The following is a 57671-nucleotide window of genomic DNA, read 5'->3' on the forward strand; positions in this document are numbered from 1 at the left end:
TTGAAACAGGAATCGTCGAGTTCAAAACTCGAATCGTCGAGCTTGAAACAGGAATTGTCGAGTTCAAAACTCGAATCGTCGAGCTTGAAACAGGAATCGCCGAGTTCAAAACTCGAATCGTCGAGCTTGAAACAGGAATCGCCGAGTTCAAAACTCGAATCGTCGAGTTTGAAACAGGAATCGCCGAGCTTGAAACTCGAAACTTCTAGATATACACGTAAGATGAGCAATGCCCACCCTACTCAAAACTCCGCGTCAGTCTTAATTATGGGTATTTAACCGGACACGATATAAGTCTTGAGGATATCTACGCATTTGGCATTTTGGCAGCTTTTTTAATTGCTGGGTTGCTATCTTAATACTTGCGAATGTCTTTGTGCGACAATACCGACTTGCAGAATCCCTCGGCTTAATACCGGGGGTCTTTTTTTCTTGGGGCATGGGGCATAGGAATAATTAATTACAAATCCCTAATCCCTAATGCCCAATGCCCAATCCCAATTCACGGCGTTGTTGGTGTAGCAGTTTCGCTAATTGTTGGTGTCGGTGTGGGCGTGGGCGTAGCAGTTTCGGTGACAGTTGGTGTTGATGTGGGTGTGGGTGTGGGAGTTTCGGTAACTGTTGGTGTTGGTGTGGGTGTTGGGGTTGGAGTTTGTGCTGTAATAGCAAGTTGATAATCTAATGATTGTGAGGCTGTGGAGACAACGACAAATTCATAAAATCCATTTTCGGGTAGTGTTGTTGAGAAACTACGTTGAGTGGAATCTTCTAAAAATTTGACTTTGCCAGAAGGTGAATAAATCGATAATAAAATTTTAGAATTTGCTTTAAGCTTCACTTCCATAGATTGCTCTTTGGCAAGTTCAGCGATGAAAACTTTGCCACCACCGGGGCTAAGAGTACCACTAACTGTTTTGCTCGTAGCACCTTGGTCAAAGACGATTTTTCCAAAAGCGCTACCAGCCAAAATTGCGCTGAGTTTGTCACTGACAAACCCATACCAAACTTGTCCAACAGGCTGATCGAGAAAATTTTTATTGCGCTGCTCAGGAAAAGCCGCGAAAAAAGCAGCATCTCCTAAATCATACAAAGAACGGCTACCAACATTAATTTGGTTAACTTCTACTTTCCAGCGATCGCGTTCGGCTGTTGTGTAAGTACCTAGCTGTTGGCGTGCTTTTGCACTTAATAATGCCAGCTTGTCTAGTACTGCTGCTGCTTGTTGATCCCATTTTGCTCGCAAACTTTCATCTTCAGGCCCGTCGCTCAAAGTACGTCCCTTTAAACTCGGATTTTTTTCCCAGAAGAGTTGATTTACCAAGTTAACGTAGAAGTTAAAATCAATGCCTAATTGTTGACGGCGATCGCGTAATCTATCTTTGCGTTGCTGTTCTGCTGCTGAATATCTTGGTGGAGTAGGGCTAGATGTGGGCGAAGGCTTAATTACGTCAATATCGCCCCCACCATTACGTGATTGAATCAAATTACTTACTCCCCACAAACTCACTCCTGCAATACCAGTCGATACCAGCACTACTAAGAAAATTTTTGCTGGCGGCCAAGAGTTGGTGGGTTGAGGCGTGGGAGAGTAGACAGGAGCAGGGGAAGATGGGGCGACGGGGGGAGATACAGCGACGGTGGCTGATGTCGGAACGTAAGCCGGGGCGGGAGGTTGAGTAGGGTTATAGTTAACTGGCTGCTGCGGAGTCAGTGCTTCTAGAACTTGATGAGCTGATTGGTAGCGATCGCTTGGTCTTGGAGCTAACATTTTATTTAATACTTGCCCCAAAGCCGGACTCAGACTAACTTCCTTTTGCCATTGCCAAGTTAGGGTGTAAGTATCAATTAATTCTTGCGGTTGTTTACCTGTCAGTAAAACTAGCATTGTTGCCGCTAAAGCATATAAGTCGCTGTGGGGCGACACCAAACCAGTTTGCATCTGTTCTGGAGGGGCAAATCCGATCTTTCCTAGCAGAGTTGGTGCTGGTGGCGCTCCCATAACACCTGGTTGGTAATATTGGGAGGCTACAGTTGCTACTACTTGTTTGACACCGCCAAAGTCAATTAAAACTGGTAGTTGATCAATATTACGCAGTATTAAATTATCCGGCGAAATATCCCGATGAATTACTCCTATGGAATGGATGTATTCCAGAATTGGCAGAATTTGCTGTAATAGCTGGCGTATTTCTGGCTCTGTGAACCGCCTACCTTGTTGTTGACGGGTATCTAATAAAGAACTGTAAGTTTGTCCTTCGACATAATCTTGTACTAGAAACAGGTATTCCTTACCATCCAAATTGGTGCGGAACAGTTCCCGAAACCGGGGGATTTGGGGATGTTGCAGCTTGTACAAAACACTCGCTTCTCGCTGAAACAATTCCTCAGCTTTTTGTAAAACGTAAGCTGTTTGGACTTGGGGAGAAAATTCTTTTAAAACGCAAAGTTCACGAAAGCGGTTGATATCTTCAGCTATATAAGTGCGTCCAAAACCGCCTTGACCGAGTTGACGCACAATTACATAGCGATCGCCTAAAATCTGTCCTGGTTGGATACTGTAACTGACAGGTGTATCTAGCAACTTCTCGCCGCAATTGAGGCAAAAGCGGCTACCGGAAGGATTTTCGTGTCCTTTGGAGCAATAGACAGGATGCATATTAATTAGTTAATAGTCATTAATCATTAGTTATTTGTATTTCCCCTTGTCCCCTTCCTTGTCCCCCTTCTCCCCTGCTCCTTACTTAGTTGCCAGATTCTACCTTACTTACTTGATCGGCTGCGATCGCATACCAAATTTGACCGTAAGTTTGTTGATTCAGTTTCCCACGCGGCTGACCGGGGAACAATCGATCAAACTTTTCATAAGTATCTTTTGTTAAGTCATTAAGTGTATATTTACCAAACTGTCCTGCTCGCGCTTGTCGCCTCCAAGTGTCGTAATTTCTTTGAGAATAGCTTCCTAGTTTACGACGAGCATCTGTAGTGAGATTAGCCTGTTCCAATTTCTGCAACAAGTTTTCTGCCATACCATACCATTCATCTCGTAATGCAGCATCCTCTGGGTTAGAAGTTAGGCGACGTCCTTGTAATTCTGGCTTTTTTGTGTAAAACAAATTATCTACCATGCGGATAAAAAATCCTTCAGGAATTTCCATCTGTTGGCGGCGACTTAAAATTTGGCTGATGCGACTTGTTCCTTTGTCGCTATCTGGTTTACCTATAGGATTTGATATTGATGGAAGTTTTGGTAATGAAATTGTCGGTATACCACGAATAATCGTATTTACCAAAGCGAAACTACCCGCGCCAATTAAACCTACCAAAGCTGTCCCAGCCATACTGAGAGCAAAAGGACGTATCCAAGCAGGAGCAGGTATTTTATTAGCTAGCAATTGCGTCTTGTTTTGGAGCCTACTAATAATTTGATTAGCCTGTTTTCGTCCAGGAGCAACCACCATCGTCTTAATCTTGGTAAGGTGAGAAGTTGGTGGTTTAGCAGAAATTAACACTGGTAAATCTTTCAGGACTTGCTCGGCACTTTGGTAACGAGCATTGGGTTGATAAGCCAACATTTTTTTTAACACCGCTTCAAGTTTGGCACTGACTTTTATTTCCTTTCCCCAGCGCCAAATTCCCTGATAGCTGTCATAAAGTGATTGTGGTTCCTTAGCTGTGAGCAACACTAATGCTGTCACTGCTAACGAGTACAAATCACTGCTAAAAAAAACTTTTCCCTGCCGTAATTGTTCCTCTGGAGCATATCCTTTCTTACCTAACAGAGTATGATTTACAGCCAACTTTGTGAACCAAAAACCTTGTGAAGCCGGCAATTGCTTCACACCACCAAAGTCAATTAGAACTGGCAAATTATCAGAACGCCGCCAAATCAAATTATCGGGAGAGATATCGCGGTGAACTACATCTCGTGAGTGGAGGTAGGATAACACCGGTAAAATTTTTTGTAATAAAACCAGTACTTCCTCTTCACTAAAGGTCTGTCCTTGACTTTGGCGCTGTTCTAACAATTGGTAATAATTGTCGCCATCTATATAATCTTGTACTAAAAAGAAAAACTCTCTACCCCCTAGCTTCTCTTGTAGCGAGGCGTGAAAACGCGGAATTTGGGGATGTTGTAGTTGTTTGAGAACATTTGCTTCTCGCTCGAACAGTTCTTTAGCTTTTTGTAAATCCTGCTTTTCTTGGGCTTGGGGCGCAAATTCCTTCAGCACGCATTGTTCATGGGATTGATTTTTATCTTCTGCCAAATAAGTACGTCCAAAGCCCCCCTGCCCCAGTTGGCGTAAAATTTTATAGCGCTTATCCACAACCTGCCCTACAGGTAGAGGCAATGGCTCACCGCAGTGAGTACAGAAACGGTTACTGCCATTATTTACGTGTTGTTTAGTGCAATAGACTTGCATAGCGCTGAAGGATAAATTAGGGTTTTTGTAATTGCTACAAGAGGTACAGCCAGATTTACAGAAATTTTCTCAACTCCTATCTCTGACTAGCAATAGATATAGCTTTTCTTTCTTCATACACTAAAAGCGGTTTGAGTGCATTGGACAATAGTTAAAATACTTACACCCCCGATCCTAGTTTAGGTTCTATTTCACGCCTGAGTAATGAAGTGCTGAGTTCTGATCTCTCCCCTTGTCCCCAATCCCCAATCCCCAATCCCCAATCCCCAATCCCCAAAGCATCATGAACTGGAAATCACAAAGCCAGCGAGCAATTACGGCATTTCAAGATTTTGTGTCTACCCCTCTAGACACGCTACTACAACAGCATCTTGATACTCCAACAGAGTCAGCAGTTTTAAATTTATTTCAAGATGTGGCTGCTAATGTACCCGCTTACAAAGCTTTTTTGGTGGAACAAGGAATTGATCCGGCTAGTATTCAAAGTTTAGGGGATTTTCAAAACTTACCAGCGATCGCCAAAGAAAATTATATATCGCGTTATTCTTTAGCTGAGTTATGCCGCCACGGGCAGTTGTCAGAATGCGACATGATAGCGGCTTCTTCTGGTTCCACAGGTAAGCCAACATTCTGGCCTCGGTTCTTCACAGATGAGCTTCAGATTGCCACACGCTTTGAACAGATTTTTTATGATAGTTTTTATGCTGATACCAAACGTACCTTAGCAGTAATTTGTTTTACTCTAGGTACTTGGGTTGGTGGAATGTTCACCACCAATTGCTGTCGCTATCTTGCCAGTAAAGGTTATCCGATTACTGTAATTACTCCTGGCAACAATAAAGAAGAAATCTTACGTGCTGTACAGGAACTTGGTTCAGGATTTGACCAAGTTGTATTGTTGGGATACCCGCCATTCCTCAAAGATGTAATTGATACAGGCATTGCTCGTGGTGTTCAATGGCAGCAATATCAAATTAAGTTGGTGATGGCGGGAGAGGTATTCAGCGAAGAGTGGCGGAGTCTAGTTGCTGAAAGGGTGGGTTCGCAAAATCCTTGCTACGACTTTGCCTCACTTTACGGAACCGCTGATGCGGGTGTATTGGCTAATGAAACACCTTTAAGTATCTGCATTCGCCGATTTTTAGCAGAACATCCCGATGCAGCTAGAGCTTTATTTGGCGAATCTCGTCTACCCACATTAGTACAGTACGATCCTATCAGTCGTTTTTTTGAAGTTCAAAATGGCTCATTGCTGTTTTCTGGCGACAATGGCATTCCCTTGGTGCGTTATAACATCTTGGATACTGGCGGGATAATTAGTTACGATGCCATGCTTCAGTTTTTGGCAAAGTGGGCATTTGACCCACTCAAGGATGACAATCTCTGTGCCGGCACTCACAATTCAACGAGAGGGATTCACTCCTTGCCTTTTGTTTATGTTTTCGGACGCTCTAATTTTACAGTTTCCTACTTTGGCGCAAATATCTACCCAGAAAATGTCACAGTAGGATTGGAGCAGCCAGGAATTCCACAATGGGTAACAGGTAAATTTGTTTTACAAGTCAAGGAAGATGCCGACAAAAACCGATTTTTATCTGTAGTTGTGGAATTAGCACCGCAAGTAGAGGGTAGCGAAGACAAAAAGCAAGCCATAGCATCCTCAATTTTGGCGCAGCTTCTACGTCTTAACAGCGAGTTTGCTAACTACGTTCCCCAAGAATATCAAATGCCACAAGTTACATTAACTTCTTTTGGTGACCCAGAATATTTTCCTATTGGCGTCAAGCATCGCTATACACGCAGATGAAGTTGACGCAGAGACGCGGAGAAGTGGGGACACAGGGAAAAGAAATCGCTCACGAGGGACAAACCTCCGACTCTCGCGTTGCTGTGTCTGGGTGTCTTCCCATCAGTCTAAACGAACGTGAATTCGGCGGCATAAATTGACTGTGGTAGGTTCCATTTGCCATGCGATTGCATTGATATGTTAATACATCGACCTGCAATTGAATTGCATGGCCCTGCAATCGAATTGCATCGGCTTGTTATATTAATGCATCGCCCTGCAATACGATTGCTCCTGCGAAATATAAGTTACAAAAATACATATATTCCAAACAGAAAATCCCTGAGAATGCTTCTGATTGAGTAATTCCAGAAGCATACTCAGGGATAAATCTAGATTATCAGCTAACTGTCTAGAGTGAATTTATGAACTGCTGTACTTTTTCCAAGAGTGGATGATATTCGATTTGCTCGGCTAATTCTTGAGCATCGCGGTAGCATGAGAGCGCCAATTTTTTGCGTCTTCTTTTAGCGTAAAGACTTCCCATATTGAGTAAAGTTGAACTTTTACCCAGGCGATCGCCTAGTTCTTGATAAATAACAATAGCTTTTTTGTAGAATCTTAGTGCCTGCCAGTGATTTGCAAGGCTACTGTAGGTAAAACCAATGTTATTGAGGGTTGTTGCTTCGCCAGAGCGGTCTTTGAGTGCCTGACGTGTCAACAGCACTTGATAATAGAGTAATAGCGCTTGTTTAGGTTGTCCTAAATCACTATAAATAGAAGCAATATTATTTAGAGTTGTTGCTTCGCCAGCTAAATTCTTAACAGCTCGTTGAATTGGCAATGCTGCTTGAAAGAATTCTAAAGCTTGGTCAAACTTGCCCAAGGTGCTGTAGGCAAAGCCAATACCATTTAACGTCGTTGCTTCGCCAGAAAAGTCTCCTAGCACTCGACGCATCGTTAAAATTTGGTTTTGGAGCAATAAGGCTCGTTTGGGTTCTCCCAATCGAGTGTAAATTAGCGCCACATCATTGAGAGTAGAAACTTCGCCTTGAGCGTCTTCTAATATCCTGAAGATTGGCAGTGCTTTGTTAAAGTGCTCCAAGGCTTGCGAAAACTGTCCGAATCGGCTGTAGGTAGCACCTAGATTACTGAGTGCAGTCGCTTCTGCTCGCATGTTGCCAAATTCTTGAGCCACAGCCAGCGCCTGAGCAAAACACTCTAATGCTTTTTGGGGTTGCCAGCAACCGAGGTGAGCTAAACCAAGGTCGTTTAATGTATAACCTTCTCTTGCTTTATCTGGCATTACTCTAGCTAAGTTTAAATTTTCGATAGCAAGAGCGAGATATTCTTGAAAGTTCCCCCGCTTGTAGAAGCGGTTAGCCTCATTACGACGTTGTTCCCACTCTGTGACTTGATTTAATGGTTGCGTCATCTGACCTCGGTTGCACTAAAGATAGACAGGTTTTCTTGGGCGGATAGTCTTGGGAATAAACCCCTCTAAAGTTAGGTTTCCCAAATTTAAGTTAAACATTATTCTCTATCTTTAGATATAAGACGTAAATAGAGGTGATATGGTAGCTTTAAATACTTAAAAAGTTACAATTGTCAATCTTGTAGTTAAAAAGCTGAGTGCTGTAGCTAAGGTTGTGACACGTTAGAGCGTAGTATTATGGAAGCTAGCAGCAAAAGAAAGGTCAGCCCAAAGCATTATTGTGTAAGGTTTTTAAGGTATATGTAAGTTCTAGATAGCGATCGCTAACACCAATTAAGCAGTACGTTTTGTGATGAGTGTCGCACCAATCTTTTTCTAGTTCAACGTAGCTTACATAGAAATTACAGGATATTGAGTATTTAATTTAACTTAAAAAGGAAATTTTGGGTCTGGCAAACAGAAGCAGGAACCTAGAATAGGCGTCTCTATTCTCATAATTTAGAGAATTCAATAAATGTATATGCGCTTACCTATAGTTATTAGTGCAGGGTTATTGCTGTCTTTGAGTTTAAATCCACCAGCCATATCCCAATCTTCCATCCAAACAGCACAGTCGCCAGCGATCGCTAACTCTAATTTTGGGCAATTAAAAACTAATCGCCGCTTGTGGAAGCAGCAACGTCTGTTTAACTATCGCTATACACTCAGCAGGAGTTGCTTCTGTACAGCCGAAGCTAGAGGGCCAGTAGTTGTAGAGGTACGTAACGGCAGAACGACTTCGATCACTTCTGTAGCTACAGGTAAACCTGTTGACCCAGAATTATTTAAACAGTACTCTACTCTTGCCAAGCTTTTTAATGTAATTGAGGATGCGATCGCCAAGAAAGCTTCCAGTCTGACTGTGCAGTACAATCCTCAACTCGGCTACCCAACCCAAATTAATATTGATTACAGCGCTCAGATGGCCGATGAGGAACTATATCTCACAATTGAGAAACTAGAAAAAATTAAATAATAAAATTTCCTTCCAGAGTCAGGAGTTAAATCCATCAATAAAAAACTCCACCCACGGATCGGAGTTTTTGGGCATGGGGGGCTGGGGGCTGGGGGACTGGGGACTGGGGGCTGGGGACTGGGGACTGGGGACAAGGGGAAAGAACTATGAATAACTCTTGCTTTTTGTCTCCCCGTCCCCCATGCTCCTTGTCCTCTTCACCCAATGCCCAATCCCCAAGCGACGGGGAGAGCAACCTCGTCCACCCAGGGATCGGAGTTTCCCGTCGCTTTCAATGAAAAATATGAAGCAGCGAGAATTATAACTGCCTTCTCATGCTAAATTACTAAGACTTGGAGTCGGGAAACTCCGGTGAGATTCCGGGACTGTGCCGCAGCTGTGATGGGAGCGCCTAAGTCAGAATGCCAACTCTAGGGTGTTCTTATGACAGAGTTACTATCTACTCCCTGCGTCGCACGGGGAAGGAGTTGCGGTTTTGCTGTCCGAATTTACTAATTGCCCTGGCTTATTTTACGTCACGCCTGCTCAAGATGGTATATTGTCGCGCCTGAGAATACCAGGCGGGATTCTTAATAGTCAACAGTGTCGTGCGATCGCAGATATAGCAGAACAGTATGGTGGTGGCTATGTTGATGTGACTAATCGGGCTAATCTGCAAGTTCGGGAAATCAGTCAAAAAATCAACGCTGAGGTTCTCAAGCGTCTACAAGATTTGGGGATAGGCTCCAGTAATACAAATGTAGACCACATCCGCAATATTATGACCAGCCCAACTGCTGGTATTGATCCGCAAGAATTGCTGGATACCCGCCCCTTTGTTCAAGCTTGGGATAATTACATTGCGACAAATCCCGCCTTGTCAGGACTATCTGCAAAGTTTAGTGTTTGTTTTGATGGTGGTGGGAAAGTTTCGGTACGCGATCGCCTGAATGATATCACCTTCGCGGCTGTGTTAGTTAACCGTAGTGTTTACTTCCGTCTGTATTTGAGTGCAGGCGCAAAGGGAGAACCACCCAAGGATACGGGAATCTTGTTGTCACCAGACAAATGTTTATCAGTCTTGGCAGCTTTAGCTGATGTCTACTTAACTCATATTGATACTAATAGTAAACGCAAGCCGCGTCTGAGAGAGGTAGTGAATACTTTAGGTTGTGAAAACTATCTCCAAGAAGTACAGCGTCTATCTTTTTCCTCTGTTCCAGAAACAGAAGTATTGGAGGAAAAGCCAGTAATTCACGAGAACATCTTACAACCAAGCATAAAAAACTCCACCCACAGATTGGAGTTTTTGGGCATGGCAAAAGAGTCACCAATCCCAAATCCCAAATCCCAAATCCCCAATCCCCCAAATTGTCTGCATATCGGCATCCATCCCCAACGTCAACCAGGATTATTTTATCTTGGTGTTGTGTTGCCTCTCGGTCGACTAGAAACTAGACAGATACGAGGTCTAGCTGATTTAGCAGCAAAATACGGTAGCGATACTCTCAGGCTAACTCCTTGGCAAAATTTACTGCTTACAGATATTCCTCAAGAATCGCTTACCCATGTCCAGAATGAAATAGCTGTCTTAGGATTAGATTGTTCAGCCAGTAATATTAAAAGTGCATTGGTTGCTTGTTCTGGCAATAAAGGCTGTGCTGCTTCTGCCACTGATACCAAGGGCGACGCTTTAGTATTAGCAGAGTATCTCGAAAATCGTGTTTCCTTAGATTGCCCTGTAAATATTCATTTCAGTGGTTGCTCTAAATCCTGCGCTCAACATAGTAAGAGTGACATCACTTTACTAGGTGTCAGCGTTGAAGAAAACAATGAAATTGTAGAAGGCTATCAAGTTTATGTAGGTGTTGATGACAACGAGCAAAAATTTGGTTGTGAACTCTATCAATTTGTAACTGTGGCGGAAGTGCCTACATTGATAGAACGGATGCTATTGGTATATAAAAATCAACGCTTAAACCCTAATGAGACTTTTGGACAATTCGCCAATCGATATGAAATTGCCCAATTAAAGCTATTATGCGATTGCCTAAGTTTTCAACAGCAGTCTTTACAGTTACGCTAATTGCCATTAGGTTGAAAAACTTGGAGAGTGGAACCACAGATAAACACAGATAATTTGCATACATAACTAAATAAATTCTCAATTTAAAATCTAAAATTCAAAATCTAAACTTTAATGTCTGACTACATCCGAGATGCCAATGAAATATACCGTAATTCTTTCGCAATCATCCGATCAGAAGCAAACCTAGAAGTGTTGCCACCGGATGTTGCAAAAGTTGCAGTACGCTTAATTCATGCCTGTGGAATGACTGATATTGTTACCGACTTGGGATATTCGCCAACAGCGGTGCAGTCTGGACGGACAGCACTAGCGGAAGGTGCGCCAATTCTATGTGATTGTCGGATGGTTGCCGATGGCGTTACTAGGCGACGGCTACCTGCAAATAATGAAGTAATTTGCACTCTTAATCATCCAGAAGTCCCAGAACTTGCCCAAAAATTAGGTACTACTAGATCGGCAGCTGCCTTAGAATTATGGCGATCGCACCTACAAGGGGCAGTGGTAGCAATTGGTAATGCCCCCACAGCACTATTCCGACTGCTGGAAATGCTGGATGAGGGTTGTCCCAAACCAGCGCTAATTTTAGGCTTTCCAGTCGGATTTGTTGGTGCAGCAGAGTCAAAAGCAGCACTAGCAGCAGACAGCCGTAATGTACCATTTTTAACTTTACACGGTCGCCGTGGCGGGAGCGCGATCGCCGCCGCAGCAGTTAATGCTTTAGCAACAGAGGAAGAATAATTATGACAACCAAAGGCCGTCTTTATGGAATTGGTGTAGGGCCAGGCGATCCAGAACTTTTGACTCTAAAAGCATTGCGCCTATTACGCGCTGCTCCTGTGGTCGCCTATCAATCAGCAACAGATCGAGATAGTATTGCTAGGGCGATCGTCGCACCCTATTTAACTGGTGAGCAAATCGAGGTAGCATTTCACTTGCCTCGTGCCTTAGAACCAGAAAAGGCAAAATCTATTTACGACAAAGAAGTTGAACCGATTGCAGAACATCTAGCCGCAGGGCGAGATGTGGTAGTAGTTTGTGAAGGCGATCCGTTCTTTTACGGCTCGTTCATGTATGTTTTCACACGCTTATCTGAGCATTACGAAACAGAAGTTGTCCCTGGTGTTTCCTCACTGATGGCTTGTCCAGTTGCATTAGGCGTACCTTTCACTTACTACACCGACATTCTCACCGTCTTACCTGCTCCACTACCAGCAGAAGAATTGACCACGCAACTGCTGACAACCGATGCAGCAGCAATTATTAAGCTGGGTCGTCACTTTACCAAAGTACGCGATATCTTACATCAACTAGGGTTAGCATCGCGGGCTAGATATATTGAACGGGCAACAATGTCACAGCAAAGGATTGTACCTTTAGATGAAGTTGATCCGGCAGAAGTGCCTTATTTTGCCATGATTGTAATCCCAACCAAGATTCGACTATAAGCATTTGGTTAAAGTTGATGTTCATACCAGTTGTAATAACTAAAACTGATATATAAACTGTGAGTGCGATGCGCTCATGGTTTTTAACTGTCTATGATTCTTTTACATAAACTTAGAGTAGAAGAATACTAACTTGACCAGAGACAATAAAGTGCAGCATTCTAACGGTCGACCTCTTGTTTTTTTAGATACGAATGTTGTGGCTGCTTATCTACGTGGCGAGCCACCTAGTTCGCATTTATTTTCTAATGAGGTGCTTAAAAAAGTTCGTTTTGCAATTAATCCTGTCGTGCTTCAAGAAATTTTTTTCTTGGCAGAGACTCGTAAGCATCCTGAAATACTTCAAGAACTTCAAGAAGAAGTTAGTGTACTACCTCTAAATTTTGAAAAGGCTGAAGAATATCTTAAATATGCTGCTAGCCTGCGTAATCGCATAGCCCACTCAAATGATGTTTTAATTCTTAGCAGTGCAGCTGAATGTGACTACTTGGTTACTTACGATCAAGCATTAAGGCAAGCATTAAGGACATTATCTACCAGCAAGCCTCAGGTAGTTACACCTGAACAGCTGTTATCTGAACTTGGAAGTAAGGTGTGAAAGTCTACATTGATACAGGTGTTTTGATTGATTACCTCAGCCCACAGGCGATTGCTGGTTCAACATTACGGTCTACATCTCGTCGTGGTCGTACACCCCAGAAACTGTTTGAGGATGCAGAAAAAGTTCTTAAAATGATAGCTTCTTCACACACAGGTGCGACATCAAGCCTTACTTACTATGAAGTTGAGGAAGCTTTATTCAAGCAACTTACATCAGTAGCGACAGGAATGGCTAATGCAAGCAAACTCCGAGTACTTGCAGCGCGCTCTATTGTGCCGCAAACTGTGACTGCGGTAAGATTTTTTGGCATCAACGTACTTGATCTGACGGCTGGAATTGTAGAAGCACAGTTAAAAAATGTAGAACTATATATTAGGGGTATACGAGCAGCTGATGCTCTGCATATTGCAACTGCTAGCGATTTTAATGCAGAAGTTCTGATTTCTGTAGATGAAGATGTGCTGAAACTTGATAGTGTAATTACAAATAAAAGTGGTAATCCTATTAAGTTCTGTGATACAGATGTAACATTGACAATTCTGTAACACGTTAATACTTAGTGAGGCGTATTAGTTAGTTCGCTGGCACTCATATTGAGTTTAATTGTGTTGATATATGGTTTGATTTGAAAGATATCAAAATTTGCTAGATATCTAATAAACTTCAAGAAGTTTCATGATGATCAAGGTTGCACCCGCCGTTATAGTACTCGGTCAAAATAGTGTGACAGTAGCACGCAAAATCATCAGCGTCTTGCCAGGGGCAACAATCTACGGTTTGGCGGGTCGCACTTGTGAGGTAGATGTTAGCTTCACAAATTTTGGTGAGACGCTGCGGGAGTTGTTCGCTGAGGGAACGCCATTAATTGGTATTTGTGCTGCTGGCATTTTGATCAGAACCCTAGCCCCGATGATTTCAGATAAACGGCAGGAACCGCCAGTGTTAGCTGTGGCTGAAGATGGTAGTGCTGTTGTTCCGCTTTTGGGTGGGTTAAATGGAGTGAATGATTTAGCACGCCGCATTGCTGAGGTATTTGATGTCCAAGCAGCTATCACGACTACAGGCGACATCCGTTTTCGCACGGCGCTGTTGTCTCCTCCCCCTGGATATCATTTAGCTAATCCAGACGATGCCAAGAAATTTATCTCAGATTTACTCGCTGGGGCGCGAGTGAAGTTAGAGGGGGTAGCGCCTTGGTTGAGTAATAGTCAATTACCCATTGACCCCGATGGAGATTTGACTATCCGAATTAGCGATCGCCTAGTAACTCCTACACCCAACTGCTTAGTCTACCACCCAGCAACTGTGGCGATCGCTATTAGTGACACCTCAGCGGCTGAAGATGATGTATTAACTTCAGTGCGGCAATTATTGACAGATGCTGAAATTGCCCCCGCATCAGTCGCGGGAGTATTTGCGCCGATATCTGCCGCAGTGAATCGAGCAATCTCAGCTGTTGCTAACGCTTTGGGAGTGCCTGCACGCTTTTTTACCCCAAATCAACTGAAAAGTCTGCTTTCACAAGGTTATAGCCCAGCCCAAGCCGCAGCCGTTGCCGCCACAGGTACATCTGAGCAACTAATTTCCTCATTGCCAATTGCGATCGCCATTTCTCCCCAGCCAATTGAACCTAGTACCATAGGCCAATCACGCGGACGGTTAGCAGTTATTGGCACTGGGCCAGGAAGTTCACAGTGGATGTCTCCTGAGGTCAAAGAAATCCTCAAGTCGGCAACTGACTTAGTAGGTTATAAAACTTACTTAGATTTAGTTGGAAATCTCAGTCATGGTAAGCGACGACATGACTCTGACAACCGAGAAGAAGAAGCACGGGCAAAGATGGCGCTTGATTTGGCAGCAGAAGGGCGATATGTAGTGGTGGTTTCTTCTGGCGATCCCGGTATTTATGCTATGGCAACAGCAATTTTTGAGGTACTTGATCGCCACGCTAAACCCGAATGGGACAGCATCGACATTCATGTTGCACCAGGCATTTCAGCTATGCAAGCCGCCGCCGCCGCGATCGGCGCACCTCTAGGACATGACTTCTGTACCATTTCCCTCTCGGATATTTTGAAGCCTTGGTCAATTATTGAACAAAGAATTGTAGCAGCAGCTCAAGCTGATTTTGTAATAGCCTTTTATAATCCTGTTTCTAAAGAGCGCACTTGGCAACTGACAGAAGCCAGAAATATTTTGCTGCGTTATCGAACACCCGATACCCCGGTAGTGTTGGCACGCAATCTCGGTAGACCAGGACAAAAAGTTACGGTAGTTACCCTTGAGCAGTTAGCGCCAGCAGTAGCAGATATGCGGACAGTGATTCTTGTAGGTTCAAGCAAAACCCGGAAGATAAAACGCAGTGATGGTAGTATCTCAGTTTATACCCCACGCCGATATACTTGATGCAGCTTCATACCATTCGACTTACAAGCAAAGTGCTGAGTGCTGAGTGTTGAGTAAAAATTAGACTTCTTGCAGAAGTCGGGAACAGGAAACAGGGAATGGGGAACTCTTAACAGTCTCAAGTCCTTCTTGTTGCCTGTTCCCTAACAATGCGCGAAAGTTACTTTTGCAAGAGTTGCATTAGTCCCGTCTTACAGTTTAATAGCAAACATCAGCGTGTTATTTAATTGCATCGACCTGCAATTCAATTGCATTGCCGTGTTATTTAATTGCATCGGTCTGCAATTCAATTGCATCGACTTGCAATGCAATTGCATCGACCTGCAACTCAATTGCATCGCTGTGTTATTTAATTGCATCGACCTGCAACTCAATTGCATCGACTTGCAATGCGATTGCATCGGTCTGCAATTCAATTGCATCGCCGTGTTATTTAATTGCATCCACTTCACGACGTTGCTGATTTTAACGATCTTGTGGGAGTAAACTGTACCAGCCGTACCAGTGACGTACTGTTAGCCAAACAGCTGAGAGAAACCCTGCGAGGCTGAGAGTCAGACCGCTAAATGGTACTAATAATCCGAATACAGGTAATATTGCCCCGGCAATAGTGCAAATAATTGCAGCCAAAGAAGCACGACGATTTGAACCCAATCCCCATGTTAAGGCTAATAAGAGCAGCGAAATAATGCTCCAAGCGAACTGAGGGTTTATTAATCGCCCTATATAAGTCAAAGTCAGCAAACAAGCAAAGAAAATGCCACCAGCGATCGCTACGTTTTTTAAACTCATTGGTAGCGATAAATATAGCAATAATATCCACCACAAGAATAAGGCAGGAGCTAATAATAACAAACGCGGAATGATACCTGTGTTCAAAATTGGTTGAGTGTTAGTGAACACACCAAAAGGATTTTTCACGGACACATTATCATCAAATATCCAAGTAAATTGGGTGCTGTTTCTGTCAGCTGTAATAGTGTTAGGTACAATGCCACTAGCAAAATCTACGGGGTTAAAGTTGGCAGTTGCTATGAGGCGAAATTTAGAAAGTAACTGTCCGGTTGCGTTATAAACCCAACGTGGCCCACCTTGCGCTTCGTAAGTAACTTTAAAGGTGGTTTCTTGGCCAGGCTCTAAGCGAAAGGGAAAGTTATACTCATTTGGATTAGTTTGTTGTAGCCTAATGCGATCACGCTCTACTTTATACCTAGCCAGCAGTGAATAACCGTTGGGCGGCGGTGCTTCAAAGACAAAACTATTAATATTTTTAAGTGGGTTAATAACTTTATACTCAGCAGTGTAATCTACGCGATAAATAGAACTGCGACCTTTAACATCTACACTTTGGTCAAGCTTTGCCTGAATTTGCGATCCAGCCAGCGTCAGGAAACGGTTGACCTGTTGCGTATCATTTATCTTAACTATCTTGTCTTTTATTTGAGTTGTGTAAGTGTATGGCTCTCTAGTTACATAGCGTACTTGGGGCGCAGTTTGTTCTAGCTTATCACCAGCAACACTTTCAACAACTTGAGCTACCCTTGCTTGTTCCCAGTGGTGATAACGATTACTCAAGGTTGAACACAGAAAAAATCCTGTGACTAACAAAACTAATATTAAAGCTAAATGCTGTAAACCCCTTAAAAGTTGAGAGTAACGAATCGCCCATTCACCAAAGAAAACTGATTGTTCTAAGGGATTACGACGCAAAGAAAAACTTACCAAAGCGATCGCAATTCCTAAAGCTAGAACTAAAAATACAAATAATAGTGAACCTTTGAGCGCTTGGGTGCCAAATTGCACAAGCTCATTGGGATGTGTTAAATCAGGCAATCCTGGAATGCCTTGAGCAGAAGGAGACATTGGTTAATACTGAGATACTTTGAACAACCAGACCGATGTATTCTGACAAAAGTTTCTGGCAGGCAAATATAGCGGTTTTCTTGGTGATTAGTCAAAATAGTTGAGTAAGAAGCGGTATTAAGCTGTTACACATCTGATTTGCACATTGAGATAGCACAGGAGCAGGGGAGCAGGATTGGCGCTTTTTCCCCAAAATTAAAAATCGGGGTAATTCTGCGATTTTCCAGAATTACCCCGATTGTTTTGCATAAAAATAACCTAGCGCAGCGTTGCGGAAATAACTATCCAGTTTAAAAAGTTTGAAAAGCCTATGAAACCAGCTTTTTCCCCTTGTGTCTTTTTGCACTAGTTGCAATCTTTGGCTTACACCCTTATAGAGGCAAAAAGTGTTCTCTCTCACATAATCTACCTTTTCAATCTCTACATATTCTTAAAACTCCATCTACTAATTCGCCAAGGTAACTTTGATTAAGCTAGGCAATGGATTACTAGTAAATCTGATGATTATGTCCTAGATACTGGCTTCAAAAATAGCCATGCCACAAAAAATGTAGCTGCTGTAAATAGTTGCGTCAGATCTAAAGCAGATAGATAACCATCTGCAAAGGAAGCAATACTGCGGTCGGTAATGCCAAATAACCAAGATGAGAGGCCAAATAGCCAAATCCCATTCTTCAAATTGCCCAAAGCATCTTTAGAGTCTGATGGTTTCTGGTCATTCATAATCTTCTACTCCGTTGGTGAAGAATTCATTGATTGATACAAAATCCCCGTAAGAGCTTTTTTTAACTCCTGACGCTGAATATATTATTTATATTAATAAATATTTCATGCTATTGACTAAACTGCCATAAGGTACGTATAAATTCTTTGACATTCCTCCTTTGGCTCTGTGATGTCGGTTGAACGCTAACAGCATGAGTTAGCAGCTTTTTGCCTTAAAAAGCGTGCTAAATTATTACAGAAATAATACAAAACCCACATAAAAATTTATTTTTACAAAAGCAAGAATACTGAAAAAGATAGATGTATTTTCTAAAACATCAGACATTAAGAGAGAAATCGGGATATAGATACCTAGTGTTTGGAGTCTACATCCCTTAAGCTTCAGACTTCTGCCTTTAGATACTGATCACCTCAAGACAGAACTTAGTTAAATCAAAGAAGCGCCAATATTTGAGCAATTTAGTTAATGACCACAATCCAGTACCAAAATCTACCTAATCTACAGAATTTGCAAAATGGTTTTCTACCAGAGTTAGGGCTGGTTTGCATTACTGTTGACAAACGAGTGCGCTTTCGGACAATGACGCGCACCCGCTATTTGAAACTCACTTTGGAACAGCGTGAAAGCGCCTTGCGAGAATTGTATCTGCATAACTTGCAGCGTTTGCATGATGCTCTATCCTTTTGTGAGGAGAACAAGATTCGGCTCTATCGGATTTCCTGTGCCTTATTTCCTCTAAGTGATATGGAAGATGAAATTGGCGCAAATATATTAGAGGAAATGAGCGCTGATTTAGCTAAAATTGGACAGCGATCGCAAGCTTTGGGCATCAGAATGGTGCTGCATCCAGATCAATTTGTGGTGCTGAGTTCTGATTCTCCCCAAGTATTACAATCAAGCATCAAAATTTTAGAACGACACGCCCGGACATTAGACTTGTTAGGGTTACCGCGATCGCCTTGGTCATTGATGAATATTCATGGCGGTAAATCCCAACGTACTGAACAACTGGTAAAGGTAATCTCAGAACTACCAGAAGCAATTAAAAGCCGCTTGACCTTTGAAAATGATGAATACGCTTATAGCGCCAGTGAAATTTTAGCAGTGTGTCAGCAGGCTGGAGTGCCAATGGTGTTCGATGCCCATCACCATATTTGCCACGAAAATTTAGACAGCTACGACGATCCGAGTGTGGCTGAGATGTTTTACGCCGCTAGGGAAACTTGGAACAACCCAGATTGGCAATTAGTCCATATTTCCAATGGTGAAACAGCTTTCAAAGACCGAAAACACAGTGATTTGATTACGGCGATGCCGAGTGTTTATTATCAAGCACCGTGGATAGAAGTCGAAGCCAAACACAAAGAGGAGGCGATCGCTCAGTTGCGCTCTTGGTGGCTTATGGGACAATAATTTCACGTGAAACATTACTTTGCGCCTTTGCGCCTTTGCGCGAAATAAGAACTTAAGATATGGCGATCGCAATCGATTTTGGTACTAGCAACACAGTCATTGCTCGTTGGAACCCTGTCACCCAGCAGCCAGAAACCCTTAATATCCCCGGTTTATCAATTCAACAAAGTCTGAATCCGCCACTAATTCCCAGCTTGGTTTATGTTGAAGACGCAACCCAAGGTAAAGTTTTAGTAGGGCAACAAGTGCGCGATCGCGGTCTTGACCTCAAGGGCGAAGCGCGATTTTTCCGCAGCTTCAAACGAGGAATTGGTGCGGATATTCAAGGTTACTTACCTGAACTAGATGGGCAAATCGTTACCTTTGAACAAGTAGGTAAATGGTTCCTCACCCAGATAATTGAACAATTAGTACCACTGCAAGGCGGGTTAGATTCTCTCGTTTTAACCGTACCTGTAGACAGCTTTGAAACTTATCGTCATTGGTTAGGACAAGTTTGCCAAGCCCTTCCCGTCGAACAAGTGCGGATGCTAGACGAACCCACAGCCGCAGCTTTGGGTTATGGTTTAGCAGATCAAGAAATTCTCTTGGTGATTGACTTTGGCGGCGGAACTTTGGATTTGTCCCTTGTGCGCTTGGATCGAAGCGTGCAAGCAAACACTAAGCCTGTGGGATTTCTGCTGAAGTGGGGTAATAAATTTTTAGCTGAAGACTCCAAGCAAAAAGTCAAAACCGCCCGTGTACTGGCAAAAGCTGGACAAAATTTGGGTGGTACTGACATTGATACTTGGATAGTAGATTACTTTGCCAAAACTCAAGAACTGGCGGTAAGTCCCCTAACAACACGACTAGCAGAACGAGTCAAAATTCAGCTCTCAACTCAGAACCAAGCCAGCGAAGTTTATTTTGACGATGAATCATTTGAAAGCTATGAATTAGAGCTCAACCGCGACACTTTAGAAAATATTCTTAAAGAACACGCATTTTTTGAACGCCTCGATGATTCGATGACGAGTTTGTTACAGCAAGCACGACGCCAGGGAATAGAACTTACAAATATAAATGCAGTTTTGTTAGTTGGTGGTACTGTGCAATTACCAGCAGTGCAAACATGGGTAAAACAGTATTTTGAGTCAAATAAAATTCGTTGTGAACGTCCCTTTGAAGCGATCGCCCAAGGTGCATTACAAATCACTCAAGGCGTAGAAATCAAGGACTTTCTCTATCATAGTTACGGTGTCCGTTATTGGGATCGTCGTAACCATCGCCACAGTTGGCATCCGATCATTAAAGCTGGACAAGCTTACCCCATGAGTCAGCCAGTAGAATTAGTTTTAGGCGCATCTTTGGAAAATCAGCCCAGCATTGAGTTAATTATGGGAGAATTGGGAGCAGACACAGGCAGCACCGAAGTTTATTTTGATGGCGATCGCCTAATTACCCGTCGTATTGATAGTGGAGAAACCACCGTTAAACCCCTCAATGATAAGGAAGGTGCTAGGACAATTGCCCAACTTACACCACCAGGATTTCCAGGAAGCGATCGGATTAAAATCCAGTTTCAAGTTGATGAGCAACGCTTTTTGCGAATCACAGTTGAGGACTTATTAACCAATGACACGGTGTTAGAAAATCAACTTGTGGCACAGTTGAGTTAACGATAACTATTGAATCGTCATCTTACAAAAAATCTTGGTTGATCATTTTGAACCACAGATAAACACAGATGGACACCGATAAAAATCTGTATTTATCGGTGTCCATCTATGGTTTTATTCTCAAAATGAAATATTGTTTGACATAGAGCGATCGCCTAATTACCCATCGTCTTGACAATAAAGATAATCATGTACTCGCACCACTAGAATATCTAGGGGGCGATCGCATCAAAAGCCTATTTCAACTAAAGGGATTTAAAAATTGATCGCATCAGCAAAAGAGTTGGGACGGTCTTGACGAGAGGGTACTTCGAGGGTGTAATCTTCCTCAATAGCGATTTGGCGCAGTTTGTTAAAAGCATCAGCTAGAGACATCTTTTCACGCTGCTGACGCCAAGCCAGGAATTCTTCAAACATCTCAGCTTCCACAACAACCGCTACTAGTTGGTTCCGGTTGTAGATAAGTTGTGGTTCTTTTGTTACTGCCTTAATCAGTTCGGAAAATTTCTGTTTTGCTTCTGCAATTCCCCAGTTCATCCCACTACCTATTTCAGTCCATAATTATGTCTATTATAGATATTAATTATATCCATAAATTTACAAAGAAAGGCAGAGGGCAGAGGGGTAGGAGAGACTTTCTGATTCACCACTCATCACTCACTACTCAGCACTCAGCACTTTTTCATGTCAGCTACCCACGGGAAAATCCCACAACTAAGGCATGAAAATCAATGCCCTATGCCCTATGCACCATGCCCTATTTTCGCACTACTACTACAGTCCCAACTTTTGCCCAATTATATAGTTGACGCGCCTTTTTGACTGGCAAATTCACACAACCGTGGCTAACTGGAGTTCCAAATTTGTTATGCCAATAAGCACCATGAATGGCATATCCTTCATAAAAATACATGGCATAAGGGACATCAGGAATATCGTAGGTTCTACCGCGCATTCTGTTAATGCGATACTTAGAATTAATTTGAAACTTACCTGTGGGTGTGGGAGTTGAGCGTTTACCTGTAGAAATTCGGAAGGAATAAACACGTTTTTTACCTTCCCATGCAGATAGCCGTTGTTCAGATAAGTCAATTTCAATCCGCCGAGATTGAGTTATCTGTTTAGATTTAGATTTAGATACAGTGTTTTTGCTACTATCTACTGAAGCCGCCCTAGCTGTAACAAAGTTTGGATCAACCGTGATTGGCAGTGACCAAGAGAAAAAAGTTGCCAATACTAACATTACACTTGTACAGAAAGTTCCTGAGCAACGTAACCAGCTAATGTGCATCCTGCTTTGCATGAAGTATTACCTTTGAGTTAAGCTGCTAAACATGAGGCTTGTTGCAAAAATCTGACAAATAAAGATGGAAGAGGCTAAATTTATCTTGTTCCTTTACGCTTTACTCACCTCTTGTACAACATACTTTTGTCAGATAACAATTGAGTTATGTTGAACAGATGGGTAAATTTAGGAAATGATTAGAGGCATTTCTTCAACCTGAAAATATGCAAGTTTAGCAAGTTTATCAGTGAAACCAAAGATGGTTTTATCCTTGACTTAGCGCTTGATATTTCAAGTAGCATTTCCCAATTTTCAACTTATATGTTTAATTTATTCATGTCTTACTACTTAATACAGATAAGTTGATTACGAATAGAATAATCGTAAATTAATCTGTTCAAAGGCTACATATTTTTCAAATTTTTGTTAGCGGCTTATGCCAATTTTCTATGACATGATTTTTATGCGATCGCTTTTAGTAATTTATTAATATTATTGTTTTATAACTAGCTGTAATTTATAACTGCCTTAAGGCTAGTAAAGTGGTATCACAGGTGAATCGGCTACAGATTTTAATCTGTCTCAAGTAAGACCCCATGAATGGGATGGGCATTGCCGAGGCTGGTAGCTTAGGGCAGACAAATCTTTTTAAGTAACTAAAATTATCCAAATTTGTCCTACAATTATTCTTCTTCCCCAGACTGACAGAATAGGCATGACTTAGGGTTAGGTTGCAGGGCGATCGCTTACACATAAAACAAATTTAGGTTAGTTAGCGATCGCTCTGGCTTAGTGTTTCAGAGGTTTAGTTATTTATGAATAACAATCGGTGTACCCACTGATGCCCAATCAAATAACCATTTAGCATGGTTAGGGGCAACATTTACACAGCCGTGGCTAACTGGAGTTCCAAATCTACGATGCCAATAAGCACCGTGAATACCGTAGTTGCCTTGGTAAAACATTGCATGGGGTACATTAGGAACATCGTAGTCCCTACCCCGCATTCGGGTAGATTTGTGCTTAGATTGGATCTTAAAACTACCAACGCGGGTAGGGGTAGATTTTTTACCTGTAGAAATGGTAATCGCATACACAGGTGTTTTACCTTCCCAAGCAACTAGGTTTTGCTTTGAAAGATTAATTTGTATCCACCGTTGCTGGGATTGTTGTAATGTCTCGATAGCTTGGGTAATTTTCTCGTTCTTTGTATTGGCCGAGACTTCACTGGCTCCCAGATTTGCAACACTCAAAGACAGTGCTATACCAGTAAGCAATATTGGTAACTGGCGTATCCAGCGATGATAAAATAGTCTGTTCCTCATAAATCCACACCTAATTAGGAAGTTTAGGGAAAAATTTCCGTTTTTGCCCTAAAGTACTTACTCTAACTGTTGTATCAATTTTTTCGTCTGTTTAGTAATAGCGTGCCAATTTCCTTCGATTACTAGATGTTTGGGGAATAATTGACTACTTAAACCAACAGCGATCGCCCCTGCTTGTAAAAATTCTTTGGCATTGTCTAGGTTCACTCCCCCAGTAGGAATTAAGGGGATTTGACCCAATGGCCCTTGCAGGCTTTTGATATAATTAGCCCCTCCCATTGCTTCTACAGGAAATACTTTGACGCAGCTAGCGCCATGACTCCAAGCGGTAACAATTTCTGTGGGAGAAAGCCCCCCTGGAATGATGGGTACATTTTTCTCCACTGCTGCTTGAATCATAGCTAGATCAACATGAGGTGTGAAGAGAAACTGCGCTCCAGTGGCGATCGCTTCTTGCAACTGCTGGGCGTTAAACAATGTACCAGTACCAATCATACAGTTTGGTAATTCTGTGCGGAGTTGACTGATTAATTGCCCAGCGCGATCGCTATTCCAGGTAATTTCAATCAGCTGCATTCCCCCAGATGCTACTGCCAAAGCCATTTGCCTTGCCAACTCGATTTTTGGCGCACGTATTACTGCGATCGCCCGGTGTTGTTGCAACTGTGATAACCAAACTTGATTAGACATTTTGACTGTGACTGAGAAGCAAACGGCATAAAAATCTCCACTACCAGCGTGACACAGGAAAAGCAATCCACACTCAAGCTTGCTTCTGGAACAAAGCTATGCGATATTGCATATAATCTACGTTAAATCTACCGATTTAGTGGTTTTAATTAAGCGTCCTGATATTGGGGTCTAAAGGAGTAGTAAAAATGGCGATGCTTGGTAGTAAGCCCTTGGGCGTTTTTGCACAAGAAAACACAGAATCCTTGGAAATTAAGATTCACGATGATTCCAAGCGCTGCAATCAAGGCAGCCTGTGGAAATTTGTGCGACTAGGCGGAACATCAATACAAAGATTTTTGTGGCATGGTAAAGCATACGGGACAATTTCTGGCATTATGCTGTTAACCTTGATGAGTATGATTTTTTTAGGTGTTCATTGGTCTTACCGAAAGCTACTACCAGCGTTCACTACTAGTAAAAATACACCCAAATCAACAAGTGACTAGGTTAAAAAAGCTACAAGTTATTTCTTACCTAGCTCCCAATTGGTTTGGGTTCTACGAAGCAGTGTTGGCTTATTTAGGTCGTATGTTGGGGCTGGAAACGCAGTTAAAGCAGGGTGAATGCGATCCACTATTAGACCCCCTGCTCCTACAAGACCAGCTAGACCTAGCCTTCATTTGTGGATTACCCCTAATTCGCTATTGTCAGATAGTCTCAGATCAGTTGCAGCCTGTGGTTGCCCCAGTGATGCAAGCACCGCGTTATCAAAATCGTCCAATTTACTTTTCAGATGTGATAGTAAATGCCGCCAGCAATCTGGCAAGATTTGATGATTTGGCGGGTACAATGCTGTGCTACAACGATCCAGGCTCTAACAGCGGCTATAATTTGCTGCGTCATCGATTGTTACAAGGGAGATATCCCCAACCATTTTTCGGTAAGGTTGTGCAATCAGGCTCTCACCAGCGTTCGATTCGGTGGGTGGTAGAAGGGCGCTTAGACTGTGCTGCTATTGATAGCGTTGTACTAGAGCAAGAGTTGCGTGATTTCCCTGAGCTATCTCAGCATTTACGAGTTGTAGAGATACTTGGCCCTTATCCTATGCCACCTTTGGTTGCAGCCCAACATCTTGACACATATCTGATTCAGCAGTTGCAGTTAACTTTGCTTCAGCCAGATGTAGAACTCAAGACAGCAATGGAACGAGTAGGAGTTCAGCGTTTTGCCCCAGTCGAGTTAGCAGAGTACGAAGCGATCGCAGAAATCTACAATGCTGCTCTCAAAGCGGGATATCTGACAATTAGCTAGCGGACATAATATAACCTATCTGGTTGTTTTACGTTTCACCGAAACAGCCTTGAGCAACTTTACTCTTTTCACTCAGGACTCAGACCTCTTTTGTCCCCAGTCACCCAAAAGGTATTAGTGTCACTCCCTGATAAGCTGAAATTATTACTACTATCCACAATTTTTTGTCAAGTAGTATTGACGTATTGTAACAATATTGTTAAATTAAGTTACATAAATTAATAAAAAGTAGAAAAGACTATGTATACAACAGTTAATGAACAAGGCATTTTAAATAATTACGCTACTGAACCAAAAATTTACTATGCTGCTTACCCCGACCAAGACACACAACGCACCTACGCACTCCAAGGGGCATTCGCTACATTACTTGTTACCACTTTAATTTTGGTTGCCTTGGGCGTTAGCTAGATTTTTTAGCTTCGGTATCGGTATCTCTCATCGTCATTTGGACTTCTCCTAATTACCTCGGTTAGTTTCGCCGAGGTTTTTTTTGCAATTTTCTCTTAGGGTGCGATGTGCGAAACCGTACCGGCTCCCAAACTTAGTATTTGTACAGTTAAGCAAGGGGTGAAAAAGTACAGGAAGGAATGATTAATGCATTGTCAATCCATCAGTGTGGTCTACGCTTGCTAATTATTGATGACCATGCTGACACTAGAGAATTGCTCAAGATTCTCTTTGAAACCGAGGGATATGAAATAAAAGCTGCTGCAACAGCTAGTGAAGCTCTAAATGTAATGTCCGGTTTTCTACCGGACATCGTGATCAGCGAAATCTATTTACCGGATGAAGCAGGCCACTTACTGCTGGCAAAAGTCCGAAATTTAGAAGCGGCGCGAGACCGATGGATTCCAGCTATTGCCCTAACTGCTTTTGCTAAAGAGGAAGACCGTGCATATGCATTAGAAGCTGGTTTTCAGATGTATTTATCCAAGCCGGTCATCTTGGATGAATTGGTCTGTGTGGTTACTAATCTGTTTAGAAGGATCAGTTAAGGATCAGTTAAGGGTTTTCTAAAAATTTTTTATATAACAGTCGGATATGGTGGGCAATGAATGCCCAACGCCAGGTGCTTTAAGCCGGGAAACCCGTAAGGGCGCAGGGCTGCCCCTACATATATTTCAAAAATCAAATAAGAGTCCTATAGCTTCAAAAGTTAGTAGCCTGCGATTACACTAAACATCGCAGGCTACTAACTTTTATCCTGAATTTAGTGTTTAACAACACAGATTCAGATTATTTTTCATCATCTACATACAGGAATATTGGCTTAAAGTTTGGTCTTTGCTTATTTTTTTGATTACCAAAATCTCTTACATCCTGTAAGTAAGTACATCCCTAGAGAGGGAAATACGCAGTGATTTGTATGCTGGTATGGAAATACAATTTCATAACCAATTGAGCAGTACTTTAAACTTTATGGTTGTTGTGCCAACCTAGATTTTCCATGCATCGATATAGCATGTTTCATGAGTAAAGTATTTACATTAAAGTGGTTCACCATCTAGACGCTCTAAGCCATCTTCCACCTCTTTTTGGCATCTCTTGCTGGTGAATTACTACTGGCAATTTCCATCTAATCTTGACTTCTGTGTAAATTATAGATCAGCTGTGGCTGGCTATTCTGTACATTAGTTGAAGAATAGTGGGCAATGACAAATACAGGTAATGTCAAGGTTAAGAGAGCGATCGCAGTTCCCACAATGTCTGCCAAGCGATGGGAATATGTGTCGGTAGAGTTGGCAGACTGGCTATTTGAATTCATACAAAATTGAAGTTCATCAATCACTGTTAGGTTTACTCTCTACAAGAGAGCCTTGATTCTATTTTAACTATTTTTTGCCTGTCAACTGTGTATTTGAACTTAATTTTAACCAGTTTTATAACTGTCATAACAACGGATTGCTACTAGAAAATCTTGATACACATTTCTACACAAATTTTTCAGGCTTTAACCGAGTAGCTAATATTTGAAGCTCACTTACCTTACGGTATAAACTATAAGTTAAGCACAGATTATATTTATAGCATTATAAATCACCTTTTGTTAGCTATTTACGGATTGATTTTTCCAACATATCTGGGCGTTATTGCATTAGTATAACATCCTGAAATCTTTTGTATAAGGTAGTTCCAAGGAAAATGTTTGTTTATGTTACATAAAATAAATGCCGAAAATACACTGATAATAAAATCGTCTTATTACTACTTCAACCGTAGTTACACCCAAAAATCTTTCAGACATCATCTCAACTGATAATGTTACTTTTTAACTAAAAATCTCCACTTAATCACTACATATACATCACTGAGTTTGGCATTATTTATTCAGTGCTTACATCAAAAATTTTATAGAAAACAAATTATCTGGATTGATTAATATCTATTTATTTTTGTCAATCTATATATAGGTAGAGTAAAAATACCTTAGTCATAGATTTAGATTTGCAGTGGTTGGTTGCTAGACATTGCTAAGCTAATCGTCATTTAAATTGCACCATTTTCATGGTAATAAAAGCTGCAAACCCTCTCCCCTGCTCCCTGCCCCCTGCTCCCCTGCGGTCTCAATGTGCAAATTAAATGCTTAACAGCTTAGTGCCTGACCTATACTCATCCAGAATATATAGTCATAAAGCAGAGTTTGGTAAGAATCAAAAATGTTATGTGAGAACTCTGAAAGCAAATTGATCAATGAAAAAAGCCGCCGCTAAGTAGGGCGGTCTGGTTAAGCAATCGGAGGGTAGTTGTAGCTTACTCTACCAATTTTGCAATTGTTGTAGCAAAGGTTGCACTTGTTCACTTAACGTCTACCATAAACAGTCATTGGTTCTTTAATAAACCGAATGTAAAGATGTTTAAACGTGGATTTAATTACACGAGGCATAGCAAAATCGATAGGAATTAATTTGTCTGGTAACTGCCAATCTTCGATGCGGAGTAAGTCAGGTTCTAAGTTAGGGAAATCGATAGCAGCGAGTTCTGGACAGACTCCTAGCCTTTGGGAAGCTGCGACAGTGGGTACTTGATGCGGTGGAACATTGAGGATTTCTACCATTGCCCGATCTAGGGCAAATACATTTGATGCTGCTGCCAAAATACCCAATGCACGAGGTTCGCCATTACTGGGGCCATTACCTTCATGACCAATAATGCCATCCAAAATTGTTAAGTTAGGGTTAATTGCTTTGGCAGTTTCTACTAACATTTCACCAAATCGGTTTGCGTCTTTTCCTGCTTCCATGTGCCACCAAGCTTTCATTTTGCCGGGGACGCAACCAAATAAATTTTTTACTCCTAGTGTTAATGTCAGTTGGGCATGGGATTTTACTTTAGGCAGGTTAATCACCACATCTGCTTCCATCACCTCTTTGGAAAGTAACAAATGGTTAAAATTTTCGCTCAGGGTTTGGTAACGCTTGCCATGAAAATCAACTATCGGCAAATTGAGTTCTTCTAAAATTGGGAGATAGCCATTTGCCACAGCTACTCCCTTAGCGCTGCCAAATGCCGGACTATCTCCTAAAAATGGCTTACCACCAACCTCAATTACCATTTGGGCAACTTCGTAAACTAGTTCAGCACGGGTAGCACACTCTTTACGAGGACGCGATCCTGTGAGCAGATTAGGTTTGAGCAAGACGCGATCGCCTTTTTTAACAAAAGCTGCTATTCCTCCCAAAGGTTCTAGCAGCGTTACTAAAGACTCGCGTAAAGCTTCTCGTTTGTAGGAAGTAGCGCGGATTAAACTGACAGATGGTTTTTGAGTTGGCATGGATCGTAAATTACGAGTAGTAAAGATAAAAGCAAGAATTTCTTTACCTATATCTTCCTACTTTAGTTTCTACTCCACGTTGCTTGGTTCTGACCTGAGGGGTAAGATACCACTCATTTGTTCTAAATTTAACACTGCGGCCAATTCCGCTTCACTCATCAACCCACGTTCAAGGACAATCTGCCGCAAAGATTTGCCAGTTTCCAGGGATTCTTTGGCTACAGCCGCAGCATTGAGATAACCAATGTGAGGATTTAGCGCTGTTACTAAAGCTAAACTGCCTTCAGCGTAGGCTAAACAACGTTCTTGATTGGGAATAATTCCTTTGATGCAGCGTTCAGTGAGTGCAGCAATAGTGTTACCCAAAATTTCAATACTGTGAATTAGGTTATAGGCAATTAGCGGCATCATGACATTTAATTCTAATTGTCCTGCTTGGGCGGCCAGAGCGATCGCACTATCGTAACCCATGACTTGAAAGCACACCATTGATGTCATCTCTGCCATCACGGGATTATACTTACCTGGCATAATCGAGGAACCAGGTTGCACTGGCGGCAGTTGAATTTCTTTAAACCCAGTTTTTGGCCCCGAATCCATCAGCCGCAAGTCGTGGGATATTTTGACTAAATCCTGCGCTAAGTTGCGTAAAGCGCCAGATACATTCACAAATGGAGCCATACTCTGCATTGCTGCCATTAGGTGGGGCGCAGGTTCTAAAGGAGAGTTAAGCAATTGAGATAGAACTTCTACAACACGGGCACGATAAAGGGGATGAGTATTTAAACCTGTTCCGGCGGCGCTACCTCCCAAACCCAGCACCATCAAATCCCCAGAGGCAGTATATATCCGATTTTGATGTTCTGTTAATATTTGTGCCCAAGCACGAAAATTATCGCCCAAGCGCACAGGTACAGCATCTTGCAAGTGAGTTCTGCCAGATTTGACGATGTGTTGAAATTCTGTGGCTTTATCTTCTAAGGCTGCGATCGCCTGATCTAAGGCGGGGTGTAGTGTTTTAGATAGTGCCAATAATCCACCAATGCGAATTGCAGTCGGAATTACATCATTGGTAGATTGCCCATAGTTAACGTGGTCATTGGGACTTACACGCTTATAATTGCCTTTTTCATCACCAAGAATTTCTAAGGCACGATTCGCCAGGACTTCATTGACATTCATGTGGTGAGAAGTACCTGCACCGGCTTGATAGACATCGACGACAAATTGCTCGCGTAACTTTCCTGCAAGTATCTCTTCAGATGCTTGCACAATTGCCTGACTTATCTCTTGGGGAATACAATTTAATTCTCCATTGACAATTGCTGTAGCTTTTTTAATTAGTAAACAAGCATCTACGTAAGTAGGTAATGGCTTAATTCCGCTGATAGGAAAGTTTTCTATTGCGCGTAGTGTTTGAATGCCGTAATAAGCACTACTGGAGATTTGGCGATCGCCCATCGAATCGCGTTCGATGCGGAATTGGGAATCTGTTTGTAAAGTCATGGTTAGTATTGTTTCAAGAATGTCAAAACACAGATCATCCCACGCCTAGTGAAAGATGTGGAGATATGAGATTCAGGATCTAATATCAATTTGAAATAAGAGTGCGACAAATACATGAGTAGAGGCGCACAGCTTTGCGCCCTTACAGATGGGTCGATGTGTTGCAAAGATTTTTTGAATTGATAGAATTCACTTTTTAGGCAATAATTCAAGTATCTATAGTAAAGCTTAAATATCTATCTTTTGGGTGATTTTAGTAGTTTTCTCGCGCATACTGCAAAGCAGAACCCGTATCCCTATGAGGAAGCAAGTTACGCGTAGTGTCTCCGGTACAAAGAAGGGAAGGCACAGATAATAAGGCAAAATTGTGGTTTAAATAGATGGATAAGGCTATAAATTCCCCTTGTTTTAATTTCTTATGACCTTACCCAACTGGATTACGTTTTCTCGGCTATTGGGGATACCATTTTTGCTTTACGGCTTATACAACCCGACAACCCAAGCGAAGTGGGTATGTTTAGCAATTTTTTTGGTTGCTGCATTGACTGATTGGTTAGATGGCTATTTAGCGCGGAAACTCAACCAAATTAGCGATTTGGGGAAATTTCTCGACCCTTTAGTAGATAAATTGCTGGTATTGGCACCATTACTGGTTTTAGTTGAGCTAAGACAGGTGCCAGCTTGGGGAGTGTTTCTCATTTTAGCGCGGGAATTAGCGATCGCTGGTTGGCGAGTGAATCAAACAACAATCACAGGGGCAAATATTTGGGGTAAACTCAAAACCGTCAGTCAGATAGTGGCGATCGCACTTTTAATTGCACCATTATCAGCAATGTGGCATATCCCATCCTTAATTGCTTTTTGGGTTTCTGTTGTCTTAACGTTAATCTCAGGGTTAATTTATCTTCTGCCGCAAGAATGATTTATTAGTAATTGTGTAATTGCAATGATCCATGTTGTTAAGACTGAGGTAATCTAAAGGCAATTTCAGTAACTTTAGACCGTGCAGTTCTTTCCTTGCTGATCGAGATGAGTTTCTGCATTAATGCTGTCGGCCGCAATTTTTCCTGATGCATTTCCCAGGCGAGGGTAGTGTAAACTATGTCATCCAAGTTGTTATGCTTGGGTTTCCAACCCAATACTTGGCGAATTTTCTCTGCACAAGCTGTAACACAGGCGGGATCACCAGGACGGCGTTCTGTTTCGATAACAGGAAAATCTACCCCAGAAATTGTTTTTACTCTCTCAATGACTTGCCGTACACTGTAACCTTGCCCATAACCGCAGTTAAGAATTTGGCTTTCTCCGCCCTGTTCTAGGTAATCTAAAGCATCGACATGGGCCGCTGCTAGGTCTTCGACGTGGATATAGTCTCGAATTCCAGTACCATCTGGGGTAGGAAAATCTGTGCCATAAATTCGCAATTCTGGCTGGCGCTTAAGTGCCGTATTACAAGCAGCTGCAATTAGGTGAGTTGCAGCGCGTGATCTCTGTCCTAGTCTCCCACTAGGATCGGCTCCTCCGACATTAAAGTAGCGCAGAATCACGTACCGCATCCGAGAAGCTAGCCCGTAGTCTTGAATCAGCCATTCGCTCATCAGCTTTGAGCGTCCGTAGGGATTAATAGGTAGAGTAGGAGTAGACTCCGTAACAGGATTTTCTTGAGGCTCACCATAAACTGCTGCTGTACTAGAAAATATGAATTGGTTAACGCCCAGTACACTACAGCAGCGGAGCAAATTCAATGTATTACGCGTGTTATTTGCATAGTAATCTAAAGGATTGGCAACTGATTCTGGTACAACCAAACTAGCAGCAAAGTGCAGGACTGCACTAAATTTGTGTTTGGCAAATACTTGGTAAAGACGGTCTGTATCTGCTAAATCACCAATAATCAAATCACCATGCAATACGGCTTTGGGCACTCCTGTAGAGCAATTGTCATACACCACCACGTCATAACCAGCTTCACCTAACTGACGTACTACGTGGGAACCAATATAGCCCGCACCGCCTGTCACTAACACTTTTTCGTTCATCTGCCTTTACCTAATAAAACAACCCTGACCGTTTTAAAGGCGATCGCTATATCCAACCAAAAGGAATAATTTTTAATGTAATAGAGGTCGTAAGCTAGCTTTTCATACGCATCCTCAACCGAGGCCCCGTAGGGGTACAATACCTGTGCCCAGCCAGTAATTCCTGGTTTTACTAAATAACGCAGTTCATAGTACGGAATTGCTTCTTTGAGTTTCACATCAAACTCTGGTCGTTCTGGACGGGGGCCAATCAGGCTCATATCCCCGCGCAACACATTCCAAATCTGAGGCAATTCATCGATTCGTAATACTCGTAGCCAGTATCCCACCCTGGTGATCCGGGGATCGCGTTGACTGGCCCATTGTGCGCCCCGCTTCTCAGCGTCTTGATACATTGAACGAAATTTGTAAACCTTAAATGGCTTACCGTACAACCCTGTTCGTACTTGACTATAGAAAACTGAACCTGGGCTATCTAACTTAATTGCTATTGCTGTCAATAGCATTAATGGAAACAAAAGAGTAAGTAAAAGCGCTGCCAACATCAGATCTGTCAATCGCTTCAGCTTTAGACTAATACCACCAGCTACTAGGTTGAAACCAGCACTAAAAGCCAACCACTTGTCTTCAAGCAAGGATGAGGGAAGTTTGTACCATAAGATTTCGCAAATATCAGGTAACCTGTAAACTGGTATACCTTGTAGCCTCAGTTGCATCAACTGCTGTATGTGTGTATCAGAGAAATCCATCTGGGTTGCCACTACCACTCCCGACCAAGGTTGCTGACTCCAAGACGGTAAGTCACTAAGGCAACCTCCATAAATTAGCTGGCATTGTGTTTCTGTTAAATGGGTGAGATTTTGATCTGCTTCCGCAAGTATAACCAAACGCCCCAAAGGATTTTGCATAAGGAACATTTGTGCAAAATTGCTCGCACTTTTGTTAGCACCTAGTATGAGCCAACGACTTTGCTCGGCGTGCGATCGCAACCATTTGACTGCCCATAACCTTAAGATCACTGCCCAGCTTGTAAACATTCCTAAACTGACCAGCAAAATTCCCCGTCCCAAAAGTGGGTGCTGCCCCCAAGTTCCAGATAAATAAATGAGAGCCGATGTAATTCCACCAACTATTAAACTGCTGATCAGTATCCGAGATGGAGCACGTAAACCCGCGATTTGGCTATCTGGATGGTAAGTATCTCCTAGATAAAGTCCTGCGAGAACCAACAGTATAAACCCGCAAACAACTAAATCAAAACCCTCAAGCAGTTGCCCCAGACGAAACCAAAAAGCCAGCCCTAAACAGATGACTAAACCAAAAATATCTCCTACCAAAAGTAATGCAGGCAAAAAGCGCGGGATTTTTGGTAAATTAATACTTCCGCTGTCACCGTGAAATGGTATATTGAACATAAGTATTTTATACTACTCTTGATTTTGCGATCAACAATCTGTGACTAGTCAAATTTTTGCACTTTACAGTGCTTGTTTCTCGGTATTGTTAACCAGCATCATTATGAAATTTGCCGATTAACATTTTATAAATGTGCTAAAGAATACTAGTTCAGTTACAAACTTTCTTATATATTTAAGAATAATTCTCGGACCTTTTAAGTGGTAAAACGGCATATATGCTGTATATATATATACCATAATCTTTGTGATTACCTGTAGTTGTTTAGTAGATGAGGTTAATTTAGTTAAGGACGCAGGCATATCCACCAAGTCGCAAAATACTGACGCATAAACTTTTACCTGCTTAAATTAGATTATGCAAAACAGGAAGCGGTCACGCGCAGCAGTTGCGGTGGCCTCACTCAAGTTATAATAAAAACCTAAAATCTATAAGTAATTATTGTCACTTATATTAAATTGTATAAATTGTTTTTATGCACGCCAATGACTGTGTCAAAGGTAGGATTCTTAATAAAGGGATAATAGAAAGTAGTATAAAATAATCAGGACATTTTGGGAATCCAGATATTTTGCAGAAAATAGCCAATAAATATCAAAACTAACGATCCTCATCTGATGTTGTTGGAGTAATAATTGTGTTGGCGCAAGGTGCAGCGCCAACTTAAATTATTTGTAATTTTTTAGTACATAATGTATGCCTACTCAGCAAGACGACCGTGACCTTATTGATTTTCAACAGTACTGGCCGATACTGAAAAGGCGTTGGCCAGTGACAGCAACTGTGATTGGCTCTGTGTTTGGACTGACAGCCTTGGTCACCTTCCTCCAAAAACCAGTTTACGAATCGCAAGCCAAGCTGTTGTTCAACAAACAGAGTGGAGTGTCATCGCTCACTGGTCTGTCTTCACAAGTAGGAGAATTAAGCGGTTTGACCAACTTCAGCAACCCAGTGGATACAGAAGCCGAGGTCATTCGTTCATATCCTATTATCCAAAAAACTATTAGCACCCTGAAGCTCAAGGATAGCAAGGGTAGACCTCTCTCCATAGAAGTGTTTCTCAAACTACTGAAACTGAAGACTATCCGAGGAACAGATGTGATGCAGCTTTCCTACCGTAGTACCAATCCACAGGAAGCAGCATCTGTAATTAATTCCCTGATGAGCTATTACTTGGAGAGTAACGTTCGTAATAACCGTGCTGAGGCAAGGTCTGCAAGGGAATTTTTGAATAAGCAATTGCCTGAGGTCGAAAAAAGAGTTTTGAAAGCGGAAATGTCTCTGCGTCGTTTCAAAGAAAGAAACAGGGTAATAGCGCTGGAGGTAGAAGCAAAAGCTGGAGTAGAAGGTCTTCAGACTTTAGGGGAGCAAATTACTAAAGCCCAAGCAGACCTAGTAGATGCTAATACCCGTACTAGGGCTTTACAAAGCCAAATAGCATTAAACACACAACAGGCTGTAGAACTAAGTACCTTAAGCCAATCCCCTGGTGTGCAGCAGGTACTCACAGATTATCAGAAAGTGCAAGATGAGTTGGCTGTGGTACGGACTCGCTTTAGTGATGAGCACCCTATGGTGATTAATCTAGAGCAGAAAGAAACTGCACTTAGAAGTCAATTAGAAGGGCGAGTTGCCCAAACTCTCGGCAACTCCGAGTTTGTGCCAGAGCAAAACTTGCAAATAGGAGAACTCAAGCAGACCTTGACCGAGGATTTAGTCAAGTCAGAAGTTGAACGGTTGGCGCTGGCAAACCGATTAGCAGAATTGCGCCAAGCATACGTACTCAACCGAAGCCGCTTGGATATTTTACCCCGGCTGGAACAACAACAGCTACAGCTACAGCGACAGTTGCAGGTAGCACGAGTTACCTATGAACAACTCCTGAAGCAATTACAGGAAGTTGAGGTCTTAGAAAACCAGAACATCGGTAATGCGCGGGTAATTTCTCAGGCTTTAATTCCCGATAGAGCAGTATCTCCTATTATTCCCTTAAACTTGGCACTGGGTGGAGTTTTAGGAATTGTGCTAGGTGTGGGAACTGCGCTAATGCTAGAAGCTATAGATAATTCGCTGAAGACTATTGAGGAAGTTAAGGGGCTGTTAGACTATCCCTTATTAGGTACGATTCCTTTAGCTGAAAAAGCCAAGGGAAGTGATGGTGAAAGCGGTGCAGAATTGCCTGTACTCAACAGTCCTTATACGCCTGAGTCCGCAGCTTTTGAGATGCTCCAAGCTAATTTAAGTTTCAGCATTTCTGACAAGATGCTGAAAGTGATTGTTGTCAGTAGTTCAGTTCCAGGCGAAGGTAAATCTTTTGTAACAGCTAACTTGGCAGTAGCAGCAGCACAGAGTGGACGTCGAGTGCTGTTGATAGATGCAGATATGCGTCGCCCTCGCCAACATAAAATTTGGGAACAATCTAACCTGATAGGGCTGAGTAATATTTTAGTCAATCAGGCTGAGTTAGCAACAACTACCAAAGAAGCGCTGATGACCTTAGATTTAGTAACTGCTGGCACAATTCCACCCAATGCTGCTGCACTTTTAGAGTCAAAACGGATGGCTGCTTTAATTCAAGAGGCTACTAATGACTATGACTTTGTAATTATTGATGCTCCACCTTTGACTGCGGTTGCAGATGCACAAATATTGGGTAAGTTAGTGGATGGGATTTTGTTAGTTGTACGTCCTGGTGTAGTTGACTCTGGAGCTGCGACTGCTACAAAAACTCTGTTAGCGCAGTCTGGTCAGCGGGTTTTAGGAATGGTCGTCAATGGTATTACTGCTAGTAGCAGCTATGGAGGCTACTATTCTAAGGGTTACTATCATCAAAATGGACATTCTAAAAATGGAAAAGTTGATGTTAAAACGCCCAAAATTAAGCTTTCTTGATAGATGTGTGTGTTGAAATTAACTATCTACTAGTGCATAAAAAAGCACTGATCTCTGAAGTATCAGGTCAAGATAGAGCTGATGCTGATTTAGCTCAACTAGTCTTTCTTTTGAACAACTGGTAGAAACGCTTGAAAGTTTTGCTCTTAGGACGCTGAACCTTTTAGAGGCAATTCTTTTTATTAGTAAACCCATCAAATTTTATAATGCAGATTCTAGCGAAAGCTTTGGAAATGCAAACTAAAGAAGCTTTTAGTTATGTAAGTTTAGATTGGTAAAATTATGTTGTCGTTGATGATAATTTATTAAGACCATCTAAGATTACTATTGGACAAGGCTATCCAAGTAAAGCCAGAAGAAATTTAGGATGAGCAAGCAAACTATAAAATGAGCAATGTGGTAAAAATGGTGGTCAAGTCAAAGCTAACAATTTAATTCATCTGCATTTTATATACAAGATAAGTCTAGCTTAAGCTTTAAAGAATCTTAATTCAATCAAAAAATGCGGCAATTCAAACAGCTGTTCCAATATTTAACTAGCAATTCTATAGATAGAGGACGAATGAGAATTCGTCGTGCAGGTGTAACCGGTCTGACAACTTTAGTTGTCAAAGGAATTTCAATCATAGCTGGACTTGTTACCATTCCACTTACAGCTAAATACTTAGAAACAGAAATATTTGGGCTATGGTTGATACTGAGCAACTTATTAAACTGGATCAGCATTGCTGACTTGGGACTAGCAAATAGTCTAACAAATGCACTTGCGGTAGCTGACGGTAAAGAAGATAAGAAAATGGCACAAGAGGCTGTCACAAATACGTTTTACTTAATGTTAGGAATAGCATTATTATTACTATTTGTTTTTTTATTAACCTCTCCATTGATTGCTTGGGAACAAATATTTAATGTAAGTTCCCCAATGGCTAAAAAAGATATAGGAGCATCCATTTCTGTATGTTTTATTTTGTTTGTAATCCGTTTACCATTGTCAATCCCCGGTCGCATCTATGGAGCCTATCAAGAAGGTTATTATTATCAAATATGGAGTGTATTAGGTAGTGTTTTATCAGTAATTGGTCTCATCGGTGCTATTCATATTCATGCTAATCTACCCTTATTAATAGCATCTTGCTTTGGAACTTTACTAATAGGAGATATTTTTTCTACTATCCATTTATTTGGATTTCGACGCAAATGGTTAATACCTAAACTTAAATATTTTAATTTTCGCAAATCTAGGTGGCTTTTAAACACTGGCTTGCAGTTTTGGATTGCCCAAATTTCAGCAATTTTAATTTTTCAAACTGATCTTCTTATTGTTGCTCATTTGTTTGGGACAAGTGCAGTAGCAAGCTATGGAGTAACTCTAAAATTGTTCTCTATTGTAATTTATATTTCATCTTCTTTTATTATTTCTCTTTGGCCAGCCTACAGTGAAGCTTCAACAAGAGGAGATTTCTCTTGGATTATTAAAACTTTTAAAATGTCCATTTTGTTTAGTTTTATATGGTCTGTATGTATAAGTAGTTTACTGGTTATATTTTCTCCTCAAATTTTGAGCTTGTTGGTTAATAAAGAAGCAATTCCACATAATAGTTTAGTTTTGGCAATGTTGTTTACAACAGTATTAAATTGCATATCTCAATGTGTAGCAATGTTAGTCAATGGGTTAGGTGAATTAAAATTACAAACTATAGTTGCTCCTGTTTCTGCTATGAGCAATATTGTATTATCAATAATATTAGGTAATTTAATAGGCGTTTCAGGAGTCGCTTGGTCTACTGGAATTTGCATTTTATTATTCTCTTTAGGAGCAGTAGGCGGTGATATTACAAACAAGCTAAGGTTAAGAATCAAAAGTGGTGAATATTAAATGAGTAAATAAAATGAGTAAAGATTGTCCTATATGCTCTTGTACGAGAGATATTTATTTCAAAGAAACTATTCTTAATAAATATGATATTACCTATCTATACTGCAACAACTGTGGCTTGCTCCAGACAGAACAACCATATTGGTTAGAAGAAGCTTATAATAGTGCGATCGCAGATGTAGACACTGGTTTAGTTGCAAGAAATATTGCAATTTCTAAAAAACTAGCTTGTATTCTTTTCTTCTTTTTTGATAAACAAGGCAAATATTTGGATATTGCAGGTGGTTATGGAATGCTAACAAGGCTAATGAGAGATATTGGTTTTGATTTTTATTGGTCTGACTTATATTGTGAAAATATTCTTGCTAAAGGCTTTGAGGCATCTGCTACCACTAATATTTTTTCTGCAATAACTGCTTTTGAGGTATTGGAACATATTTATAATCCTATTGAATTTATTGATAAATCTTTAAAAGATTCAGGGACATCGACAATTATTTTTTCGACAGATTTGTTTCAAGGAAGCCCCCCATCTCCTCAATCATGGTGGTATTATTCATTCGGCACTGGGCAGCATATCTCTTTTTATCAAGCTAAAACACTTAAGCTGATAGCGGATCAACTATCGCTATTTTTTTATTCATATAATAACTTCCATATTATGACTAATAGACAGATAAAATATCCATTCGTTTTAGAAAAAATGTCCGGAAATTTTGCTAATATTTGTTGTAAATATGTCAAAAGAGAAATGAGATCCAAAACGGTTACAGACTACAATGATTTGAGTAAAATTACTACTAAATTTAAAACTATCAAAAATTAAATTATGCTATGCTGATTACGCTAATTTAGTTTTTATATCCTATTTAATATATAGAAAATTATCAATATTAAAATCAATAATTTATAATTAATCTATATCTTTTAAATATAAATAAATTAACCATAGCTTGCAAAAATAATTAATTTTATGAAAATCGTCTATGATTATCAAATATTTAATGAACAAAAGTATGGAGGTATATCTCGCTATATATGTGAGGTTGCTAATAGAATTGCCCAAATAGAGGGATTTGATGTTAAAATTCTTGCTTGTTCATATATAAATAAGCACTTAGAAAGTGTCAATCCTGAGTTAGTAATTGGTATGCAACGTCAACATATTCCTAAAACTAAAATCTTAATAGACAAACTCAATGCTCAATTTTCTAAATTTTGGTTAAAGTCTAATAAACCTAGTATTATACATGAAACTTATTATTCAACAACTAGAATAGCACCTAAAGGTTCTAGAACTGTAGTAACAGTTTATGATATGATTCACGAAAAATTTAATTTCCTTTTAAACAATAAATTAGACAGAGAACTCACTCTCTCTAAAATAGAAGCCACTAAACGTGCTGATCATATTATATGTATATCTAACAGTACTAAACAAGATTTATTAGAAATTTTGGACATTAATCCTGACAAAGTATCTGTGATTTATCTTGGACATTCTCTTATTCATAAAAGCAAAATTGATTGGAAACTAAACATTCAATCTAAGCCTTATATTTTATATGTTGGGCAACGTGCAGGTTACAAAAACTTTGAGAGGTTATTGCAAGCCTATGCTAGCAACCAGAATATACAAAGGGATTTTAATCTAATTTGCTGTGGAGCAAATTCTTTTTCTACTCATGAGTTAGATCTGATTTGTAAATTAGGTCTAAATGGAAATAAAGTTATTCATGTTACAACAGACGATCAAGCTTTAGTTAAGCTTTACCGTGAAGCATCTGTTTTTATTTATCCTTCTTTATACGAAGGATTTGGATTACCACTTTTAGAAGCAATGTCGCTTGAGTGTCCTGTTGTTTGTAGCAACACTAGTTCATTGCCAGAGGTAGCTGGAGAAGCAGCTGAGTTTTTTGACCCTTATAGTACAGAAAGTATTGCTAATTCTTTAGAAAAAGTTTTGTACTCTTCTGAGAGAGCTAAAAATCTTATTAAACTTGGAAAACAGAGAGTTAAAGCTTTCTCATGGGAAGCCTGTGCAAAACAAACTTGTTCTCTGTATCGCTCATTAATATAGAAAATTAATATTAATTTTTTTAGCTAAATATTTCTGATATATAAGTTATATATTTTGTAAGTCAGTTATTTATCTAATTCTTAAAAGATGAAAAAACCAGATATAAAGTCAAATCACAACAATATATTATCATGAAAACCAATCTTTTTGAAGTTATAACAAAGCTTGATAAGCTGAAATCAATTGCCAACAACCAAGGTCTAAAAGGAACTGTTCAGCTTTTATATCGACGCATTGTATCAAAGGATAAAACAGTGCGTAGGAAAATTTCTGCTCGCTATTTAGTTGGGGAGGGAATAGAGATTGGAGCATTGCATTCTCCTCTAGAAGTTCCTGCTACAGCTAAAGTTCGATATGTTGATCGCATGTCTGTTGCTGAACTTAGAAAGCAATATCCAGAGTTAGCAAATTATCAATTAGTAGAAGTTGATATTATTGATGATGGAGAAACCCTTGGTTCCATAGCAGATTGTTCCCTTGATTTTGTGATTGCAAATCACATGATTGAACATTGCCAAAATCCCATTGGTACAATTGAACAGCACTTGAGAGTGCTGAAATCTGGTGGAATACTTTATATGGCTGTGCCAGACAAACGGTATACTTTTGATGTTAGTCGCCCTGTCACATCGCTAGAACACTTAATTCGTGACTATACGGAGGGGCCTCAATGGTCAAAATTATCTCATTTTGAAGAGTGGAGTAGATTAGTAGAAAAAGTTTCTGAAGAAGATTTATCAACATCAGTTCAACATCTAATTTCCATTGACTACAGTATTCACTTCCATGTATGGACTCAAGTGGAATTTTTAGAAATGCTCTTCTATTGTCAACGTACTTTATTACTTCCTTTCAAAATTGAACTATCGCAAGAAAATGCTAGTGAATTTATTATAATTCTCAGAAAAACTTGATTTTAAATCCTCATGTTTATAGCATTTACTAATGTAATGGGGTACAAATTTATATATGTTAATGCTTGGTTAGTTACTTTTTGTACCTCACTCTTTAGCATTTATTAAAATAATAATTAAATATTGTAATAACTAATGAGGCGTTGCTAATTTTATGGAAATTCCTAGCGCAACAGAATATGACAGCAAAAAAAACTATCCCCAATGCCTAGAAGGTGGGCTGAGATTAAGTCATGATTATCAGAAAAAATCTCAAATTAACCAGCCATTAATTACTATTATAACAGTTGTCTTTAATGGCGAAAAGCACATAGAAGATACTATTAAAAGTGTTATTAAACAAAAAAATGAACATATAAGTTATATAGTAATAGATGGTGGAAGTAATGATAATACTCTAAAAATAATTAAGAAATACGAAACCGATATTGAATATTGGATTAGTGAACCAGATAAGGGTATTTATGATGCAATGAATAAGGGATGGGCTGTAGCAGATGATAACAGTCATATTCTCTTTTTAGGTGCAGGTGATTTAATATTGAGCTTGCCAACGGTGAATCAGATGTACTCTAATAAAGCTATTTTTGGCAGAGTAAGCCTGGGGGATAATGGTTTTTTTAAATCAACGTCTGGTTGGAAACTTAAGTTAGGAAACACTCTGCACCACCAAGCATTACTTATCCATAAATCGCTTTCCATGGTTCCTCCATTTAATACGCAGTACAAAGTTTATGCAGATTATGATTTTAATGCAAGGCTTTTTAATGATGGGGTGAATTTCGTCTTTTCAGATTCATTCATTGCATATGCTTTGCCAGATGGCTTAACAAGTAAGCTATACATTCATGAATGTTTAAAAATTATCGAAAAAAATTTTGGAATAATTTGGAAAGTTTTAGCCGCAATTTACTACCTCTACCAAGGAACGAAGTATGGATTCCGCAGAATTTCAATATTTTCTTAAAAAACTTTTAGTTGTTTTAGTACTTTATAAAACTGATCTAAATCATTCCGACTCTTTTAAATCATTAAGCTATTGCTTAGAAAAAAACTCTTCTACCTTAGACATTCTAATTTACGATAATAGCCCTTTGCCAATGCTAAATCCAAAGGAAATGGATTATCAAAATTGGTATATTAATTATATTTATGATGAAACCAATCCTGGGGTAGGTAAAGCATATAATACAGGATATAAAGTTGGTAGACAAATGGATAAGCAGTGGCTATTGCTGCTAGATCAAGATACTAAATTTGAACCAGATGCTTTACTAAAGTACTACCAAGCAGTATACAGCAACCGTAACTCATTTCTGTTCGCACCCATCTTGACTTCGGATATAGGTGAACTTTATTCACCTTGTAAATATGCATTTAGAAGAGGATTTCCCCTCAAAAATATTGTACCAGGATTACATAATACTAAAAATATCTCACTATTAAATAGTGGTCTATTGATAAATATGGATATTTTTGAGAAAGTAGGTGGTTACAATGAAGATTTAAAACTTGATTTCAGCGATTTTGAGTTTATAGATAGGTACAAGCAAATTAATAACTTTTTTTTCCTTATTAATACTAAGTGTCTACATGGATTTTCCTCTCAACAAGATAGCATGGAGGCTGCATTAAATAGATTCGGTAGATATTGTGAAAGTATTCAAGTACTGACTAAAATCCATATAGATGCATTTATACTTTTGTTTTTTTCTTTAGTCCGTTCTTGTAAATTATCAGTTAAATTTAACAATTATCGATTTATTTATATTTTTTATATTAATTTAATTAAACCATATTTTCAGAGCATAAAATTAAAAATTAAACATTTAATTTAATTAGGTGAAACACTTAAGTATGACAGAGTACATATTATCAATAAATTTTTACTTTTATATACCTCTTGTGATTTTGGCCTTAGCAGCACAAGTCTTAATTTTAAGAAAGCTTATTTTTGCCTGGTTCGATCCACTATTCACATATCTGGTTTTTAATTCATTTAGTATTGCATTTGTTATGTATTTGTTTTTTGACGAGCAAATATATTTTGTGTATTTAATCACATTTATTTTATCAAATATATTTTTTATAACAGGACTAATATTAGGAAACAAAAAATTAGGTTCTCAACCTAATAATTTTTCTAATTTAATTAACCTAGACTATAGCAAAGACGATTTGCTAATTAATAATATATCTATATTAAAAAAATATTCCAAGCAATTAAATATTATATTATATATTTGTGTATTTATTCTTTTAACTGCTAATACGATATTATTTTTACAGTATGGATCGGTTCCATTATTTTCTGAAAACGCCGAGGTAGCAAAAGTTGAGTTTCGTACTGGCGGCTTTGGTTTTATTTATCGAATAAATGACGCACTTTTACCAGGCGCAATTGGAATAATTCTTATTAAAATTTTTAATCCTAAAATTCAGGTTGGTAAATATCAATATTTAAGTTTGATATTATGTCTGTTGATTCTGATATTCTTAGCCTTATCGAGCGGTAGTAAAGGAGCAATTTTACTGATTGTAAATTTAGTTTTTTACATTTATTTAATAAACAAGCAGTTTAATACTAAACATATTTATAAAATAAATTTTTATATTTCAATATTATTTATTTTAGGCATTAGTGTTGTATTATTCATTTTGTGGAGAGCTTCAATTGCAGTCCAATATTTAAATGTATTTGAAGCTTTGTTAGTTCGCTTTGTTGGTGCAGGAGATGTATTTTACTATTTCTACAATTATGATTTAATTAATGTTTTTGATTATAATCCCATAGATTATCTAATTAATAGTATCAATCCGCTTTTGAGTCTACTTAGATTGAGTGAATACAGTACTGCACTGGGAGAGCGCATAATTTCAGAAGCAATCGGATTAACAACAGGGGGGTTTGGTGCAAATCCTCAGCATCCTATTGAAGGTTTAATTTATTTTGGCTTTTTTGGGTCTTGGATTTTTAGTTTGACAATTGGTTATATAGTTTCTGTAATTAGAACTCGGCTACTTTTGTTTGTTCTCAAAAAACCGCATCAATTAAATTTATTATTGTATATGATCTGCGCTTACCAAATTATGAAATTACCTGTTGATTCAAATTTATTGCTAGAATCTTTATATAGTACAGTTATTATTGGCATTCCTATTTTCATGTATGTTCAATTATTTTTTGCTTCAAAATCTACTTCTGTTAAGCAAGCAGGAAAATAAAAATTAAATTATGAATGTCTCAGTATGCATGGCGGTATATAACGGTCAAGAATATTTAGAGGAACAATTACAGTCAATCTTAAAACAGCTACAGCCGGCTGATGAAGTTGTAATTGTTAATGATGCTTCTGTAGACCGCACTATTTCTGTTATCAATAAATTTCAAGATTCACGCATAAATTTATTAGAAAATAAAATTAATTTAGGTGTAGTAAAAACATTTGAAAAATCGTTAAATAGTGCAAGTGGCGATATTATATTTCTTAGTGACCAAGATGATATCTGGCTTGCAGGAAAAGTGCAAAAAATTTTAGCGGTGTTTCAAGCACATCCTGATGTAACATTAGTACTGAGTGATGCACAAATTATTGATGAAAAAGGTAAGATAACAGCCGATTCTTTTTTTGAAATTCGTGGAGAATTTGTTGCTAATCCTATTTCTAACTGGATTAAAAGTAAGCATCATGGTTGTACTTTAGCTTTTAGAAGAGAAATGCTGGAATTCTTTCTACCTTTTCCAGATGATACTCCAATGCATGACATATGGATTGGCATAGTTAATGGCATTTATGGCAAAGCTTTTTATATAAATGAACCACTAATACAGCACCGCAGGCATACCAGTAACACGGGCCGGGGAATTTTTAACCATGCTGGAATTTCTCAAATGATAAAGTGGCGATTGATTTTGGCTAAAAATGTTATTAGTCTAATTTTAAAAAATAAAAAATTAATAAATTATATTTGAAGATTTAAAAATACAAAAATATACTATTTAAAATGTTTTTTATATGCAACGAATCTGGATTTTAAGTGAGTTATACTTTCCAGAACAGACATCAACTGGGTATATTTTAACAAAGATTGCTGAAGGCTTATCTGAAGAATATGAAGTTAAAGTAATTACGGGCCCAGCCACAAATTTTTTAAATTGCGAACATCATCAAAATTATGAAATTAAAGATGGTGTTGAAATATTTCGTTGTCAAAGTACTTTATTTAATAAAGATATTTTCTGGGGACGCTTAGTTAATTTAGTCACCCAATCAATATCAATTTTAGGGAAATCGTGGAAGCTTTGTCAGCATGGAGACGTTATTTTAGTTGTTACAAATCCACCTTTGCTGCCTTTTGTAGCGCTAATTTTAAAATGGCTGAAAAATTGTCAATTTATCTTGTTAATTCATGACGTTTATCCTGAAGTCCTTGTTGCTGCTGGATTATGTAGTTCTTCTTCATTGCTAGCTAAAATAGGTCGTAGAGTAAGCGTTTTATTATATACCCAAGCAAGTAAAATAATTACCTTGGGTAGAGATATGACTAAGATAGTTAAAGATAAATTATCTAATAATAGTAGTATAGAAAATTTAAGTTCAAAAATTTATTTAATTCCTAATTGGGCCGAACACGAAACAGTTAGACCTGACGATCGCGACAATAATCCATTATTACAAGAGTTAGGATGTTCCGATCGCTTTGTCGTTCTGTATGCAGGTAACATGGGGAAAACTCATGGTATCAAAGACTTAGCAGAGGTAGCCACAATTCTCCAAGTTGACGGTAATATTCATTTTGTGGTTGTAGGCTTTGGCGCAAAAAAGAAATGGCTGGAAGAATATGTTAAATCTCAAAACTTGCAAAATATGAGTATTATCCCTCTATCAGCTAGACCTCGTTCTGAACAATCTGTTTCGCTGAATGCTGGAGATGTTGCTTTAATTTCATACGTTCCAGGCATGGCAGGTGTTTCTGTACCTAGTCGGATGTATAATCAAATGGCCGCTGGAAAACCCATTATTGCTGTTGCAGATGATTGGTCTGAATTAGCTGAAGTTGTTCGAGAAGAAAACATAGGCTGGGTAATTAAACCAGGTGACATAGAAGGATTAGTTCGTACCATTCAATTTGCAGCAACTAATCGTGAGTTATGCGTTGAAATGGGAATTAGAGCCGCAGAAGTAGCTAGAACTAAGTATAGTTTTGCTCAAACTAATCAAGCTTATAAAAAATTGTTTAAAGAAATATTTTCAATATCTTCTTAAGTTGCAATAATTTTTGCAATTTTTGCTTAATTTTATAAATTACTTAGGGCGATCGCTACAAATTTTCGCCAAACTTTAGCAGGAATAATATTAGCTAATACAAAAGCGATCGCCAAAATCAGCCATATTTATATTACATTGTTCAATTATTTTTTATCAAAGAAAATAAATATGGATCGCCGCTCTTTTCTCGCTTGGATGGGATTGGGTTGGTTAACTGCTTCTCCTTTATTTATTAGCTCTATATTCACTAAACTTCAGCAGCAACCAGTTTTTGCAAATAAATCTAATAGCATAAAATCTACTATTTTTTATGTTGCCCCTGATGGCAATGATGCTTGGACAGGAAAACTGGCAAATCGGAATAAAACTCAAACTGATGGGCCATTTGCAACCCTGGAACGAGCACGCAATGCTATTAGTGAACTCAAGCGTCAACAAGGCGGTATCCTGAAACAACCCGTTACTGTTTTCATTAGGGGGGGTACATATTTTTTAGCCCAACCATTAGTATTCACCCCAGAAGATTCTGGTACGCAAAATTGTCCGATTACTTACACAGCCTATCAAAATGAGAAACCAATAATCAGTGGTGGTCAGCGTCTTCGGGGATGGCAACAGGTAGTAATCAATGGTAAACGATTATGGATGCTGGAAATTCCTCAAGTTCGCCAGGGTGAATGGTTCTTTCGACAACTTTGGGTGGGAAACCAACGGCGAACTCGTGCCCGTTACCCTAAAAAGGGCTACTTGCCAGTTGCAGAAGTACCGGATGCTACCCCCAACTCCCCCGTGGCTCCAGGGCAATCACGGTTTAAGTATCGTCAGGGCGATCTCAAAAATTGGAGTACCATTAACAACGCTGAGATAGTAGTTATGACTCGATGGGTGGAGTCTCGACTAGCAGTTGCCGGTTTCGACGAAAACCAAAGAATAGTCGCCTTTGCTAGCCCCAGTCTTCATAGCATGGAGCCTGGTAATTCCCAGTCTTCTGCTGCCTCAATTTATTACTTGGAAAACGCTTTAGAAGTTTTAGAAAATCCTGGTGAATGGTATTTAGATAGGAAATCAGGCAAACTTTATTACATGCCTTTACCTGGAGAAAATATGGCCAGAGTAGAGGCAATTGTTCCTCGTCTGTCTCGTTTGGTTGACCTCCAAGGTAGCCTTGAAAATAGCAAATTCATAGAATATCTATCATTTCAAAATCTGACATTTGCCCATGCAGAGTGGTACTATGCCAACAATTCTTATATGGTAGGTTTTGGCCAGGCAGCAGAAGGCGTTCCTGGTTCAATTTATAGTCAAGGAGTAAGATACTGCACTTGGCAAAACTGTCAGATTACGAATGTCAGTAATTACGGCATTGAGTTTGCTAACGGCTGTGCAAATAATTCATTAATTAATTGCCAACTTTCTGATTTAGGGGCTGGAGGCATTAAAGTTACTCAAGGAGTTGATGGAATTAAAATTATTAACTGTCATATTCACAATGGAGGCAAGATGTTCCATAGTGCAGTAGGCATTTTAGTAATGAATGCACAGAATAACTTAATCAGTAGAAATCACATTCATGATTTTTACTACACAGGAATTTCAGTTGGCTGGACTTGGGGTTATCAAGCTAGCCCGACTAAAAACAATATTATTGAGCTTAATCATATTCATCATATCGGTCGGCTCTCAAATGGTGATGGCCCTTTGTTAAATGATAAAGGTGGAATTTATACGTTAGGTGTGCAACCAGGAACAATAATTCGTAGCAATATTATTCATGATATTGATGCTTACAGATTTGGAGCTTGGGGTATTTATTTAGATGAAGGTAGTTCGCAAATTTTAGTAGAAAATAATTTGGTTTACCGTACTAGAGACGCAGGATTTCACCTACACTACGGTAAAGACAACTCAATTCGTAATAATATTTTTGCTTTTGGTAGATTTGCACAAATTCGCAGATCAAGACCAGAAGGTCATTTAAGTTTTACTTTTGTAGGTAATATTATTTACTGGAATCAGGGACAACTTCTGGATAGCCAAGGTAGTTGGGATGATTCTAATTATGTATTAGACCGTAATCTTTATTGGTATAGAGGGAAGGGTAATATTCGCTTTGGTAAACTGTCCTGGCAAGAATGGCAGAAAAAAGGCAGGGATAAAAATTCTCTCATTGCTAACCCATTCTTTGTTGCTCCCGATCGCGATGACTTTCGGTTGAAACTGAATTCTCCTGCATTTAAATTGGGGTTTAAAAATTTCACCAAATCACCTTAAACGCTGGTTATAACTTGCACCACTCCGCCCGCTCAAAATCCACAAAATTGATCGCCCACAATCTCGCAACGCTCGTACTAGAGATTCTGATTTATCTAGTGGTGAAGGTACTACGACTGGAGTGACTGCTATTCCTTGGCTACCCAAAACAATAGTTGCGATCGCCCGTGCCCGCCGCATATGATAATCCGATGTAATCAAATAAATATGCTCTAATTTCTGTTTCACAAAATCTGCTGCCAAGGTAGTGAAATTAGTCACCGTATCTGTTGCTCGACCATCCAACCGCAACCGTTGATCCGGGACACCAAATTTGTGGAAAATCAAACGATTAAATTCCAGATTTGAGGTGACATCAGAAACCCAAATATTTAAATTATTATGAGATTGCCCAAATTTTGCAGCAAACTCTATCCTAGCAAAATCTCCTCCCAAGACAAAAATTGCTTGTGGGCTTGGCGCTTGGTAGAGGGCGATCGCTAGTTTAGTAGGAATTATACTAGCCCAAACCAACGCGATCGCTAAAATCAGCAAAACTAATCTCAATCTGCGTTTCATCTAACTATATGGCACTTAAGAAAACTAAAACTTATAAAGTAGCCTCCTAAGAGGCTACCGTGTTTGTTCATCTGTGGTTCGATATAAAAAACACAGGCTTATGTAAAAGGTCTATTAAGGCGTTATCCCTTAATAGTAGAGATGTCAACATTATAAAAGAATTACAGCCATTCAGAATTTAGCCGTTTTTGCATGAGTCTACTGGGGATATTTATAAAGTTCAGCTGGAGTATGGAATATAATTGACGGTCAGCGCTCAAGCTTATATGGATATTAGCACTGGAAAAAATTTTGCTTTTGTTCATGCAGGCAGAGTATAAAGGATGTGAATTTTATTCTTAATCCAAAATAATTTTAGCCATACCTTCTTTATTGAATATTTTAGATATGGCTCAATTCTATTTTTGGCCAGCATAAACTTTATTAACTTATTACGGAGAAGATATGGCTAAAGTCTTAGTCACAGGTGCTGCGGGTTTTATTGGCTTTCATTTGAGTCAGAATTTATTGAATAGGGGTGATGAAGTTGTTGGTTTGGATAACCTCAACAATTATTACGACGTTACTCTTAAAAAAGACCGTTTAGCTTTACTGCAAGAAAAAAGTAATTTTATTTTTTATCAAGTAGATTTAGAAAACCGAGAGAAAATATTTAAAATTTTTAATCAACACGAATTTGATGGGGTCTTGCATATGGCAGCCCAAGCAGGCGTGCGATATTCTTTGCAAAATCCTTATGTTTATGTTGATAGCAACGTAGTAGGATTCATCAATATTTTAGAGGCTTGCCGCCATTCAGCAATTAAGCATTTAGTCTTTGCTTCTTCTAGCTCAGTTTATGGTGCAAATACCAAAATACCTTTCTCCGTCCATGACAATGTAGACCATCCCTTGAGTTTATATGCTGCTACTAAAAAAGCTAATGAGTTAATGGCACATACTTATAGCCATTTATATAGATTACCTACTACTGGATTGCGCTTTTTTACGGTCTATGGCCCTTGGGGACGACCTGACATGGCATTATTTACCTTTACGAAATCTATATTATCAGGGAAACCTATTGATGTATTTAATTACGGCAAGATGAAACGAGATTTTACATATATTAGTGATATTATCGAGGGAGTAATCAAAGCTTTAGACAAGATTCCTCAACCAAATCTTAACTGGTCGAGTGCGCTTCCCGACCCTGGAACTAGTAATGCTCCTTACCGGATTTATAATATTGGTAACAATCAACCTGTAGAACTAACACACTTTATTGAAGTGTTAGAAGATTGCCTGGGAATGAAGGCACAAAAAAATCTGCTCCCGCTTCAACCTGGTGATGTTCTTGAAACTTACGCAGATGTGGATGATTTAGTTCGGGATGTTGGTTTTAAGCCCAGCACACCTATTGAAGTAGGAATTCAGAACTTTGTATCTTGGTATCGTTCTTACTACAAAATCTGACGATAAAGCTGCAAGCTGATTACCTCTAATCATTGGGAGCTAAAACTAACTCTAAACTCTTTTGCCAATCTGGTAGAAGCAGCCCAAATTTATTAGTTAACTTCTGACTGTCTAATAAAGAATAAGCTGGCCTACTTGCTGCTGTTGGATATTCTTGGCTGGTAATTGCGATCAACCTCTGCATTCTACGCTCACTATGCTTAACATCATTCGCAAAAATTGCTTTGGCAAATCCATACCAGCTAGTCTTTCCGCTTGCTGTTAAGTGATAAATTCCGCCCTGAGTATTAAGAAACTCATATATATGATGTGGAGATTGAGACAAAATTTGTGCTGTCACTTCGGCAATCATGCGACTCCAAGTAGGTGCGCCAATTTGGTCATCAACAACTTTGATTTCTTCACGTTCCTGAGCTAGCTTCAACATAGTGAGTAAAAAATTTTTACCTCGCAGACCATAAATCCAACTGGTGCGTAAAATTAAATGCGGTACGCCTACAGCCGCGATCGCCTGTTCACCAGCTAGTTTTGTTTGACCGTAGGTATTTTGTGGATGAGGCTGATCTTGCTCAGTGTATGCAGTTTGTTTAGCACCATCGAATACATAATCTGTTGAATAGTGAATGATAGCTGCACCTATTTTTTTTGCTTCCTCAGCGATCGCACCTGGGGCAATACCGTTAATTGCCATTGCTAATTCTGGCTCAGACTCTGCTTTATCTACCGCCGTGTAAGCGGCAGGGTTGACAATTAAATCGGGTTTTACTTCTCTAATTGTGCGGCGAATGCTGTCTGTCCGAGACAAATCCATCTGTAAAGTTGCCTTACTAGCGCTGCGTCCTACAGGAATTACTTTACCTATAGTCATTAAAGTGCGTTGTAATTCCCAACCCACTTGCCCAGTTACACCTGTCAGTAGGATGTTCATGCATATACCTCTGCATCTCGCAGCAACTTTCCAGATTTATCTTTAGCAGATAAGATTGGTTCTTCTTGAATTGGCCAGGCGATCGCTAGATCCGGGTCGTTCCAAATCACAGTACGTTCATACTGGGGTGCATAGTAGTTCGTAGTTTTATACAAAAACTCAGCATATTCGGAAAGCACCACAAAACCATGAGCAAAACCTTTAGGTATCCAAAGCTGCCGTTTATTTTCGGCTGTTAGATATGTCCCAATCCATTGACCGAAAGTATTGGAGCTTTTTCTCAGATCCACAGCCACATCAAATACTGAACCTACTACCACCCTCACTAGTTTTCCTTGAGGCTGCTGAATTTGATAATGCAAGCCACGCAAGATGTTCTTAGCAGAACGCGAATGATTGTCTTGTACAAAATGCTCAGTAATTCCTGTTTTTTCTAGCAAAAGCTTTTCGTTATAGCTTTCATAAAAGAAACCGCGATCGTCTCCATATACCTGCGGCTCAATCACTAATAAATCAGGAATTTCTGTTTGTGTAACCTGCATCGCTTTACCCTTAATTAAATACAAAATTTTTTGCTCAATTAAAGTGCATTTCATTGACAAAAAATGTTAAATACACAAATTTATGTAAAGCCTGGTTCAGCTTTTAGTGTTGATTGTACCAATGAATTTTAACCTAATGAAAGTTAGTCAAAATAGAATATTCTTGCCCATTTTTATGTTCTATGGTTGCAGAGCTTTGCTCATTTTCTATAATTGTCATGAGGTAACGACCATAGCTACTCTTAGCCATAGATTCAGCTAACCGACGAAGTTGGGAGAAATCAATATATCCTTGAAGGTAAGCAATTTCTTCAATACAGGCTATTTTTAGACCTTGCCGCTCTTCTAAAGTTTGAATAAAATTACTTGCCTGATGTAGAGATTCATGAGTACCAGTATCCAACCACGCGTATCCTCTACCTAAAAGTTCTACTTGCAATTGACCTAGCCTCAAATAAGCTAAATTTACATCTGTAATTTCTAGCTCATTACGAGCAGAAGGTTTCAAACTAGAAGCAATTTCTACTACTTGCGAATCATAAAAATATATGCCAGGAATAGCATATTTAGATTTAGGAATTAAAGGCTTTTCTTCTATACTAATTAGCCGTCCAGATTCATCAAATTCAATTACTCCATATTGGCTTGGATCTTTCACTTGATAACCAAATACTAATCCGCCTTCTGTAAGTGTGGCAGAGCGAGCCAAGACTTCTGTCAAACCATGCCCATAAAAAATGTTATCACCTAATATTAAGCATACTGGTTCGTTAGCAATAAAATCTTTACCTAATATAAAAGCTTGTGCTAACCCTTCTGGCTTCGGCTGCTCAATATAACTAAACTGCAAACCCCACTGGCTACCATCTTTTAAAAGTTGCTGAAATAATGGCAAATCATTAGGAGTCGAAATAATTAAAATTTCCCGAATGCCTGCGAGCATCAGTACAGACAAGGGATAGTAAATCATCGGCTTATCGTAAACAGGCATTAATTGTTTACTAATAGCATAAGTTATAGGGTACAGACGTGTACCAGAACCGCCAGCTAGAATAATACCTTTCATTTTGCATCCTTATACATAAACACAGAAATTACTATTAGCTGGAAGTTTCAGCTTTTCTGTTTTCATAATTTTGTTTAAGCCAGTTTTGGTAAGCACCTGAGCGCACTTCGTTTACCCAGGCAGAGTTACTAAGATACCACTGAACCGTTTTCAGCAAACCACTTTCAAAGTTTTCTTCAGGTTGCCAACCTAAATCACGGTTGATTTTACTACAATCAATTGCATATCTTCGGTCATGACCAGGGCGGTCTTTCACAAAAGTAATCAAAGAAGAATAGCTGTAATCAGGTTTCGGTGCTAAGTCGTCAAGGATAGCACAAATTTTTTCAACAACTGTCAAATTAGTTTGTTCATTAAGACCGCCTATATTATAAGTTTCACCAACTTTTCCTTGATTAAGAACAAGATAGATAGCCTCGCAGTGGTCGGTCACATAAAGCCAGTCTCGAATATTTTGTCCATCCCCATATATAGGTAACGATTTATGATCTAAAGCATTGAGGATAGTTAATGGAATTAATTTTTCAGGAAACTGACGAGGCCCATAGTTGTTTGAGCAATTAGTTGTTAAAGTAGGTAATCCATAGGTATGGTAATAGGCTCGTACAAAATGGTCGGATGCAGCCTTCGATGCTGCGTAGGGACTATTGGGTGCATAGGGAGTATCTTCCCGAAAAGCTGGATCTTGTGTTTTTAGTGAGCCGTAGACTTCATCTGTAGACACATGCAAAAAGCGAAATTGCTGTTGTTTTGGCGATGATAATTTTTGCCAGTAAATTCTGCTTGCTTCTAGTAGTTGAAACGTTCCCACTACATTAGTTTGGATAAAGTCTTGAGGGCTAAGTATTGAACGATCTACATGACTTTCGGCTGCAAAATTAATAATCGCATCTGGCTGATACTGTTTCAATAAATAACTTACTAACTCTACATTGCCAATATCGCCTTGAATAAAGTGATAGTTAGGATCGTTTTGTAAGTCTGCTAAAGTTTGTAGGTTACTAGCGTAAGTTAATTTATCTAGATTAACTACATTTGCCCATTCTGCTTGTCTAGCAAGGAGGATAAAGTTAGCACCAATAAATCCGGCTCCTCCGGTAACTAATATTGTTGGCATATTTTGCTATAACTCCTGATTCATAGATATTGGTATTAGTGCTGAATAGTAGCTCATAAATTAAAGTCAGGGAATTGAGTAATGAAAAAATTTCTTATTCCTCCACAACTTGAAATCGGGTTATAGCCTGACGTGAATTCGACAAACCTCTCCCACCCAACCTCCCTCTTTTCGCAGGCTACGGTGTACACACAAGTCTTTGAAAGTTGCCCCACAGCCTTTTGATCCCCCCAACCCCCCTTTTAAAGGGGGGCTAAAATCCCTCAAAGTCCTCCAATTTATCGGAGGATAATGACGGATCTACAATGATTTCGGTTTAGTACAGAGATGTGTGTACACCGTAGCTTTTCGCAGGAGAGAGGTTTGGAGAGAGGTCAAAATCATAATGCATCCAACTCACGTTAGCCTGCGGTAACGCTACGCGCAAAAAAAAAGTCCTTGCAATGACTGCTGGGTAATGTTTCGGTGAGTTGGATGTTACCTTTACATTCACAAAGCTTGTAAAATCTCTTCATCCACAGAGAAATCAACCTCGGCTTTATCGCGCCCAGAGGCAAGATAGTCATTCTCAAATGAATCAGTCAGCCCGGAGATTAAATCATACTCAGGCTGCCAACCCAATTCGTTCTGAGCTTTATTCACAGATGCAAAGAAATGCTGCGCTCGTAGTGGAAAAGCTTTGCGCTTACCAAAATCAAATTTTTTTGGGTCGTAATGGACAATTTTCACTGCATCAGGTGATTTGCCAGCAGCTTGGACACAAGCACGAGCTAAACCATCAAAAGTGACAAAGCGATCGCCAGAAACATTATAAATTTGACCTACTGCTTGGCTATTGCCTAAAACCTGCGTCATTGCCTTTGCTAAATCTTTGACATGGCCTAGCTGAGTGATATACAACCCATTACCAGGGATAGGAATCGGGCGATCGCGGGCAATTCTGTCAAAAAACCAACTTTCTAAATCGTTATAGTTACGCGGCCCGTAAATGTAAGTTGGACGAATAGAGGTAAAGGGCAATCCTTGCTGAGTTAGGTAAGCTTCTGTTTCATGCTTACCGCGATGGCGGCTTTTAGGATCTATGGGATCACCTTCAACATGAGGCATTTGGTCAGATTTGAGATATACTCCAGCAGAACTCATATACACAAAATGTTGTATACGATCTTGAAAAATTTCTGCCAGTGGTTGAGTATCAGTCAGTTCCCGGCCATTATTGTCAAAAACGACATCAAAATTTTCTGCTGATAACTTTGCTTTTAACTGGGTAGCGTCCGTGCGATCGCCTATAATTTGTCCTACTCCCTGCAAGGAAGGTGCGGGACGATTACCACGATTGAACAGCACCACCTCATGTCCTTGCTCTACCAGCAGTTGAGTTAGATAGACACCAATGAACCGAGTACCGCCCATAATCAAAATTCGCATAAATTATCAATTCCTATATCGATTGTTGTCAAAGGATTTGGGATTGGGGGCTAGGGGCTGGGAATCTCAAAAATAAACTCTTCCCAATACCTAATACCCAATCCCTAATCCCCAGTACCCAACCCCATGTTTGAGGTTATCAGGTTGCAGCATCCGTCTGGAACCTGTTTCGGAGAATTACGTCTTTAGAGTCAATCTGGGGCGCTTCCCATTTTTAATTACAAGGGAAAACCTTTCAGTTAACCTCATAATTGGCTTTAATTATTTTCAACTCATTTAAAGTTAGCTGTGCCCTTGAAATATGCTCTGGTTCATGAGTGGCTGACACCTAAAGCCACAGGCGGTTCAGAACTAGTTGTGCGGGAAATTCTGAATCACGTTGATGCCCATTTGTATGCACTGATCGACTTTGAATCTAGCAACCCTCAAAGTTATTTATACAAACGTCAGATTGGTACAACATTTCTCCAACGCTTTCCCTATGCTTACAATGGTGTACAAAAATACCTGCCTTTGTTGCCGTTGGCGATTGAACAACTGGATTTACGACAGTATGACGTAATTTTGTCTTCATCTCACGCTGTCGCAAAAGGAGTGATCACTACTCCCGAACAGATACATATTTGCTACTGTCACAGCCCCATGCGCTATGCTTGGGACTTAACTTTTGATTATCTGCACCAGAGCAAGCTGGGAAGTGGCGTAGCAGGATGGGTGACACGGTATTTATTGCATCGTTTACGCCAGTGGGATGTATTAACAGCAAATCGCGTTGATTATTTCATTGCCAATTCACAGCATACAGCTCGTCGAATTTGGCGCTGCTATCGGCGAGCGGCGACAGTAATTTATCCCCCAGTGAATGTCGAGGCATGGCCATTTTCTCCTCAAAAAGAGGATTTTTATCTGACAGTTTCCCGGTTAGTGAGTTATAAGCAAGTATCCTTAATTGTCAAAGCGTTTAATCAACTGCAAAAACAATTGGTAGTAATTGGCACGGGCCCAGAGATGAAACATCTTCGCCAGATAGCAAACTCTAATATACAAATACTAGGATGGCAACCTGATGATGTAGTAAAAAAATATATGGCTAGAGCCAAAGCATTT

Annotated in this window: 50 protein-coding genes and 1 riboswitch (1 of these 51 only partly in view); of the genes, 30 read left to right on the plus strand and 20 right to left on the minus strand. The window is 39.8% G+C overall.

What is annotated here, in order from left to right; all coding sequences use genetic code 11:
* On the plus strand, positions 1-209 hold a 209-nt coding region (locus AC5JL8_RS00795), incomplete at its 5' end, for a hypothetical protein (protein WP_495877872.1).
* 293 nt (positions 210-502) lie between these two features.
* On the opposite strand, the gene AC5JL8_RS00800 is transcribed toward AC5JL8_RS00795, so the two are convergent.
* Together AC5JL8_RS00800 and AC5JL8_RS00805 are read right to left on the minus strand one after the other, a co-directional pair.
* Positions 503-2656: a protein kinase domain-containing protein gene (locus tag AC5JL8_RS00800; protein WP_495877873.1), complete on the minus strand. Its 2154-nt coding sequence runs from the start codon at positions 2654-2656 to the stop codon at positions 503-505.
* Positions 2657-2741: 85 nt separating this feature from the next.
* The gene (locus tag AC5JL8_RS00805) at positions 2742-4421 is read right to left on the minus strand and encodes a protein kinase domain-containing protein (protein WP_495877874.1); all 1680 of its coding nucleotides are present in this window, start codon (positions 4419-4421) and stop codon (positions 2742-2744) included.
* A 283-nt stretch (positions 4422-4704) separates the two neighbouring features.
* Between AC5JL8_RS00805 and AC5JL8_RS00810 the strand changes: the two genes are divergently transcribed.
* Entirely contained in the window at positions 4705-6228 is a 1524-nt protein-coding gene (locus tag AC5JL8_RS00810; protein WP_495877875.1) for a phenylacetate--CoA ligase family protein, read from the plus strand.
* The gene (locus AC5JL8_RS00815) at positions 6225-6368 is read left to right on the plus strand and encodes a hypothetical protein (protein WP_495877876.1); all 144 of its coding nucleotides are present in this window, start codon (positions 6225-6227) and stop codon (positions 6366-6368) included. The genes AC5JL8_RS00810 and AC5JL8_RS00815 overlap by 4 nt, the downstream gene beginning before the upstream one ends.
* A gap of 251 nt (positions 6369-6619) precedes the next feature.
* Here AC5JL8_RS00815 and AC5JL8_RS00820 read toward each other — a convergent pair whose 3' ends face one another.
* Entirely contained in the window at positions 6620-7642 is a 1023-nt protein-coding gene (locus AC5JL8_RS00820) for a tetratricopeptide repeat protein (RefSeq protein WP_495877877.1), read from the minus strand.
* A gap of 520 nt (positions 7643-8162) precedes the next feature.
* Here AC5JL8_RS00820 and AC5JL8_RS00825 point away from each other — a divergent pair.
* The 7 genes from AC5JL8_RS00825 (at position 8163) to cobJ (ending at position 15177) form a co-directional block, all read left to right on the plus strand.
* Positions 8163-8657, plus strand: a complete 495-nt coding sequence (locus AC5JL8_RS00825; RefSeq protein WP_495877982.1) for a DUF6174 domain-containing protein — start codon at positions 8163-8165, stop codon at positions 8655-8657.
* A gap of 318 nt (positions 8658-8975) precedes the next feature.
* A riboswitch (cobalamin riboswitch) is annotated at positions 8976-9084 on the plus strand.
* Between the two features lie 48 nt (positions 9085-9132).
* Positions 9133-10722, plus strand: coding sequence for a precorrin-3B synthase (gene cobG, locus AC5JL8_RS00830; RefSeq protein ID WP_495877878.1), 1590 nt, complete (start codon positions 9133-9135; stop codon positions 10720-10722).
* A gap of 114 nt (positions 10723-10836) precedes the next feature.
* On the plus strand, positions 10837-11463 hold the full coding sequence (locus AC5JL8_RS00835) for a precorrin-8X methylmutase (protein WP_495877879.1): 627 nt from the start codon (positions 10837-10839) through the stop codon (positions 11461-11463).
* A gap of 2 nt (positions 11464-11465) precedes the next feature.
* Positions 11466-12170, plus strand: a complete 705-nt coding sequence (locus tag AC5JL8_RS00840) for a precorrin-2 C(20)-methyltransferase (protein ID WP_495877880.1) — start codon at positions 11466-11468, stop codon at positions 12168-12170.
* Between the two features lie 133 nt (positions 12171-12303).
* Positions 12304-12768 (plus strand): type II toxin-antitoxin system VapC family toxin, encoded by a 465-nt coding sequence (locus AC5JL8_RS00845; RefSeq protein ID WP_495877881.1) that lies wholly within the window; start codon positions 12304-12306, stop codon positions 12766-12768.
* A complete protein-coding gene (locus AC5JL8_RS00850) occupies positions 12765-13316 on the plus strand; it encodes a type II toxin-antitoxin system VapC family toxin (protein ID WP_495877882.1) in 552 nt (183 codons plus the stop codon). The genes AC5JL8_RS00845 and AC5JL8_RS00850 overlap by 4 nt, the downstream gene beginning before the upstream one ends.
* Before the next feature lie 130 nt (positions 13317-13446).
* Positions 13447-15177: a precorrin-3B C(17)-methyltransferase gene (gene cobJ, locus AC5JL8_RS00855; RefSeq protein ID WP_495877883.1), complete on the plus strand. Its 1731-nt coding sequence runs from the start codon at positions 13447-13449 to the stop codon at positions 15175-15177.
* A 465-nt stretch (positions 15178-15642) separates the two neighbouring features.
* Here cobJ and AC5JL8_RS00860 read toward each other — a convergent pair whose 3' ends face one another.
* A complete protein-coding gene (locus AC5JL8_RS00860) occupies positions 15643-17040 on the minus strand; it encodes a hypothetical protein (RefSeq protein WP_495877884.1) in 1398 nt (465 codons plus the stop codon).
* A 504-nt stretch (positions 17041-17544) separates the two neighbouring features.
* Positions 17545-17763: a hypothetical protein gene (locus tag AC5JL8_RS00865; RefSeq protein ID WP_495877885.1), complete on the minus strand. Its 219-nt coding sequence runs from the start codon at positions 17761-17763 to the stop codon at positions 17545-17547.
* A 469-nt stretch (positions 17764-18232) separates the two neighbouring features.
* On the opposite strand from AC5JL8_RS00865, the gene uvsE reads away from it, so the two are divergent.
* Together uvsE and AC5JL8_RS00875 are read left to right on the plus strand one after the other, a co-directional pair.
* On the plus strand, positions 18233-19180 hold the full coding sequence (uvsE, locus tag AC5JL8_RS00870; RefSeq protein ID WP_495877886.1) for a UV DNA damage repair endonuclease UvsE: 948 nt from the start codon (positions 18233-18235) through the stop codon (positions 19178-19180).
* Positions 19181-19239: 59 nt separating this feature from the next.
* Positions 19240-20838, plus strand: a complete 1599-nt coding sequence (locus AC5JL8_RS00875) for an Hsp70 family protein (protein WP_495877887.1) — start codon at positions 19240-19242, stop codon at positions 20836-20838.
* Between the two features lie 255 nt (positions 20839-21093).
* On the opposite strand, the gene AC5JL8_RS00880 is transcribed toward AC5JL8_RS00875, so the two are convergent.
* From AC5JL8_RS00880 to AC5JL8_RS00895, 4 genes are all read right to left on the minus strand, one after another.
* A complete protein-coding gene (locus tag AC5JL8_RS00880; protein WP_495877888.1) occupies positions 21094-21375 on the minus strand; it encodes a type II toxin-antitoxin system prevent-host-death family antitoxin in 282 nt (93 codons plus the stop codon).
* A gap of 220 nt (positions 21376-21595) precedes the next feature.
* On the minus strand, positions 21596-22141 hold the full coding sequence (locus AC5JL8_RS00885) for a L,D-transpeptidase (RefSeq protein WP_495877889.1): 546 nt from the start codon (positions 22139-22141) through the stop codon (positions 21596-21598).
* 791 nt (positions 22142-22932) lie between these two features.
* Positions 22933-23448, minus strand: a complete 516-nt coding sequence (locus AC5JL8_RS00890) for a L,D-transpeptidase (RefSeq protein WP_495877890.1) — start codon at positions 23446-23448, stop codon at positions 22933-22935.
* A 57-nt stretch (positions 23449-23505) separates the two neighbouring features.
* Positions 23506-24138, minus strand: a complete 633-nt coding sequence (locus AC5JL8_RS00895; RefSeq protein ID WP_495877891.1) for a bifunctional 4-hydroxy-2-oxoglutarate aldolase/2-dehydro-3-deoxy-phosphogluconate aldolase — start codon at positions 24136-24138, stop codon at positions 23506-23508.
* A gap of 188 nt (positions 24139-24326) precedes the next feature.
* Between AC5JL8_RS00895 and AC5JL8_RS00900 the strand changes: the two genes are divergently transcribed.
* From AC5JL8_RS00900 to AC5JL8_RS00915, 4 genes are all read left to right on the plus strand, one after another.
* Positions 24327-24626 carry a hypothetical protein gene (locus tag AC5JL8_RS00900; RefSeq protein ID WP_495877892.1) on the plus strand — a complete coding sequence of 100 codons (300 nt, stop codon included), beginning with the start codon at positions 24327-24329 and terminating at the stop codon, positions 24624-24626.
* Positions 24619-25431 carry a PhnD/SsuA/transferrin family substrate-binding protein gene (locus tag AC5JL8_RS00905; protein ID WP_495877893.1) on the plus strand — a complete coding sequence of 271 codons (813 nt, stop codon included), beginning with the start codon at positions 24619-24621 and terminating at the stop codon, positions 25429-25431. Before AC5JL8_RS00900 ends, AC5JL8_RS00905 begins: the two co-directional genes overlap by 8 nt.
* 240 nt (positions 25432-25671) lie before the next feature.
* Complete coding sequence (gene psb34 / locus AC5JL8_RS00910) at positions 25672-25842, plus strand: photosystem II assembly protein Psb34 (protein ID WP_495877894.1); 171 nt, start codon at positions 25672-25674, stop codon at positions 25840-25842.
* A gap of 191 nt (positions 25843-26033) precedes the next feature.
* Positions 26034-26429 (plus strand): response regulator, encoded by a 396-nt coding sequence (locus AC5JL8_RS00915; protein ID WP_495877895.1) that lies wholly within the window; start codon positions 26034-26036, stop codon positions 26427-26429.
* A gap of 581 nt (positions 26430-27010) precedes the next feature.
* Here AC5JL8_RS00915 and AC5JL8_RS00920 read toward each other — a convergent pair.
* From AC5JL8_RS00920 to AC5JL8_RS00930, 3 genes are all read right to left on the minus strand, one after another.
* Entirely contained in the window at positions 27011-27199 is a 189-nt protein-coding gene (locus AC5JL8_RS00920; protein WP_495877896.1) for a TLTLP motif-containing protein, read from the minus strand.
* 1035 nt (positions 27200-28234) lie between these two features.
* The gene (locus AC5JL8_RS00925; protein ID WP_495877897.1) at positions 28235-29206 is read right to left on the minus strand and encodes an Npun_F2552 family protein; all 972 of its coding nucleotides are present in this window, start codon (positions 29204-29206) and stop codon (positions 28235-28237) included.
* A 69-nt stretch (positions 29207-29275) separates the two neighbouring features.
* Positions 29276-30712, minus strand: a complete 1437-nt coding sequence (locus tag AC5JL8_RS00930; protein WP_495877898.1) for an aspartate ammonia-lyase — start codon at positions 30710-30712, stop codon at positions 29276-29278.
* A gap of 418 nt (positions 30713-31130) precedes the next feature.
* On the opposite strand from AC5JL8_RS00930, the gene pgsA reads away from it, so the two are divergent.
* Complete coding sequence (gene pgsA / locus AC5JL8_RS00935; RefSeq protein ID WP_495877899.1) at positions 31131-31634, plus strand: CDP-diacylglycerol--glycerol-3-phosphate 3-phosphatidyltransferase; 504 nt, start codon at positions 31131-31133, stop codon at positions 31632-31634.
* A gap of 37 nt (positions 31635-31671) precedes the next feature.
* Here the strand turns inward: pgsA and galE are convergent, their stop codons facing one another.
* On the minus strand, positions 31672-32751 hold the full coding sequence (galE, locus tag AC5JL8_RS00940; protein ID WP_495877900.1) for a UDP-glucose 4-epimerase GalE: 1080 nt from the start codon (positions 32749-32751) through the stop codon (positions 31672-31674).
* Positions 32748-34166, minus strand: a complete 1419-nt coding sequence (locus AC5JL8_RS00945) for a sugar transferase (RefSeq protein ID WP_495877901.1) — start codon at positions 34164-34166, stop codon at positions 32748-32750. Before AC5JL8_RS00945 ends, galE begins: the two co-directional genes overlap by 4 nt.
* Positions 34167-34863: 697 nt before the next feature.
* Here AC5JL8_RS00945 and AC5JL8_RS00950 point away from each other — a divergent pair.
* From AC5JL8_RS00950 to AC5JL8_RS01000, 11 genes are all read left to right on the plus strand, one after another.
* Positions 34864-37059 carry a GumC family protein gene (locus AC5JL8_RS00950; protein ID WP_495877902.1) on the plus strand — a complete coding sequence of 732 codons (2196 nt, stop codon included), beginning with the start codon at positions 34864-34866 and terminating at the stop codon, positions 37057-37059.
* Positions 37060-37621: 562 nt separating this feature from the next.
* Positions 37622-38935, plus strand: a complete 1314-nt coding sequence (locus AC5JL8_RS00955) for an MATE family efflux transporter (protein WP_495877903.1) — start codon at positions 37622-37624, stop codon at positions 38933-38935.
* Between the two features lie 13 nt (positions 38936-38948).
* Positions 38949-39761, plus strand: coding sequence for a methyltransferase domain-containing protein (locus tag AC5JL8_RS00960; protein WP_495877904.1), 813 nt, complete (start codon positions 38949-38951; stop codon positions 39759-39761).
* A 147-nt stretch (positions 39762-39908) separates the two neighbouring features.
* Positions 39909-41015: a glycosyltransferase family 4 protein gene (locus AC5JL8_RS00965; RefSeq protein WP_495877905.1), complete on the plus strand. Its 1107-nt coding sequence runs from the start codon at positions 39909-39911 to the stop codon at positions 41013-41015.
* Between the two features lie 131 nt (positions 41016-41146).
* Positions 41147-41929 (plus strand): methyltransferase domain-containing protein, encoded by a 783-nt coding sequence (locus AC5JL8_RS00970; protein ID WP_495877906.1) that lies wholly within the window; start codon positions 41147-41149, stop codon positions 41927-41929.
* Between the two features lie 154 nt (positions 41930-42083).
* Positions 42084-42896 (plus strand): glycosyltransferase family 2 protein, encoded by an 813-nt coding sequence (locus AC5JL8_RS00975; protein ID WP_495877907.1) that lies wholly within the window; start codon positions 42084-42086, stop codon positions 42894-42896.
* Positions 42865-43767 carry a glycosyltransferase family protein gene (locus AC5JL8_RS00980; RefSeq protein WP_495877908.1) on the plus strand — a complete coding sequence of 301 codons (903 nt, stop codon included), beginning with the start codon at positions 42865-42867 and terminating at the stop codon, positions 43765-43767. The genes AC5JL8_RS00975 and AC5JL8_RS00980 overlap by 32 nt, the downstream gene beginning before the upstream one ends.
* 19 nt (positions 43768-43786) lie before the next feature.
* Positions 43787-45154 carry an O-antigen polymerase gene (locus AC5JL8_RS00985; protein WP_495877909.1) on the plus strand — a complete coding sequence of 456 codons (1368 nt, stop codon included), beginning with the start codon at positions 43787-43789 and terminating at the stop codon, positions 45152-45154.
* A gap of 10 nt (positions 45155-45164) precedes the next feature.
* Positions 45165-45902 (plus strand): glycosyltransferase family 2 protein, encoded by a 738-nt coding sequence (locus AC5JL8_RS00990; protein WP_495877910.1) that lies wholly within the window; start codon positions 45165-45167, stop codon positions 45900-45902.
* Positions 45903-45945: 43 nt separating this feature from the next.
* Positions 45946-47196 carry a glycosyltransferase family 4 protein gene (locus AC5JL8_RS00995; protein ID WP_495877911.1) on the plus strand — a complete coding sequence of 417 codons (1251 nt, stop codon included), beginning with the start codon at positions 45946-45948 and terminating at the stop codon, positions 47194-47196.
* Positions 47197-47367: 171 nt separating this feature from the next.
* Positions 47368-49470, plus strand: coding sequence for a right-handed parallel beta-helix repeat-containing protein (locus tag AC5JL8_RS01000; RefSeq protein WP_495877912.1), 2103 nt, complete (start codon positions 47368-47370; stop codon positions 49468-49470).
* Here the strand turns inward: AC5JL8_RS01000 and AC5JL8_RS01005 are convergent.
* Positions 49462-50028, minus strand: a complete 567-nt coding sequence (locus tag AC5JL8_RS01005) for a YdcF family protein (protein ID WP_495877913.1) — start codon at positions 50026-50028, stop codon at positions 49462-49464. The two genes, AC5JL8_RS01000 and AC5JL8_RS01005, sit on opposite strands and share 9 nt — an antisense overlap.
* Before the next feature lie 444 nt (positions 50029-50472).
* Here AC5JL8_RS01005 and AC5JL8_RS01010 point away from each other — a divergent pair, with 444 nt between their 5' ends.
* Positions 50473-51483, plus strand: coding sequence for an NAD-dependent epimerase (locus tag AC5JL8_RS01010; RefSeq protein ID WP_495877914.1), 1011 nt, complete (start codon positions 50473-50475; stop codon positions 51481-51483).
* A gap of 25 nt (positions 51484-51508) precedes the next feature.
* Here the strand turns inward: AC5JL8_RS01010 and rfbD are convergent, their stop codons facing one another.
* The 5 genes from rfbD to AC5JL8_RS01035 form a co-directional block, all read right to left on the minus strand.
* Positions 51509-52411, minus strand: a complete 903-nt coding sequence (gene rfbD / locus AC5JL8_RS01015; RefSeq protein ID WP_495877915.1) for a dTDP-4-dehydrorhamnose reductase — start codon at positions 52409-52411, stop codon at positions 51509-51511.
* The gene (rfbC, locus tag AC5JL8_RS01020; RefSeq protein ID WP_495877983.1) at positions 52408-52953 is read right to left on the minus strand and encodes a dTDP-4-dehydrorhamnose 3,5-epimerase; all 546 of its coding nucleotides are present in this window, start codon (positions 52951-52953) and stop codon (positions 52408-52410) included. The genes rfbD and rfbC overlap by 4 nt, the downstream gene beginning before the upstream one ends.
* A 133-nt stretch (positions 52954-53086) precedes the next feature.
* Positions 53087-54019, minus strand: a complete 933-nt coding sequence (gene rfbA / locus AC5JL8_RS01025) for a glucose-1-phosphate thymidylyltransferase RfbA (protein WP_495877916.1) — start codon at positions 54017-54019, stop codon at positions 53087-53089.
* Between the two features lie 34 nt (positions 54020-54053).
* Positions 54054-55136, minus strand: coding sequence for a dTDP-glucose 4,6-dehydratase (rfbB, locus tag AC5JL8_RS01030; RefSeq protein ID WP_495877917.1), 1083 nt, complete (start codon positions 55134-55136; stop codon positions 54054-54056).
* Between the two features lie 489 nt (positions 55137-55625).
* Positions 55626-56564: an NAD-dependent epimerase/dehydratase family protein gene (locus tag AC5JL8_RS01035; protein ID WP_495877918.1), complete on the minus strand. Its 939-nt coding sequence runs from the start codon at positions 56562-56564 to the stop codon at positions 55626-55628.
* Positions 56565-56852: 288 nt separating this feature from the next.
* Between AC5JL8_RS01035 and AC5JL8_RS01040 the strand changes: the two genes are divergently transcribed.
* On the plus strand, positions 56853-57671 hold the 5' portion of the coding sequence (locus AC5JL8_RS01040) for a glycosyltransferase (protein WP_495877919.1). The gene runs 327 nt beyond the window's last position; 819 of the gene's 1146 nt are visible here — the first part of the coding sequence; its start codon is at positions 56853-56855; its stop codon lies off the right edge, out of view.

Source organism: Mojavia sp. (assembly GCF_059505145.1).

What these genes read in the sequence shown, in the direction of transcription:
- AC5JL8_RS00800 (WP_495877873.1), bottom strand. Translation starts at nt 2,656, where the DNA reads ATGCATCCTGTCTATTGCTCCAAAGGACACGAAAATCCTTCCGGTAGC.
- AC5JL8_RS00805 (WP_495877874.1), bottom strand. Translation starts at nt 4,421, where the DNA reads ATGCAAGTCTATTGCACTAAACAACACGTAAATAATGGCAGTAACCGT.
- AC5JL8_RS00810 (WP_495877875.1), top strand. Translation starts at nt 4,705, where the DNA reads ATGAACTGGAAATCACAAAGCCAGCGAGCAATTACGGCATTTCAAGAT.
- AC5JL8_RS00815 (WP_495877876.1), top strand. Translation starts at nt 6,225, where the DNA reads ATGAAGTTGACGCAGAGACGCGGAGAAGTGGGGACACAGGGAAAAGAA.
- AC5JL8_RS00820 (WP_495877877.1), bottom strand. Translation starts at nt 7,642, where the DNA reads ATGACGCAACCATTAAATCAAGTCACAGAGTGGGAACAACGTCGTAAT.
- AC5JL8_RS00825 (WP_495877982.1), top strand. Translation starts at nt 8,163, where the DNA reads ATGCGCTTACCTATAGTTATTAGTGCAGGGTTATTGCTGTCTTTGAGT.
- AC5JL8_RS00835 (WP_495877879.1), top strand. Translation starts at nt 10,837, where the DNA reads ATGTCTGACTACATCCGAGATGCCAATGAAATATACCGTAATTCTTTC.
- AC5JL8_RS00840 (WP_495877880.1), top strand. Translation starts at nt 11,466, where the DNA reads ATGACAACCAAAGGCCGTCTTTATGGAATTGGTGTAGGGCCAGGCGAT.
- cobJ (WP_495877883.1), top strand. Translation starts at nt 13,447, where the DNA reads ATGATGATCAAGGTTGCACCCGCCGTTATAGTACTCGGTCAAAATAGT.
- AC5JL8_RS00860 (WP_495877884.1), bottom strand. Translation starts at nt 17,040, where the DNA reads ATGTCTCCTTCTGCTCAAGGCATTCCAGGATTGCCTGATTTAACACAT.
- AC5JL8_RS00865 (WP_495877885.1), bottom strand. Translation starts at nt 17,763, where the DNA reads ATGAATGACCAGAAACCATCAGACTCTAAAGATGCTTTGGGCAATTTG.
- uvsE (WP_495877886.1), top strand. Translation starts at nt 18,233, where the DNA reads ATGACCACAATCCAGTACCAAAATCTACCTAATCTACAGAATTTGCAA.
- AC5JL8_RS00875 (WP_495877887.1), top strand. Translation starts at nt 19,240, where the DNA reads ATGGCGATCGCAATCGATTTTGGTACTAGCAACACAGTCATTGCTCGT.
- AC5JL8_RS00880 (WP_495877888.1), bottom strand. Translation starts at nt 21,375, where the DNA reads ATGAACTGGGGAATTGCAGAAGCAAAACAGAAATTTTCCGAACTGATT.
- AC5JL8_RS00885 (WP_495877889.1), bottom strand. Translation starts at nt 22,141, where the DNA reads ATGCAAAGCAGGATGCACATTAGCTGGTTACGTTGCTCAGGAACTTTC.
- AC5JL8_RS00890 (WP_495877890.1), bottom strand. Translation starts at nt 23,448, where the DNA reads ATGAGGAACAGACTATTTTATCATCGCTGGATACGCCAGTTACCAATA.
- AC5JL8_RS00895 (WP_495877891.1), bottom strand. Translation starts at nt 24,138, where the DNA reads ATGTCTAATCAAGTTTGGTTATCACAGTTGCAACAACACCGGGCGATC.
- AC5JL8_RS00900 (WP_495877892.1), top strand. Translation starts at nt 24,327, where the DNA reads ATGGCGATGCTTGGTAGTAAGCCCTTGGGCGTTTTTGCACAAGAAAAC.
- psb34 (WP_495877894.1), top strand. Translation starts at nt 25,672, where the DNA reads ATGTATACAACAGTTAATGAACAAGGCATTTTAAATAATTACGCTACT.
- AC5JL8_RS00920 (WP_495877896.1), bottom strand. Translation starts at nt 27,199, where the DNA reads ATGAATTCAAATAGCCAGTCTGCCAACTCTACCGACACATATTCCCAT.
- AC5JL8_RS00925 (WP_495877897.1), bottom strand. Translation starts at nt 29,206, where the DNA reads ATGCCAACTCAAAAACCATCTGTCAGTTTAATCCGCGCTACTTCCTAC.
- AC5JL8_RS00930 (WP_495877898.1), bottom strand. Translation starts at nt 30,712, where the DNA reads ATGACTTTACAAACAGATTCCCAATTCCGCATCGAACGCGATTCGATG.
- pgsA (WP_495877899.1), top strand. Translation starts at nt 31,131, where the DNA reads ATGACCTTACCCAACTGGATTACGTTTTCTCGGCTATTGGGGATACCA.
- galE (WP_495877900.1), bottom strand. Translation starts at nt 32,751, where the DNA reads ATGAACGAAAAAGTGTTAGTGACAGGCGGTGCGGGCTATATTGGTTCC.
- AC5JL8_RS00945 (WP_495877901.1), bottom strand. Translation starts at nt 34,166, where the DNA reads ATGTTCAATATACCATTTCACGGTGACAGCGGAAGTATTAATTTACCA.
- AC5JL8_RS00950 (WP_495877902.1), top strand. Translation starts at nt 34,864, where the DNA reads ATGCCTACTCAGCAAGACGACCGTGACCTTATTGATTTTCAACAGTAC.
- AC5JL8_RS00955 (WP_495877903.1), top strand. Translation starts at nt 37,622, where the DNA reads ATGAGAATTCGTCGTGCAGGTGTAACCGGTCTGACAACTTTAGTTGTC.
- AC5JL8_RS00960 (WP_495877904.1), top strand. Translation starts at nt 38,949, where the DNA reads ATGAGTAAAGATTGTCCTATATGCTCTTGTACGAGAGATATTTATTTC.
- AC5JL8_RS00965 (WP_495877905.1), top strand. Translation starts at nt 39,909, where the DNA reads ATGAAAATCGTCTATGATTATCAAATATTTAATGAACAAAAGTATGGA.
- AC5JL8_RS00970 (WP_495877906.1), top strand. Translation starts at nt 41,147, where the DNA reads ATGAAAACCAATCTTTTTGAAGTTATAACAAAGCTTGATAAGCTGAAA.
- AC5JL8_RS00975 (WP_495877907.1), top strand. Translation starts at nt 42,084, where the DNA reads ATGGAAATTCCTAGCGCAACAGAATATGACAGCAAAAAAAACTATCCC.
- AC5JL8_RS00980 (WP_495877908.1), top strand. Translation starts at nt 42,865, where the DNA reads ATGGATTCCGCAGAATTTCAATATTTTCTTAAAAAACTTTTAGTTGTT.
- AC5JL8_RS00985 (WP_495877909.1), top strand. Translation starts at nt 43,787, where the DNA reads ATGACAGAGTACATATTATCAATAAATTTTTACTTTTATATACCTCTT.
- AC5JL8_RS00990 (WP_495877910.1), top strand. Translation starts at nt 45,165, where the DNA reads ATGAATGTCTCAGTATGCATGGCGGTATATAACGGTCAAGAATATTTA.
- AC5JL8_RS00995 (WP_495877911.1), top strand. Translation starts at nt 45,946, where the DNA reads ATGCAACGAATCTGGATTTTAAGTGAGTTATACTTTCCAGAACAGACA.
- AC5JL8_RS01000 (WP_495877912.1), top strand. Translation starts at nt 47,368, where the DNA reads ATGGATCGCCGCTCTTTTCTCGCTTGGATGGGATTGGGTTGGTTAACT.
- AC5JL8_RS01005 (WP_495877913.1), bottom strand. Translation starts at nt 50,028, where the DNA reads ATGAAACGCAGATTGAGATTAGTTTTGCTGATTTTAGCGATCGCGTTG.
- AC5JL8_RS01010 (WP_495877914.1), top strand. Translation starts at nt 50,473, where the DNA reads ATGGCTAAAGTCTTAGTCACAGGTGCTGCGGGTTTTATTGGCTTTCAT.
- rfbD (WP_495877915.1), bottom strand. Translation starts at nt 52,411, where the DNA reads ATGAACATCCTACTGACAGGTGTAACTGGGCAAGTGGGTTGGGAATTA.
- rfbC (WP_495877983.1), bottom strand. Translation starts at nt 52,953, where the DNA reads ATGCAGGTTACACAAACAGAAATTCCTGATTTATTAGTGATTGAGCCG.
- rfbA (WP_495877916.1), bottom strand. Translation starts at nt 54,019, where the DNA reads ATGAAAGGTATTATTCTAGCTGGCGGTTCTGGTACACGTCTGTACCCT.
- rfbB (WP_495877917.1), bottom strand. Translation starts at nt 55,136, where the DNA reads ATGCCAACAATATTAGTTACCGGAGGAGCCGGATTTATTGGTGCTAAC.
- AC5JL8_RS01035 (WP_495877918.1), bottom strand. Translation starts at nt 56,564, where the DNA reads ATGCGAATTTTGATTATGGGCGGTACTCGGTTCATTGGTGTCTATCTA.